Origin of the sequence: Nannocystis sp. RBIL2 (assembly GCF_026626745.1) — a bacterium.
GTDB lineage: Bacteria > Myxococcota_A > Polyangia > Nannocystales > Nannocystaceae > Nannocystis.
On sequence record NZ_JAPNJW010000002.1, the window covers coordinates 864145 to 921815 of the forward strand.

A 57671-nucleotide genomic window follows, 5' to 3' on the forward strand; every position below is an offset into this window, starting at 1 on the left:
CGCAGGGCCGGATCGGGGACGCCGACCTCGCCCTCGCACACCACCGCGCGCTGCGGGGCGAACTCCTCGCGCGCACACGCGAGGGACAGCGCGAGAGCGCCGAGCAGGGGGAAGATCGGCCAGGAGCGCATGCCGAGAGCGGGCCCCACGGTATCACAGATGCGCGCGCTCGCTGCGGAGGCATGCGCTCTGCTGCGCCCAGGTCGCTCGCGGCAAGGACGTCGACGCGCGAACCCTGCCCTGCGAGCGCGGCTGAACCTCGATGCTCGCTAGCTCATGCGAGTTCGCTACCGCAGTGTCGCCGGGCGGGCCCCTGCCCTGCGATCGCTCGCTGCCGCGGCGTCGATGCCTGCCCTGCGATCGCTCGCGTTCAGCCGCCGACGCGGAAGGTGCCGCGCACGGCTGCGTGGTCCGAGCCGCCCCAGCCGTCGGCGCCGGCGTCACGCAGCACGCGGGCGGTGCCCTTGACGAAGCTGCCGCCGCCGCCGCGGGTCGACAGGTAGAGGTGGTCGAGGGCGCGCGTGTCGCCGTCGTACACGTAGGTCCAGTCGTCGTCGCCCAGCTCCGCGGCCACGCGCACCGTGCCGCCGCCGGCCTCGATCGCCTGCAGCGGCTCCGACTCGGGCACGTCGTTGAGGTCGCCGCCCATCAGCACCAGCGCGTCGGGGTAGTTGTCGGCGGCGAGGTCGATGAGGTCGCGCGCGGCGGTCGCCTCGGCGAGGCGGCGCTCGGGGTCGTCGTCGTTCTTCGACTTGAAGTGGGCGACGAAGGCGATCAGGCGCCGGCCGCCGGCGTCGAGGTGGGCCTCGAGGTAGTCGCGGGCGAAGTGCGTCGAGCCGCCGTCGGGCAGCGGGATCGGGGCCTTGCCGTGGCTGCGGATCTCGATCAGCGGCAAGTTCGACAGGATCGCGGTGTCGATCGACGACACGAACCCCGTCTCGCCGAGGTAGGCGGTCTGGAACTGCGGCAGGCGCTTGGTGAGCGCGTCGAGGCAGGCCTGGCTCTCGACCTCCTGCAGCAGCACGACGTCGGCCTGCAGCTCGTCGATGGCGTCGGCGATCTGCTGGGCGCGGTAGTCGAACTCGGCCTGCGAATAGGCCTCCTCGAAGGCTCCGCCGCCGCACTGGCCGCTGTCGCACACCATGTCGAAGAACAGGTGGACGTTGAAGGTGGCGACGACGATGTCCTCGGGGCCAGGTGGCGGCAGGTCCGGCGGCGTCGGCTCGGAGGTCGAGGTGTCGGCGCCGCTGTCACTGCTCGTGTCCTGGTCGGGGACCAGCGCGGGGCAAGCGAGCGAAGTGGCCGCGAGGGCGAGGACGCTCAGGCGGAGGCGCGCACGAGGCATACGGGCGAGCTTGCCCCGGACGGGCGCGCGCGTTGAGTCCTCGAATGTGGACGATGCTGTGCTTTCAGACATGACTCAAGAGACATGTTCACCGGCGCCGCCCTCGACCGCGACCAGGCGCTCGTGGAGCCGGCGCAGGGCCTCGTGGGCGTGGCGCGGGCTGAGCTCGTCGGGGTGGAGGGCCCGCAGATCGGCCAGGATCGCGGCCAGGGGCGGCGGGAGGCTGTCGACCGGCTGCGGGGCCGGCGCGGGCGGGGTGAACAGGTCGAGCTGCGGCACCGGCCGCGCCTCGCCCTGGGCCTGCTCCAGGCGCGTGAGCAGCTTCTGCGCCCGCCGCAGCACCGAGGCGGGCAGACCGGCGAGGCGGCCGACCTGGATGCCGTAGCTGCGCTCGGCCGGGCCGGGCTCGACGCGGTGGAGGAAGACGATGCTGCCGCGCTCCTCGTGGACGGTGACGTGGGCGTTGCGCAGGCCGACCAGGCGCGCCTGCAGCTGGGTGAGCTCGTGGTAGTGGGTGGCGAACAGGGACCGGCAGCCGATCTGGTCGTGGAGGAACTCGGTGATCGCCCACGCCAGCGCGAGGCCGTCGTAGGTGGCGGTGCCGCGGCCGATCTCGTCGAGCAGGACCAGGCTGCGCGGGGTCGCCTGGCTCAAGATCTGGGCGGCCTCGCGCATCTCGACCATGAAGGTCGACTCGCCGCGGCCGAGGTCGTCGGCGGCGCCGACGCGGGTGAACACGCGGTCGACCACGCCGACGCGGGCGCGCACCGCCGGGACGAAGGCGCCGGCGTGGGCGAGGATCGCCACCAGCGCCGCCATGCGCATCGCCGTGCTCTTGCCGCCCATGTTCGGGCCGGTGAGCAGCATCAGGCGCCCTGCCCCGCCGCTCTGGGTGGTCGAGGCGCGCAGCGCCAGGTTGTTGGGCACGAAGCGGCCGGCGTCGAGCATGCGCTCGACGACCGGGTGGCGGCCCTCCTCGATGTCGAGGACTGGCTCTTCGACCATGTCCGGACGGACATACGCGTGCGACTCGGCGATCTCGGCCAGGCCGGCCAGCACGTCGAGCCGCGCCAGCGCCTCGGCGGCCGCGAGCAGGCGATCGCCGGCGGCCGAGACCTGCTCGCGCAGCGCGGTGAACAGCTGCTGCTCGCGCTCGAGCGCGGCCGCGACGGCGCCGAGCACCGCGGTCTCGTGCTCGGCCAGCTCGGCGGTCACGTAGCGCTCGGCGTTGGCCGTGGTCTGCTTGCGCACGTACTCGGCCGGCACGCGCGACAGCTGGGTCTTGAGGACCTCGATGTAGTAGCCGAACACGCGGTTGTGCTGGACGCGGAGGTTGGCGATGCCGGTGCGCTCGCGCTCGCGGGCCTCGATCGCGGCCAGCGCCTCGCGCCCGCCGTCGCGCAGGCCGAGCTGACGGTCGAGCTCGGGGTCGGCGCCGGCGCGGATCATGCCGCCGTCGCGCTGGTGCGCCGGCGGGTCGTCGACCAACAGGCGGACCAGCGCGGCGTGGACGTCCTGCAGCAGGTCCTCGCCGAGGTCGAGCAGGACCGGCAGGCCCGACGCTTCGGCCTGGCCCTCGGGACCTGCTCCATCGGACATGTCCGGATGGACCTGTCCCTCGGTGAGCAGCGGGGCGCGTCGGCGGGCCAGCTCGCTCAGCAGCTCGGCGACCCCGGGCAGGGCCGCCAGCGACTGGCGCAGCGCCGCGAGCTCGCGCGGGCTGACGGTGCCGAGGCGGGCGCGCGCGGCCAGGCGAGCGATGTCGCGGACGTCTCGCAGGCGGTCCTGCAGGTCGCCGCGCACGCGCGGCTCGGCGAGCAGCGCCTCGACGGCGTCGTGGCGCTCGCGGATCGCCCCGAGCGCGCGCAACGGGGCGCCGAGCCAGGCCCGCAGCAGGCGCGCGCCCATGGCGGTGCGGGTGGCGTCGACGGCCCACAGCAGGCTGCCCTTGCGCTGGCCGTCGCGAAGGGTGCGGAACACCTCGAGGTTGCGCAGCGAGGCGTCGTCGAGCACGAGGTGGGCCTCGAAGGCCTGGCGCCGCAAGCGGTGCAGCAGCAAAGTCTGGCCGGGCTGGGTGTCCTCGGCGTAGGCCAGGGCGAGCGCGGCGGCCAGCGACTCGACCGGCGCCAGCGACTCGCCGCCGCTCTCCTCGCGCAGGCGCTTGACCCGGGCCAGCTGCGCGGCGCCGACGGCGGCCGGGTCGCGGCCCTCGAGACGCGGACACAGCGGGCCGAGCTCGAGGCCCAGCCACGGGTGCAGCCCCGGCTCGCACACGATCTCGCGCGGCGCCAGGCGCGACAGCGCGGCCCGCACGGCGCCCGCGCCCTCGCACGTGACGACGAAGAACTCGCCGCAGGAGATGTCGAGCACGCCGAGGCCGTAGCTGCCGGCGGCGTCGTGGACCAGCGCGACCAGGTAGTTGGGCTCCTCGCCGCGCAGGTGCTCCTCGTCGACCAGCACGCCCGGGGTGACGACGCGGACGACCTCGCGGCGGACGATTTTGTTCGGCCCCTTGCGCAGGCGGGCCTGCTCCGGGGTCTCCATCTGCTCGCAGATCGCGACCTTGAAGCCACGCTCGACCAGAGTGCGCAGGTAGCCGCCGATCGCGTGGTACGGCACGCCCGCCATCGGCACCGGGTTCTCGACCTCGCCCTTGTCGCGGGTGGTGACTGCGATCTCGAGGACGGGCCCGACGGTGATCGCGTCGTCGAAGAACATCTCGTAGAAGTCGCCCATCCGGAACATCACGATGGCGTCGGGGAACTGACGCTTGATGTCGAGGAACTGGCGCATGACCGGCGTGTCGGCCGAGGTGTGCGGAGCGTTCACGGCCGAGTTTCTATAGCTCAGCGCGGCATCGCGCGGCACAGCGGGCACGGCGCATCGCGGCCGCGCGAAGAAAATTCTTTCTGTAATGCCGCTGACAATTCGGGCAGCGGTCGCGCCAGCTTCGCGGCCCCGCGGCCGGCGAGACGACGAGGCTTCGCGGCGGCTCAGGCGACGATGTCGGCGAGCGCGAGGATCTCGGCGCGGATGGCCCGGCGTTCGTCGCTCAGGTGCGCGAGCAAGTTGCGGCGCACGAGGAACAGACCGAGGCCGTGGGCCGCGGCGCGCACCGTGGCGAAGCGCTCCCAGAAGTGGAGCGCGGCCCAGCCGGCGGTCGGCGCGAACAAAAGGCCCGCGACCAGCCCGGCCTGCAGGCCCCAGGCGTAGCCGGCGCCGAGGCCGACGAGCAACCACGTGAGCGGGAAGAAGGTCATGGCCGCGAGCAGCTTGCCGGTGGCCAGCATGTCCTCGTACTGGCCGGCGACGCGGGCGGCGACCATGCCGCTGGCCCGATATGCGAGGTAGTGGATCGCAGTGCCGGCGAGCGCGAGCGGGAACACGACGCCGAGCGCGAACAGGCTGCGGAGGGCGTAGCGCAGGCTGGCGGCGAAGGTGATGTTGTGGGGCGCGAGGTGATCGGGGCCGAGGCCGAGCTCGGCGAGGTCGCGCTGGTAGCGGAGCACGCGGGCGACCAAAGCGTCAAGGCGCGCGGGGTCGCGGGCGCGCAGGCGGGCGTGGCCGGTGAGCAGCTTCTGGCGCAGTTCGAACGCCTCGGCGACGCTCCACGCCTCCTCGCTGGCGGCGGTGAAGATGTCCGAGGTGCGCTCGACGAGCGAGAGGATCTCGTGGTCGTCGCCGTGCAAGGTGACGGCGCGCAGGGCCACGTCGATGTCGCGGGTCAGCGCCGCGACCGCGCCCGGCGGCGGCTCGCCGCGGGCGTCGAGCGGGGCGTACGGGACGCTCAGCGGGGCGCCGAAGTAGACCAGGGCGTCGCTGCGGAACCGCGCCTTGGCGGTGTAGAAGAGGCCGGCCGGGATGATCGTGAGGTCTTCGAGACCTGTCCCGAGGGCAATGCGCGCCGCGCCGGTCTTGATCGGCTTGAGGTCGGGGTCCGAGTGCGAGGTGCCCTCGGGGAAGATGGCGACGGCCTGGCCGCGCAGCAGCAGCTCGCGCGCGTGGCGGAAGGTGTCCTGGTTGTCGACGCGCGCGCCGCCCTCGTCCTGGCGGCGGGACACGGGGATCGAGTCGAACGCGCGGACGATGGCCCCGAGGACAGGTGTCTTGAACAGCGGCGCCTTGGCCAGGAACGACACCGGTCGCGGCGACAGACACAGCAGGAAGGCCGGGTCGATCAGCGCGTTGGGGTGGTTGAGCACGAACATCACCGGGCCGTCGGCGGGCACGCGCGACAGGCCGTCGAGCTCGATCCGGCGGAAGAAGATCCGTAACGCGACCCCGAAGATCTGCTCGACGACGCGGCGCAGCACCCGGACAGTATAATGAGGATACGGCGCCCCGGGCGTGGTAAGGATCGCGGATGTCGCCCGCCGCAGCCGAGCTCCGGAGCCGCTGGACCCTCGATCCCGAGGTCGTGTTCCTCAACCACGGCAGCTTTGGCGCCTGCCCCCGCGCGGTGCTCGCCGTTCAGGAGGAGCTGCGTCGGCGCATGGAGCGAGAGCCGGTGCGCTTCTTTCTCCGCGATCTGCAGGCCCCGCTCGCGGCCGCGCGCGAGGCGGTGGCCGCGTTCGTCGGCGCCGACCCGCACGACCTGGTGTTCGTGCGTAACGCGACCGAGGGCGTCAACGCGATCCTGCGCTCGCTCGAGTTCGCCGCCGGCGACGAGCTGCTCATCACCTCGCACGGCTACAACGCGTGCAACAACGCCGCCCGTTACGTGGCTCTTCGGACAGGTGGCCGGGTCGTCACCGCCGCCCTGCCCTTCCCCATCTCCGGGCCCGAGGAGGCGGTCGCCGCGATCCTCGCCGCGCTCACGCCGCGCACCCGCCTGGCGCTCGTCGACCACATCACCAGCCCGACCGGCCTGCTGCTGCCGATCGCCACCATCGTCGCCGCCCTGCAGGAGCGCGGCGTCGACTGCCTGGTCGACGGCGCGCACGCGCCCGGCATGGTGCCGCTCGACCTCGACGCGATCGGCGCGGCCTACTACACCGGCAACCTGCACAAGTGGGTATGTGCGCCCAAGGGCGCGGCGATCCTGCACGTCCGCCGCGACCGCCAGGCCGCGATCCACCCGGCCGTGATCAGCCACGGCTTCAACCACTCGGGCCCCGGCTCGCGGCTGCACGCGGAGTTCGACTGGACCGGCACCGCCGACCCGACCCCCTGGCTGTGCGTGCCGGCGGCGCTGCAGGAGCTCGGCGGGATGCTGCCCGGCGGCTGGCCCGAGGTGCAGGCGAGGAACCACGCGCTGGTGTGCGCCGGCCGCAAGATCGTGGCGGAGGCGATCGGCGCCGAGCTCCCCGCCCCCGAGGCCATGCTCGGCAGCCTGGCCAGCCTGCCCCTTCCGCCAGGCCCCGAAGGCCAGGTGGTCACGCCGCTGACGTCGGACCCGCTGCAGGACGCGCTGCTGCTGCGCCACGGCATCGAGGTGCCGCTGCCGCCGTGGCCGGCGCCGCCGCGGCGGCTGATCCGGATCTCCGCCCAGCTGTACAACGAGGTCGCCCACTACGAGGCGCTGGCGCGCGCGCTGCGGGCCGAGCTCGAGGGAACTTTCGGACATGCCCTCATCGACATGTCTGAAAGGACACTCGACTGGGTGCCCGACGGGACGCCCCCGCGCTCGCGCAAGTGAGTCACTCGCCGCCGGCGGCCTCGAAGGCGCGCATGAAGGTCTCGGCGTCGACCTGGCAGGCGCGCAGCAGCTGCGGCAGCAAGGCGTTGAGGCGGTCGCCGCCCTCCTTGGCCGGGACCTTGTCGGCGGCCCACATGCGGGCGATCGCGTCGACGATGCCGATCAGGACCTCGACGCGCACGCCGCTGCGTGACGACACCGGCGGGTACGACTGGCAGGTCTGACCGACGGCGGCGACCGCCTGGTCGGACCGGCCGGCGCGCACGAGCAGCGCGGGGGTGAAGATCCCGCAGTGATAGATGCTCAGCGACGAGGCCTCGTCGCTGTTGCCGCGCTTCTCGGCGGCGTCGGCGAGGGCGATGCAGCGGGTGCGGACCTCGTCGTAGCGGCCGGCGGCGAAGTGGACGTCGAGCTCGAGCGGATCGGCGAGGTTGCGATCGCGCAGCAGCTGGGCCTCCATCTCGGGGCAGCCGTACATGTCGACGAAGACCTCGACCTTGCCCGTGGGACATGGCACTTCGTACACGTCGACCATGTGCCCGCGGGCGTCAGGGCCGAGGCTGCCGGCGCGCGCATTGGAGGCGGCCTCGGCGTCGCCCTCGAACGGGTTGCCGCCGCCGGGGCAACGGAACTCGGCGGCGACGTACTGGTAGGAGTCGCGCGGGCCGCAGCGCGGGATCGGGGCCTGGGCGCTGCCGCTGCCCCCGCCGGTGCGGCTCTCGACGCTGGCGTCGTCGAACAGCTTGTCGGGCGCCGCGGCGCGAGCGTGCGGCGGCTCGGCGTCGCGCTTGCCGCCACGGCTGTGTCCGCCGCAGGCGACGAGCGCGAGGAAGAGGATGAGCGAGCGCGGCGCGGTCATCGTCGTCCCAATGGTTACACGAGGGACGCGCCGCGACCAGCCCCGCCGGCGGACGAGCCGCCGGCGGGGCCGCGAGCTCACTCGACCACGCGCACCTTGGTCGATGCGCCGTGGCCGAACAGCTCGGGCATGTACATCGCCTCGGCGCGCACGGGCGGCAGGCTGAACTCGCCGATCGTGGTCGCGCGGGCGGTGTAGCTGTACGTGTAGACGCCCGCCGGCATGTGGTCCGAGAACAGCAGCATGCGATCGTCGCGCATCTCGGTGTGGTCGAAGCGCCACCACGGGCGCCACCACCACCAACCGCCGAGCTCGCCGAAGAACGGCACGCTGCTGTCGACCGACTGGTTCTCGACCCCGCCCTGCACGTCGCGCAGGGTGGTCGAGAACTTGGCGTTCTGGCCCTCGAAGCCGGCCGGCAGCGGGTCGTCGACGACGACGAAGTTGGCCCGGTCCTTGGCGACGAGCGTGAGGTTGACGCGCACGAGCGCGCCGGCCTTGATCTGCCAGGTGCCGTCCTCGAGCTTCTTGACCGACTCGAGGTCGGGCTTGTCCCCGCCCTGCGCCAGCGGCTCGTAGCTGCGGTGCACGGTGAAGCCCTGCGACTCGGCCTTCATGGCCAGGTCGGCGGGCGCGTAGCGCAGCCCGAGCCGGTAGTAGAGGAGGCCCGGGCCGTCCTTGCTCAGCAGCAGCTCGCGCGGCTTCTGCTCGATCAGCTTCTTCATCGGGATCTGCTGCTCGACCACCGCCATGCTGCGGCCCTTGAAGGCGCGCTCGCCCGCGAACGCGCTGTCGAGCCAGACGCGCGCGACGTAGTCGGGCACGTCCTTCTCGATGGTGGTGAAGTAGCGGCTGGCCGCGAGCAGCGCCCAGGCGTTGGCGTGGGTGGTGCCCCACTGCCCGCCCTTCTGCGGATCGCGGTCGTCGAGGATCCCCGCCATCACCTTGGGCAGCAGCGGGTCGGCCTCGGCCACCTCGAGCAGGGCCATCAGCGCGATCGCGTCGGTCTGCACGTCGGAGTGCATGAGCACCTGCAGGCCGAAGCCGTCGTCGCCCTCGCGCTTGCTCTCGGCGAAGTGCGCAGTCTTGGCGTTCTCGACCACCTTGGCCCGGAACTCCTTGAGCAGCGCGTCGCGCGAGCCGGTCATGCCGTAGCGGTGCGCGGCCGACAGCAGCAGCGCGTGGGCGTACAGCGGCATCTCCTTGCGCTTGGCGTAGACGCGCTCGAACAGGTCGCTGCCGCGGCCGTCGCGGCTCATCAGCCACAGCGCGAAGGCCCGGCTGGTGTGATCGTAGAAGCGACCCCACGGCGTCGCCTCGCCGTTGCGGACGAAGTTGTCGAGGTAGGCCATCGCCCGGTCGATCGCGCCGTCGTCGACCTTGAAGCCGGCCGCCTTGCCCTCGAGCCAGGCGAAGGTCACCCACGCGGTCAGGTACGGCGAGCTGCGGGCCGGATCGTCCCAGTAGCGGAAGCCGCCGTCCCAGTTCTGCCGCGACTGCAGCCGCGCGACCCCCTCGGCGCCCAGCGCCTGCCGCTTGGCCAGGTCGCTGACGCTGGCGATCGGGAACTGCTCGAGCACCGGGCCGAGCACGAAGATCGGCAGCAGGCGGCTCGCCAGCTGCTCGGTGCATTCGTACCGATAGCCGACGAGGAAGTCGACCGCGTCCTCGAGGCCGGTCAGCGCGGTCGAGCTCATGCTCAGCTCGAGCCCGCCGAACGCCGGCAGCGCGTCCTCCGGGACCTTGAGCGTGCGCGCGGTGCTGGCGTCGGTCACGCCGTAGTCGGCGAACGCCTGCCGCGTCGCCGGGTAATGGACCGGCAGCGCGAGCTCGGTCGCGTCGCGGCCGCCGTTCGACAGCGCCGCGAACTGCACCCGCATGGTACCGACGCGATCGACGGCCATCGGGAACCGGACCTCGCGCGACTCGCCGGCGGGGATCTCGACGCCCACGGTCGGCTCGCCGGAGATGACGACGTTGCTGCCGCGCGTGCCGACGAGGATCGCCTGCGGCTCGCTGGTCTGGTTGTCGACCATCACCGAGGCCTCGAACTTGTCGCCGAAGTTGGCGAACCGCGGCAGGCTCGGCCGCAGCATGATCGGCTTGCGCACCTTGACGTTGGCCTCGCCCGAGCCGAACCGATCGGCCTGATCGGGATCGACGGCGACCGCCATGATGCGGAAGCTGGTCAGGTTCTCCGGCATCGGGATCTCGACGGTCGCCTCGCCGCTGGCGTCGATCGAAACCTCGGCGTTGAAGTACGCGGTGGTGGCGAACAGCGAGCGCAGCGAGATCGGCTGGTTCATCGCCACCGTGGCGTCGAGCGTCGCGGTCTGCGTGGCTTGCCGCTTGTTCTTCTGCATCAGGCCGTTGCTCGACTCGGCCTCCTTGCGCTCCTCGGCGACGGCCGCCGCCATGGGCATGGTCGGCGCCGGGGCGAAATGGTCGGCGGCCTTGTCGGCCATCGCGCCGCCGAGGGCGTAGCCGGCACCGCCGCCGCCGGGACCCCTGCCGCGGCGCCCGAGCCCCGTGTCACCATTGAGGCCTTCGGTCGGCTCGTCGGGCGGCGGCGCCGGCGGGGGCGGCGGCTCGACGTCCTTCTTCGCCAGCAAGAACTGGCGCATGTCGTAGAGGCTGACGCCCGGGTCGCGGTCGTGGTGGAAGAACGCCAGCGGATCGGGGGTCTGAAAGCCCATCAGGCTCAGCACGCCCTCGTCGACCACCATCACCGCGACGGCGGCCTTCTGCGGCGCGCCGGCGGCGTCCTTGGCCTTGATCTTGAGCTTCAGCGTGTCCTTCGGCGCGACCTCCTGCTTCTCGGGCAGGACCTCGAGCGCGATCTTCTTGCGCGTCGCTTCGATCTTGAGGTCGACCTGACCGACGGCGAACGCGGGCCGGCCGAGGTCCTGTCCGGGCGGCGCGCCGGGCACGTCGACGCGGCCGCGCACCAGCAGCACCGAGGCGCGCACGTTGGGGAGCTGCGCCTCGTCGATCGGGACCTCGATGGTCGCCGCGCCGCCCTTCACCTCGATCGGGTAGTGCGAGACGATGCCCTCGCGGGCGATCACCACCAGGCCGCGCGCCTTGTCGAACGGCGAGCGCACCAGCACTGTGGCCTTCTCACCCGGCTCGTAGGTGCGCTTGTCGGGCACCATGTCGACGCGGTGCTGGTCTTGCTGCCACACCACCGCGTCCTCGCCGTAGACGTAGAACGGGTGCTTCGACAGCGACTTGTTGCCCTTCGGATCGGTGATGAGCGCGCGGATGTCGTAGCTGCCGGCCTTGTCGACCACGAGCTCGCAGTTCACGGGCGCGTCGGCCGAGACCAGCGCGCAGCTGCCGACCTCGACGTCGACCGTGTCGTACTTGTACTGCCACGATCCGTTCTCTTGCACCGCGGCGCGCGAGGTCTCCTTGCGCACCAGCTTGACCTGCACGTCGCGGCCGGTGATGCGCTTGCCGTCGACGTCGACGACCACCGCCTCGAGCCGCGCGCGCTCGCCGGCGCGGTAGACCGAGCGATCGGCGCGCACGCCGGCGTACTCGCTCGCGGGGTGGACGACGTAGGTCGCGCGACCGGCGATCGCTTGCCGGTTCTCGTCGGTGACGTTGGCCTCGAGCGTGTAGGTCGACGCGCTCGGCGGATCCTCCGACTTCGGCCCGGCCGGCGGCACCGGCGTCTTCTCGCCCCACGGCGTCTCGACGGCGGCCAGCAGGTGGCTCACCGACAACAGGCCGCGCGCGTCGGTCTGACCGCTGCCCTGGCGCACCAGCATGCCGCTGCCGTACGGCCGCGGGAAGCCGATGCCCTTGCCGCGGTAGAAGCCTCCGCCGCCGAAGTCGATGTCGCCGCCCCACATCCACCACTCCGAGCCGCCCTGGCCGAACGTGAACGCCTCGTTCTCGCTGCCCGGCGGGCGGTACGGCGAGTCCTGGCGCCGCAGCGTGTAATCGGCCTGGGCCCCGACCATCGGCGCGCCGTGGAAGTAGCTGGCCTTGATGTCGGCCTGCAGCGTGTCGCCGTAGAGCAGCGGCGCCTCGGCCGACCGCTCGACCTTGACCTCGAACTCGGGCGCGCGGAACTGCTGCACCTCGAACGCGTGGTAGAACGAGCGCTCGCTCGAGAACAGCCCGCTCGGCGAGCTGACGTGCAATTGATAGCTGCCGGTGTCGCCGTCGGCCGGGATCGGGATGTCGATGCTGAAGGTGCCGAACTGGCCGATCTTCAGCTCGCCCTTGCCGACCTCGTGGCCGCGCGGACCGGTGACCGTGTAGTTCGCGGACGTACCGGCGCGCCACAGCTGGACCTTGCCCGCGGGGCCGCGCGTCTCCTCGCGCACGATGCCCTGCATGTGCACCGTCTCGCCCGGCTTGTACGGCTGGCGATCGCTGTAGAAGAAGATCCGCGGCTCGTCCTCGCGGTTGGCGTGCATCCACACGCCCCACGAGTCGTCGGCCGTCTGCTGCAGCGGGATGTAGGCAGCCTCGCCCTGGTAGCGCGCGAGGATGTACGGCTGATCGTACATCGTGCCGTGCGTCAGCTCGGCGAGGCCGTCGGGGCCCGACTTGCCCGACCACACCGCACCGTCGAGCGCCATGTTGTGAAGGCCGAGCTCGACGCCGGGCAGCGGCTCACCGGTCTCGATGTCGGTGACGAGGATGACGCCGCTGTCGCTGTCGAGCGCCGCGGTCACGCCGAGGCGGGTGATCTGCACGACCTGCGACAGCGACTGGTAGTAGTGCCAGCCGCCGTTGCCGAGCTCGTTCGAGCGCGCGCCGAGCAGCAGGAACTTGCCGGCGCCGGCGCCCAGCGCCTTGGTGTCGAGCGACAGGGTCGCGGCCTCGACGCGCGAGTCCCGGACCTCGAACAGCTTGTCCCACGTCGGCGACTTGAGCGGCTCGGGCCACTCGCCGTCGTAGCGGACGTGGCGGTCGACCAGGATCTTGCGCATCTCGCTCGGCTCGAACGAGCGGGCGCGGACCTCGACCGAGGTCAGGCCGGTGGCCTTGGCCTCGAGCACGCCGGAGTGGCTCGGCTCGAGCACGGCGGGGTCGACCGGGCGGTCGGCCCACTGCAGCGAGGCGTCGAGCGCCGGCAGCGTGACCGTCTTGCGGTACGGCGCCTTGAGCTCCTGGCCGTGGATGTCCTTCAGGCCAGGTTCGACCTCGATCGTGTAAGTGCCGAGGCCGCGGAACTTGCCGGTCAGGTGGATGTCGCCGGCCACCGTGACCTTGAGGTCGGGGACCTCGGGCGTGACGTGGACCTTCTTCTCGGCGTCCGGCGTCGACACCAGAGTGTTGGAGGCGCTGACGTGCAGCCCCGCCTGCGGGTTGCAATCCCAGTAGTACTGCGACGAGCAGCGCGGGCCGTCGAGCGTCAGCGGCGGGTACGTGCGGAACTTGAGCTTGATCGCCTTGCTCGGGTTCGGACCCTCGCCGTACACGCCAGCCGGGATCTCGACCGTATAGGCGGTGTTGGCCGTCAGCGCCGCCGCCGGCCGCAGCACGATCACACGTTCCGCCGGACCCTGCTGCGCATACGAGCGGAACGGCTCGGGCAGCCCCGCCCACTGCTCGGGCGCCACCTGCGTGACGCTGACCAGCCCTGCCCCGCCCTTCACGCGCATGGCGGCCAGCAGCTTGTCGCGGTCGATGGCCTGGTTGAAGCGCAGCACCACCACGGTGTCGAGCGTGGCCGACTCGTACTCGCCGGGGGTGATCGACTCGACCTCCAGCGACGGCGTGGTGAACTGCCACTTCACCTCCTTCGCCAGCTTGGTGCCCATCGTCGACGTCTCGCCGGCCACGACCTTGGCCGTGTACGTGGTCGAGTACGGCATGCGGCCTTCGGGCTCGAACGCGATCATCTGCGTGCCGAGCCAGCGGAACTTGCCCGGGGGCAGCGGCTCGATGGTGAGCGGCGAGCGCTCGAGCTTCAGGTCGTCGATCGAGGCCAGCGGCACCATCGGCTGGTTGAACACCGCGGTGACCGAACCGACCAGGCCGGGCGCCTTCTCGGTCGGGCTGGTGCGCAGGACCTTCAGCGGGCCCTCCTCCGCCAGGTCCTGCGTCTGCTTGGTCGGCGGCGCGGGCGGCGGGAACGGCAGTTCGACCTTCTCGCTCACGCTCGGGGGCGGCTTGGGCCCGGGGGTCGGCGTCAACTCGCCGGCGATGTCGCTCGCCTCGGGTTCGATCGCCGGCACGCCCGCCCACAGGTCGAGCTTCGGCGGTTCTGCGGTCTCTCGCTCGGCGCCGGTCTCGGCCGCCGGAGGCGGAGTCTTGGGGGTGCAAGCCGGGAGGAAGAACATCGCGGCGAAGAGGCCCGCCGGGGCCTTGCGCCGGATCTGTCGCTTGTTGGCGTGGTCACGCATGGAGCGCTCGATTCACATTCGGGTGAAGGGGGGAGCGGAAACGCTATGCAAACGCGGAGGCGGGGCTCATGCTTACACACGCGGAGGCGCCGATCGAGTGCGTCGACGCGCGATCGAAGACGCGGGGCGATCTCCTACGGAACAAGGTCTCCGGGGCGTGCGCTTGCCCGGCACGGTTCGGGCTGCCACCCTCCGCGGCCATGAAACTCCGCGCGAGCCTTGGCCTATTCGCCTCGATCCTCATGACCGCGTGCGGTGACAGCGGCAGCGCCTCGACCGGCACCGGGGCGACGACCGACACCACCACGGGCGGCACCACCGACCCCGGGCCGACCACGAGCACCACCACGAGCACCACCACCTCGACCGACTCTGGCGGCGAGAGCATGGGCGAGACCACCTCGACGACGCTCGCCACCACCTCGACCGACTCCACCGATACGGGCGTGGCGACCGACACCGACGCGACCTCGACCACCGCGAACCCCGACAGCACCACCACCGAGGGCGATACTACCTCGTCTGGCTCTTCGGACAGCTCGACCGGCGCCCCCGTCGGCGAGCCGCTGGCGATCACGCTCCAGGACATCGTCATCTACGCCAACTGCCAGCCGATCGTCGATCCCGACAACATCCTCGGCTGGTGGACCGTCGCCTACGACAATACCCAGGGCGCGGCGACCGGCTCGGCCGAGCTGACGAAGGCGACGCTCACCCTGTCGCCGAACGACGTGCCGAGCGTCCACGACATCACGGTGATCCCGACCCAGAGCGGACCTGTCGGCCCCGGCGAGACGCTCCATCAGGAACAGATGAAACAGAAGGGTGCCCCCACCCCCGGGTGCGGCTTCTGCAATCAGCCCTACCGGCTCGACCTCACCTTCGCCAGCGGCGGCGTCGACGTCCCCGTGGTCCACGAGGCCACGCTCGACTGCGTGTACTGACGCCGGTACGCTGGCGGCATGACGCGCCTCGTGCCGCAATGCTGCCTCGCGTGGACGCTCGCCGCTTGCGGCGCGCCCGTCGTCACCACCACCGACGAAGCCGGCACCACCACCAGTACCACCGGCACCACCACGACCGGCACGGCCGCTACCACCGGCGATACCTCCGAGACCGCCCCGACCACCACCGGCGCGCCCGACGACCGCCTGCGGCTCCACCAGTTGCAGGCGCTCGGGACGCACAACAGCTATCACCTGTCGCCCGGCACTTCGGTCAAGGAGTGGGACTACACCCACTTGCCGCTCGATCAGCAGCTGGCGCAGCAAGGCGTCCGCAAGTTCGAGCTCGACCTGTGGTTCGGCGGCGTCGACGAGCCGATCGCCGTCTATCACATCGACCTGCTCGACACCGCCTCGACCTGCGCCACCCTGGTCGACTGCTTGATGACCTTGAAGACATGGTCGGACGGACATCTCATGCATCACCCGCTGTACGTGATGCTCGAGGTCAAGACCGCGTTCGATCAGGCCACCGCGCAGGAGCTGCTGGCGACCCTCGAATCGCAGATCCTGTCGGTGTGGCCGGAGGAGCGGCTGGTCGTGCCCGACGACGTGCAGGGCAGTGCCGCCAATCTGCGCGACGGCGTGGCCGCGGGCGGCTGGCCGGCGATCGACGACGCCCGCGGCAAGCTCTTGCTGGTGCTGCACGACGGCGGCAAGTGGCGCGAGGCCTATACCGCCGGCGGCACCTCGACGGTCGGGCGCCTGCTCTTCCCCGACGCATTCGGCGACCTGACGCTGCCGTTCGCGGCCGTCCACTCGCTCAACGACCCGGTCGGCGACGCGGCGCGGATCGACGCGGCGGTGGTGGCCGGGCACCTCGTGCGCACCCGCGCCGACGCCGACAACGTCGAGCCGAGCGCCGGCGACACCGCGCGCGGCGACGCGGCGCTGGCCAGCGGAGCTCACTTCATCAGCACCGACTATCCGCCGCCGAAGGGCGCCAAGTACGACTACGTGTTCGCCGTCCCGAACGGCACGCCGTCGCGTTGCAACCCGCGCACGGCGCCGCCGGACTGCACGCCGGCGGCGATCGAGGCGCTGTGACGCGCTACTGCATGATGCCGCAGATGCCCACGGTCTCGTAGCCCGGCGTCGCCGCGCCCTGCTCGAACCAGGGCACGCAGCTCAGCGTCTCGTCGTAGTCGAGGCAGCTGTCCGGCGATTCGAGGTCGCACCACACCGAGCAGCAGTACGGGGTTTTGCAGCTGGGCAGGTTCTCGCCGAAGATGCACAGGTTGCCCGGATCGCAGCCCGACAGCGCGTAGCAGGAATCGCCGTACTTGCCGAGGTCGGGGAACACGCGCGGCATGCAGACGAAGTGCGGCGCGCCGAGGGCCGCCTCGTTGGGCACGCACGTCTCGCCGGGGCTGCAGTTCTGCAGCAGCGGGTCGCACTTGCTGAAGCAGACCGGGACGGTCGGCTCGAACAGGAACGCGCAGCGGTCCTCGGGCTTGGGGCAATTCGGCGCGTCCATGTTGCCGGTGCAGTAGGCCACGCAGGTGGCCTTGCCGGTGTTCTCGAGGTCGAGGCAAATGGAGCCCCTGTCGCAGTTGTCGATGCCGTCGCCGAACTTGCCCGGCACCACGCAGTCCTCGCCCGGCAGCGCGGGGTTGAGGTCGACCGGGACGCAGCGCGTGCCGTTGGGGAACGGCCCGCCGTCCTCGTTCCACGCGGTGCACTTCTGGTCGGCCGGGCAGTCCTGCATGAACAGGTTGCACTGCCCGCCCACGCTCCCCATATCGTCGATCGTCATCGACGTCGTCGGCAGCGGCTCCGAGGTCGACGTCGTCGTGGCGGTCGGGCTCGTGCCGCTCGACGTCTCGCTGTCGGTGGTCCCTGGTGACGTCGTCGTCGTCGTCTCGGCGCCCGCGGTGGTACCCTTGGGGTCACGCGAACAGCCGACCATCAGGGCGACGATTCCGGCGAGGGTGGACAGTTGGACGGAGGTTCGGGTCAGGCGTCCCACAACGGCAGCGTAGCGCAACCGCGGGCGGAGGGACGTGTGCAACTGTCTGCGCAACGCCGATCGCGACGAAGCCGATCGCGCGGTCGCTCGTGGCGACAGTGCGACCGGCTCCAGCGGTACGAAGGGACCGTTGTGCTCAGGCGACGCGGTAACGGGTGCCGCGGGCCTTGCCCGTCCAGGTCACCTGGCCGGCCTCGATCAGGCGGTTGACCGCCGAACGGACCTGCATGTTGGTGCCACCGACGCGCCGCTGGATCTCGCCGGCGCCGGCCGGACCACCGATGGACTTCAGCGCCTCGAAGACGCTGGTGTCGAACGCCTCGCGGCCCGTCGGGGTGCGGGTGTTCACGTCGGCAGCGGGCTCGGCCTTGGCGCCCTTGCCGGCCTTGGCGGGCGCCGCGGCGGCCTCCTTGGCGGGGCGGGACTCGGCGGGCGCTTTCGCCACCGGCTTGCGGCCGGGCCGCCCGGGACGACCGGCACGCGGTGCCACGATCGCGGGCTCGCGGGCGGCGCCCTCGGGGTTCAAGAGATCCTGGACGGTGATCGAGCTGAGGAGCTTGCCCAGCTCACCCTTCGACAATTGATGCAGTTCACCGAGCGTCAGCTCGGAGTTCTGGCGCAGCAGATCCACCAGGATCTGGCGCTTACGGCCTTCGACCGCGGACACCAGGGACACGTCGTACTTGGACATGGCCTCTAGGCTAGCACAAGACTTTGGACACGATGGAATCTATTTGCACACTCACAGGCAATTTCATCCCACCTGACCTGCATCCTCGGTCCTCACATCGAGCGACGATACTCGCCGCCCACCTCGAACAACGCCCTGGAGATCTGTCCCAAACTGCAGACTCGTGCCGTCTCCATAAGCGCAGCGAAAGTGTTGCCACCTGACAACGCGACTTGCCGCAGCCGCTCGAGCGCCGCGGGTGCCGCCTCCGCGTGACGGGCCTGAAACGCCCGCAAACGGTCGATCTGAGCCGTCTTCTCGGCGTGGCTCGCGCGGGTCAAGTTGAGGCCGGCCGCCTCCTCGTCACCTGTCCGGTTGGGGTTGATGAAGGTGTTCACTCCGATGATCGGGAGATCGCCCGAATGTTTGCGCTGTTCATAGAGCAGGCTTTCGTCCTGGATCTTCCCTCGCTGGTATTGCCGCTCCATCGCCCCCAGCACTCCCCCGCGCTCGTCGAGTCGGAGGAATTCGGCGAGCACCGCCTCCTCCACCAGCTCGGTCAGCTCTTCGACGATATAGCTGCCCTGCAGCATGTTCTCCGTCTTCGCCAGGCCCTGCTCGCGGGTGATGATGAGCTGGATCGCCATCGCCCGCCGCACGCTCGCCTCGGTCGGCGTGGTGATCGCCTCGTCGTACGCGTTCGTATGCAGGCTATTGCAGTGATCGTAGTAGGCGAACAGCGCCTGTAACGTCGTGCGGATGTCGTTGAAGTCGATCTCCATCGCGTGCAGCGAACGGCCGGACGTCTGGATGTGATATTTCAGCTTCTGACTGCGCGCGTCGGCGCCGTAGAGGTCGCGCAGGGCGATGGCCCAGATCCGGCGCGCGACCCGGCCGATCACCGTGTACTCGCTGTCGAGGCCGTTCGAGAAGAAGAAGCTCAGGTTGGGCGCGAAGTCGTCGACGCCGAGGCCGCGGGCCCGGTAGTACTCGACGAACGTGAACCCGTTCGACAGCGTGAACGCCAGCTGCGTGATGGGGTTCGCCCCCGCCTCGGCGATGTGATAGCCGCTGATCGACACCGAGTAGTAGTTCCGCACCTTCTTCTGAATGAAGTACTGCTGGATGTCTCCCATCATCCGCAGCGCGAACTCGATCGAGAAGATGCAGGTGTTCTGGGCCTGATCCTCCTTGAGGATGTCGGCCTGCACCGTGCCGCGTACGACCTGCAGCGTGCGATCGGCGATGACCGCCCGCTCCTCTTCCGTGACCGCACGCCCGAGCTTCGCCTCCTCGCGCTCGACCTGCTGATCGATCGCGGTGTTCATGTAGAAAGCCAGCAGGATCGGCGCCGGCCCGTTGATCGTCATGCTGACGGACGTCGCCGGATCGCACAGATCGAAGCCGCGATACAGCAGCTTGGCGTCGTCGAGCGTGCAGATGCTGACACCGCTCTCGCCGATCTTGCCGAACACGTCGGGCCGCTCGTCGGGGTCCCAGCCGTACAGCGTCACCGAGTCGAACGCCGTCGACAGCCGCTTGGCCGGCTCGCCCGCCGACAGGTAATGGAAGCGCTCGTTGGTGCGGGCCGGCCCGCCCTCGCCGGCGAACATCCGCTTCGGATCCTCGCCCTCGCGCTTGAACGGGAACACGCCGCCAGTGAACGGGAAGTAGCCCGGCAGGTTCTCGAGCAATCCGAACCGCACCAGCGCCCCCGGCTCGTCGTCACGCGGCGCCGCCACGCGCGGCTGCAGCGTGCCCGACAGCGTCTGCACCTGGGTCGGGTAGCGGACCTGCGACTGCCGGATCTTCACCACGAACTCGGGCTCGCGGTAGGCCGCGAACAGCTTGGGCAGCTCCTCGAGCGCCCGCCGCGTGTCGGAGTCGAGCTGGCCGCGCAGCTCCTCGAGCTTGCGCGAGAACGCCGACCCGTCGGCCTCGTCGGCCAGCAGGCGCTGCGCCGTCGTCAGCGCCCCGATCTCGCGCGCGAGCTGGACCTGCCGCTTGACCCGCGCCTTGTATCCGCGGACCTGTCGCACGATCTCGGCCAGGTAATGTTGACGCTCCGACGGGATCAAATCGCTGATGTCTGAAACGACGGCGCGCAGCTCCGCGGGGATCGAGCACTCCCACGGCGCGTCCGGTCGCCGCTCGCTGAGCGCCCCGCACAGCGCCGCGTACAGCCCGTTGACGCCGCGATCGAAGAATCGACTGGCGACGGTGCCGAACACCGGCAGCTTGTCGTCGGCCACCGAATACGGGATGTCGCGGTTGCGCCGGACCTGCTTGCGGACGTCGCGGAGCGCGTCCTTGCTGCCCTTGTGTTCGAACTTGTTGACCGCGATGAATTGCGCCGCGTCGAGCATCTCGATCTTCTCGAGCTGACTGGGCGCGCCGTACTCCGCGGTCATCACGTAAAGGCAGAGGTCAGCGATTCGCGTCACCTCGGCGTCGCCCTGGCCGATGCCCGACGTCTCGACGATCACAAGATCGTAGCCGACGCGCTGCAGCAGCCGGACAATGTCGTCTGTCGCGCGCGACAGCTCGACCCCGGCCGCACGCGTCGCCAGGCTGCGCATCATCACTCGTGGGTCGCGCAGCGCGTTCATGCGGATGCGGTCGCCGAGCAGCGCGCCGCCGGTGCGCCGCCGCGTCGGATCGACCGACACCACCGCGATCCGACGATCGGCGTGGTCACGCAGCAGGCGCGCCAGCAGCTCGTCGGTCAGCGACGACTTGCCGGCGCCGCCGGTGCCGGTGATGCCGAGCACCGGCGCCCGCTTCTCGCCCGCGTCGGCCTGCAGTGCCGCGAGCAGCGGCGGCTCGCCGCCCGCCGCGACCGCGGCCTCGACCGCCGTCATCAGGCGCGCCAGCCGACTCTTGTGATCGGCCGCGCTCAACGCCCCGGGCTCGCGCAGCGCCGCCAGCTCGGCCAGCGGATCGGCAGGCGCGGTGGCGAAGTCGGCGCCCGCGAGGATCATGTCGATCATCCCCGCGAGCCCGTGGCGCCGCCCGTCCTCGGGGCTGAAGATGCGCCGCACCCCGTACGCGTGCAGCTCCTCGATCTCGCGCGGGACGATGACGCCACCGCCGCCGCCCCACACCGTGATGTGCCCGGCCCCCTTCTCGCGCAGGAGGTCGACCATGTACTTGAAGTATTCGATGTGGCCGCCCTGATAGGAGCTGACCGCGATCGCCTGGGCGTCCTCCTGGATCGCCGCGTCGACGACCTCCTCGGCGCCGCGGTTGTGCCCGAGATGGATCACCTCCGCGCCGCCCGCCTGGAGCACCCGCCGCATCACGCCGATCGCGGCGTCGTGGCCGTCGAACAGGGCGGCGGCCGTCACCACGCGGATCTTGTGGCGCGCGACGTAGCGCTCATTTTCTGCGTTCGCAGCCGGGTTTACAGGGGTAGCTTGCTTTGGATCGACGCTGGCCATGGCTTCCGGGCGACCTCGGCGGTCAGCTTAGGCCCGACCCGAGAGCCCCGGGCTGGGTTTTTTTTGCTTGAGGTCGCGGCTTGCCTCACAATCGCGCCAGGTATGACATCGGCACACAGAAGCGCCTTCACGACCACCTTGAGGGTCGCGCTGCTCGGAGCCTGCTCGTGCCCACGAACGCCGACGCCGCCGGCAGCGGGCGGCTCGGCTGGTCGAACGCCCCGCGCTGGCGCCTGCCCGCCGTTCGCCCGCCCGACTGCCCGCAGGGCTACGCGGGCGACCGAGCTCTGGTACAGGTCGCAAGCGCCAGGTGCAAGGAGACAGGTCCTCCGGGACAGGCGCAACCGCGACCGACGGCCGCGCGTCCGCCTGCGCGACCGGCTGCGCAGGCGCGCCCCGAGCCGGCGCGCGCGCCGGCGCCCGTGTGGACGCCCGACGCCACCACGGCGGGCCCCGACGCGACCGCGCTGATGGCGATGAACGCCGCGCGCTGCCACGACTACTTGCGCGAGCGCGAGGTCGAGTTCGTCGTCCTCGATCGCGACGAGGCGCCCGAGGTCGCGATCCCCGTGCGTCTGCGGGGCTCGATCGCGGGGGTCGCCTTCACGATCCCGTGGAGCTCCGATCTCGAGCGCGACGCCCACGCAATTTGGGACTGTCGCCTGGTCGCCGCTGTGGTGCCGCTCGCCGAGTGGCTGCACGCCCGGGGCGTCACCGAGGTGCAGTACTTTTCCGCCCTGCGCCGGGGCAAGATCGTGCAGCAGAAGCCGAAGAGTCAGCACAACCTCGGCCTCGCGCTCGATCTTTACGCCGTGCGACGTGGGAGTGACGCGGCCGCCACGGTCGAGGACCACTATCCGCGGCGGACGCTGCGGCGCTGCCCGGGGCCGCGAGAGCGCGGGCCCGGAGCATCACCGTCGGCGGGAGCCCCGGCCTCGGAGCTCCTCCTCGGCCTGGTCTGCGTCGCCACCGAGGGCGGGCTCGTACACACCCTGCTTACACCGGATCACGACCGGGCACACGCCAATCACCTGCACCTGGACCTCAAGGTCGGCCAGAGCAGCCCTGCCGACCCGTTCGTCAGCTTCCACGGCACCTGAGTGGCGGCGCCCCCGCTCGCTGCGGCGGGCGGAGATTTTCGCCGGAGACGCGAAATTGAGCCTGCGCCTCGCGCCGATGGTGGCGTGGCGGCCAAGACGATACACTCCCGAGTCAGTCGACGAATGCCCCCGCTTCCGAAGAGCCGCCCCGCGAACGCCTCGCTGAACAAGAGCGAGATGGCCAACAGCGCCGCGTCTTCGTCGACGCTCGAGGTCTCTTTCAACGAAGATGTCGGTCGCGTCATCAACGGCCGCTACGAGCTGCTCGGCGTCATCGGCGAGGGCGGCATGGGCGTCGTGTTCGAGGCCCACGACCACCGCGTCGATCGCCGGGTAGCGATCAAGCTGGTCCGCCGCGAGTGCCTCACCGACAGCAAGTTCATCATCCGCTTCCGCCGCGAGCTCGAGGTCACCGCCCAGCTGCGCCACCCCTCCACCATCCGCGTGTTCGAGCACGGCGAGTGCGAGGACGGCCGGCCTTACATGGTGATGGAGCTGCTCACCGGCACCAGCCTGTGTGAGCGGCTCGAGCAGGGCAAGATCCCCGAGCTGCAGGCGCTGCAGTTCGCCAAGCAGATCGCCGAGAGCCTCAGCGAGGCCCACGAGAACGGCATCTTCCACCGCGACCTCAAGCCCGACAACATCTTCATCGAGACCGTCGGCGTCAGCACCGTGGTCAAGGTCCTCGACTTCGGCATCGCTGGTGGCGTCGACGCCATGCGGCTCACCCGCGCGGGCGAGGTGTTCGGCACGCCGCAGTACATGTCCCCCGAGCAATGCAACGGGACGGACCTCGACCACCGCACCGACATCTATTCGCTGGGCTGCATCCTCTACGAGATGATCGAGGGCAAGCCGCCGTTCTCGGCCGAGAGCCCGATGGCGACGATGCTCAAGCACGTGCGCGCCAAGGTCCCGACCCCGCGCAACGGCTCGCAGTTCACCGCCAAGCTGCTCCAGCTGGCGCTCCGCAAGGACCGCACCAAGCGGATCCAGAGCGCCGGCCGGTTCGCCGAACTCGTCGGTCAGGCGATCGGGGCCGTGCGTGCCGCCGAGGAAGGCCGCGTCGTCCACATCCCCGAGCTCAGCAACCAGCACACCGGGCCGTTCGCGGCGGTCGGCACGCCGCAGCGGGTCACGATGAACGGCGCCCTGCCGCCGCAGGAGTCGAACCGCAACCTGTTTATCGCCATCGGCGTCGGCGTCGCCGTGCTGCTGGTGGGGATCGCGCTGATCTTCCGCGGCGGCGACGGGCGCGCCGGCGACGACGCGCCGACCCCGGTCGAGGCGAAGGCGGCGCAGCCGATCGGCTCCGAGGGCCTGCCGAAGAACCGCGCCATCATCAAGGCCAACATCGAGGGCGCCAGCGTCCACGTCGACGGCGAGTTCCAGTGCAAGTCGCCGTGTGAGATCACCGTCCCCGTCGGCGACAACCGCTCGCACGAGATCCGGCTGACCCTGGACGGCTATATCGACGTGGTCCAGAACTGGCGCCCGCTCACCGTCACCGACAGCTTGCCGCCGTTCCCCGACCTCAAGCCCATCTCGCCCGTGCTCGAGGTCAAATCGTCCGGCAAGAAGCGCCCCGGCTAGGTGCGTGGCTCACGGCGCGCCGCAAAGCCGCCGTCTTGTGAGGCCCGGGCCCTTGTCCCGCGGGGTCGGCTTTGCCAAGCTTGGCCCCCCATGGCCCAGCAGCAAGATGAAGACTTCGCCGCGATGTTTGAAGCCCAGGGTGCGCAGACGCGCGCCAGGCTGAGCAAGCGCGTGCGCCCCGGACAGCTCGTCGAGGGTCCGGTGGTCGAGATCGGCGCCGACAGCGTCTTCCTCGACATCGGCGCCAAGAGCGAGGGGCGGATCGAACGCGCCCAGCTCCTCGACAAGGAAGGCAACCTCAAGGTCAAGGTCGGCGACAAGCTGCGAGCCACCGTCGCGTCCGTCTCGGGCGACGGCATCCAGCTGGTGGTCGCCATCGGCAAGGGCGGCATCGACACCCAGTCGCTGGAGCTCGCGCTGCAGAGCGGCGTGCCCGTCGAGGCCACCGTCACCAAGGCCGTCAAGGCCGGCCTCGAGGTCGAGCTCGGCAGCGTGCGCGCGTTCTGCCCCGCGTCGCAGGTCGACCTCGGCTTCGCCCAGGACCTCGAGCGCTTCGTCGGCACCAAGCAGTTCTTCAAGGTCATCGAGATCCGCGACGGCGGCCGCTCGGTCATCGTCTCGCGCAAGGCCGTCCTCAAGGACGAGCGCGAGAACCAGGCCAAGGCGGTGCGCGAGCGCCTGGTCGTCGGCGCCGAGCTCGAGGGCATCGTCCAGACCATCCAGCCCTACGGCGCCTTCATCGACCTCGGCGGCATCGAGGGCATGGTCCACATCTCCGAGCTCGGCCACGGCCGCGTCGACAAGATCGCCGACGTGATCAAGATCGGCGAGACCGTGAAGGTGCGCGTCCTGGCGGTCGAGCCGCGCGGCACCAGCCCGACCGACCTCAAGATCAGCCTGTCGATGAAGTCGGCCGACCAGTCGACCGAGTCCGCCCCCAGCGCTGCCGTCGAGCAGGTGCTGCAGGGCAAGGTCGGGCAGGTCACCAACTTCGGCGTGTTCGTCGACACCGAGATCGGCCGCGGCCTCGTCCCCACCAGCGAGCTCGGCCTCCCGCCCAGCGCCGACGCCAAGCGCGCCTTCCCGGTCGGCAAGGACGTCGAGGTGGTCGTCCTCGGCCGCGGCGGCGGCGAGGGCAAGCTCCGCTTCAGCATCCAGGGCGTCGCGGCCGCCGAGGAGCGCTCGGCCTTCAAGACCTTCGCCAAGGAGGCGAAGAAGGGCGCCGGCGGCGGCAAGGGCCTCGGCAGCCTCGGCGACCTCATGAAGGACCTGCAGGGCAAGCTGCCCGACGCCAAGTCCGCGCCCGCCCAGTCGCGCGAGAACACCGGCGAGGCCAAGCCGGCCGCCACTCGCCGCCGCGCCTGAGCGCCCCGCCCGCTTGAATCGGAGCAGCGTTCGCGCTGCTCCGATTTTGTTTTGGTCGCGCGCGCAGCCGGACGCCGCACGATGCCATGCCGGCGTCGCGCCCGCCGTAGTCGACACCTGGCCGCCCGGACATGCCAGCGCAGCCTCCGCCGAGCGCCGCTCACATAGGACCATAGGACATGTCCATCCGGACATGCCCTGTGGGACGACTCGACGACCACCGCACGCCGGCGAGCGATCGCCGATCCCATAGTACCCACCGGACACGTCCACTGCCGACGACAACCGCACGTCGGCGACCCTCGCGCCCCATAGGATTCACCGGGCATATCCACTGCCCGACGACAACGCTCGGACGACGCTCGTCGCTGCCCGATGGCAAACGATCGGCGGCGACCATCCCCGTTCACATGAGGCCCCCCGGACATGTCCCTCCGGACATGCCCGGGCGACTGACAACCGCTCGGCGGCGCTCACATAGGGTCTGGAGGACATGTCCATGCGGACATGTCCTCACCGACCCTCGCGCCCAGGTGCTGTCATTTGCAGGACTCGGCCAGCGCCGTCTTCACCTTCGAGCTCGGGCGCTTGGCCAGGATCTGCGTCACCTTCGCCTGCGCCTCGCTGGTCCGCCCCATCCCGCACAGCGCGCGGATCCGCCGCTCGTCGAACTTGTCGACCAGCTGCCCGCCCGGCAGCTCTTTGTCGTGCTGCTCGACGTAGGCCAGCGCCTGGGCCCAGTTGCCCGCCTTGAGCGCCTTGTCGATCGCGCTGAGGTACTCGAGCTCGACCAACACGCGGCCCGGGTCGGCCGCGTCCGCCTGCTCCTTGCGCTTGGACAGCGGGTCGTCGACCTTCTCGACCTTCTCGACCTTCTTCGTGCCCCCCGAGCCCGACTTCGTGCTCGAATCCGCCTTTTCGGCCGGCGGCTTCTTCGGCGTCGACGTGGTCCCCGACTTGCCCGTCTTGTCCGACTTGGGCGTGGTCGGAGTGGGCGTCTTCGGTCCCGGCGTCGTCGGCGTCGGCCCTGGTGTCGTCGGTCCCGGCGTCGTCGGACCCGGTGTCGTCGGGCCTGGCGTCGTCCCCGTCGAGTCGGGACCGACCGGCGACGGAACGGTCTCGGGCACCTCGGCCGGTGGGGGGATGACCGCTTCGGGCGGGGTCTCCGGCTCGAGCGTCGGCTCGATGTTCGCCGGGGCTTGCGACCGCTGCCACGCCAGATACCCGCCTCCCCCGGCGATCCCGAGCACCAGCAAGCTGACCACCACGAGCGCCATCGACCCGGGCATCAGCCGCCGCGGCCGCTCGTTGAGGTCGCGCTCGGGCACGTCGAGGTCGGCCACGATCGAGCGCGAGCGCTGCGGCGCTGGCCGTCCGTGCCCCACCACTCCGGGCTGCGGCCCCGGCGGGTGGCCCCACGGACCTGCAGCGGGCGTCCCTGGCGGCTGCCCGGCGCTCGGAGGCGCGAATGGTTGCGGCACCGGCGGGACCTGTCCCCAGGGACCTGTCCCCGGAGCTGCCACAGGCCCCTGCTGCCCCGGCGGCGGAGCGGCCATCGGCGGCGCGAACTGAGGCCCTTGCGGGACCTGTCCCCAGGGACCTGTCCCCGGAGCCACTCCCTGCTGCCCCGGCGGCGGGGCCGCCATCGGCGGCGCGAATTGAGGTCCAGGCGGTCCCCCCATCGGCGGCGCGAATTGCGGTCCCTGCGGTCCCCCCATCGGCGCGACCTGAGGCCCGGGCGGTCCTCCCAGCGGCGGCGCAAATTGGGGTCCCGGCGGTCCCTCCATCGGCGCGACTTGAGGCCCAGGCGGTCCCCCCAGCGGCGGCGCAAATTGGAGTCCCTGCGGTCCTCCAATCGGCGGCGCAAATTGGGGTCCCTGCGGTCCCCCCATCGGCGGCGCGAATTGGGGTCCCGGCGATCCCCCCATCGGCGCGACTTGAGGCCCCGGCGGTCCTCCCATCGGCGGCGCGAATTGGGGTCCTGGTGGTCCTCCCATCGGCGGCGCGAATTGGGGTCCTTGCGGGGCCTGTCCCCAAGGACCTGTCCCAGGAGCCACTGCGCTCTGCTGTCCAGGCGAAAGCGGCGCCGCTTGTTGCCCCGGCGAAGCCTGTCCCCAGGGACCTGTCCCAGGAGCCACCACCGGACCCTGCTGCTCCGGCGGAAGCGGCGCTCCCTGCTGCCCAGACGACACGGGTCCCCAAGGACCTGTCCCAAGAGCCACCACCGGCCCCTGCTGTCCCGGCGGAAGCGGCGCCCCCGGCTGCCCCGGAGAAACCTGTCCCAAGAGACCTGTCCCGGGAGCCACCACCGGCCCCTGCTGGCCCGGCGGCAAAACCGGCGACGACGGCGCCCCCGGCTGCCCCGGCGGAACCTGTCCCCAGGGACCTGTCCCAGGAGCCATCCCCGCCCCCTGCTGCCCCGGCGGCGAGCCCGCCGGTGGCGCCCCCTGCTGTACCTGTCCCGAAGGACCGGTCCCCGGCGCCATCAAGGCCCCCGGAGGATGACCCAAGGGACCTGTCTCCGCAGGCATTGGCGACACCGCATGCCCTGCGACGGCCGCACCGACCACGATCGGCGCTCCGCCCCCCGGCACGGCACTCCCTGGTCCAGCCCCAGGCGGCGGCATCACGATGCCGGGCGCGCCCGGGCTCCCGGGCGGTCCCCAGGCGAGAGGCGCCCCGCCGATCGGCGCCACGGGCGACGGCGTTCCACCCCCTGGTGGTCCCCATGCGGCACCCGCAGGCGCTACGGGCACCCCCGCCCCTGGTCCTCCGGCCACCTGCCCCGCCCCCGCACCTGGCCCTCCGGCCATCTGTGCACTCGCGCCCGGCGCATGACCATGACCAGCGTTCTGCGCCCCCGGGCCAATGCCGGGCGGAGCAGGCCAACCTCCCGGCGCACTCCCCCCAATCCCGGGCGGCGGTCCCCAAACCGGTCCACCCCCGGCTGGCGGCGCATTCACCCCCGACAAAGGCCCGCCGGCAGCGCTCTGCGCCCCCGGACCGATGCCGGGCGGAGCAGGCCAGCCACCGGGCGCGCTCCCTCCAATCCCCGGAAGCGGCCCTCCCGCCGGCACGCCTGGCCCTCCCGCCAGCGGCGCATTCGCGCCCGGCACAGCGCCCGCAGCACCCGGCGCCCCCAGTCCGCTTCCAGGCGGAGCAGGCCAGCCGCCCGGTCCAGCTCCACTCGGACCAGCACCTGTCCCTCCGGCCATCTGCCCACTCGTACCGAGCCCGGGCGGCGGTCCCCAAGCGGGCCCGCCACCTGTCCCTCCGGCCATCTGCGCACTCGCGCCGAGCCCAGGCGGCGGTCCCCACGCGGGTCCGCCCCCTGTCCCTCCGGCCATCTGTGCATTCGCTCCCGGCACCGCGGCGCTCGGCAGTCCCGCACCGATGCCGGGCGGAGCAGGCCAGCTGCCCGGCGCCGCCCCCGAGGCTCCGCTCGGTGCCGTACCTGTCCCTCCGGCCATCTGCCCGCTGGCCCCCGGCCCGGCGCTGGCAGCACCCGGCACCTCGAGACCCATGCCACCCGGCGCCGCTCCGGGAGACCCGCCGCTCAATGCAGAGCCTGTCCCTCCGGTCATCTGCGCATTCGCGCCGAGCCCCGGCGACGGTCCCTGCCCAGGCGAGCCGCCTGTCCCTCCGGTCATCTGCTCACTCGCACCGCTCGCGGGCGCTCCCGCTGCAGGCGCACTTCCTTCGAGCACCTGCACACCCGACGGCTGGCCGTCCCCCGGCCCTCCGGCAGCAAAATCGCTGCTCGCCGCCCCAGCGGCCACCAAGCCCCCCGGGCTCAGCCCCGCGATCCCGAGCAGCGTTCCACTCTGCCCTGCAGCGCCCGTCCCCGCGGCCGCCGAGCCCTCCGCGCCCAAAGAGCCGGCCGCCGGCTGTCCCGCAGGACCTGTCCCTTGCGCCAGCTCCGACGCGGCCGCCGGCAGCGGTTCGCTCGTGGCTCGTCGCAGGCTGATCGGCATCACCCACTGCGAGTGCGGCGGCTCGGCCCCGTCCGGCGTCAGCGACCGCGGCGCCAGTCGGGCATTCAGCGCCGCCAGCTGCAGATCGCGCTGCACCGGCGGCGGATCGAGCACCCGCACGAGATCGTGGAGCACCTCCTCGGCGCCGGCCGCCGCCGTGGCCGCCGCGAAGTCCCGCACCAGCTCGACCACCTGCGCCCGCGCCGTCTCAAAGCCGACGCCGAGCTCGGCCGAGATCTCGGGGACTCGCAGACCGCCGAGCTCGGACAGCACGAACACCTCGCGCGCCTGCGGCGCGAGGCCGGCGAGGAAGCGCGTCAGCACGTCGGCGCCGGGGAACTCGGTGGGCACGTCCACGGTCGAGGCCGGCAGTTCCTCGCGGTACCACTCGGACACGCGGCGCGTCAGCGTGACCAGCCGAGCACGCGCGATCGGCGGCTCGCGCAGGTCTTCGCCGCGCCCGTGGGCCATCACGAACGTCTGCAGGGCCACGTCGTCGAGCACGGACGACGGGATGCCGAACAGGCGGGCGGCGGCTCGCACCGTGCCGAAGTGCTGGTGAAACGCATCGCGCAGCCCGTGCGCATCCGATTCGGCGGCCTTCGTGGGGTCGTTCAACGCGCTCGCGAGTATGCCCGCACGTCACGCCCCGGTGCTAGCCTGCCGACGTGGCCACCTACGGGCTCGTCCTCACCGGCGGCGGAGCGCGAGCCGCCTACCAGGCAGGCGCCATACACGCCCTGGCCGAGCTCGCCGGCGTCCGCGAGCTACCCTTCCGCGTCCTCGCCGGGGTCTCCGCCGGAGCGATCAACGCCGCCTTCCTGGCCGCTCACGCCGACGACTTCCCCCGCGCCGCCCGGATGCTGCGCGACTTCTGGCACCGGCTCACGCCCGACCACGTCTACCGGACCGACATGCCGCGGCTGGCCGCGATCGGCTCCAGTTGGCTGCGCGACCTCAGCCTGGGCGGCCTGCTCGGCGCGAGCCCCACCAACTTCCTCCTCGACACTGCGCCGCTGCGCGGCCTGCTGGCCGAACGTCTGCCGCTGACGCGGATCGGCGAGCACCTGAGTACCGGCCGCCTGCGCGGACTCGCGGTCACCGCCACCAATTATCTCACCGGCACCGCAGTCACCTTCTTCGAGGCCGACGCCGACGCCCGTCCGTGGGTGCGGAGCACCCGGCTCGGGCGACGCACGAAGTTGCGCCTCGAGCACGTGCTCGCCAGCGCCGCGATCCCGCTGTTCTTCCCGCCGGTCGCCATCGACGGCGCCTTCCACGGCGACGGCTGCGTCCGCATGCACGCGCCCATGAGCCCCGCGATCCACCTCGGCGCCGACCGCTTGCTGGCGATCGGCATCCGCTACGCCCGCACCGGCGACCAGACGCTCCAGCTCAACGACGAGGTCCGCAGCGATCGCCTGGCCGTCGCCGACATCGTCGGCGTGCTGCTCAACGCCGTCTTCCTCGACTCGCTCGAGGCCGACCTCGAGCTGCTCGAGCGCATCAACCGGACCATCGCCCACGTCCCGCTCGAACGCCACGCCGACATCCCCGGCCGCCTGCGAGCGATCCCCGTGCTGGCCCTCCAGCCCTCGCAGGACCTCGGGCGCATGGCCGTCGATCAGTATGACGAGTTCCCGCGGGTCGTCCGCTACCTCCTGCGGGGCATCGGCGCCACCGGCGAGCGCGGCTGGGACCTCCTCTCGTACCTGGCCTTCGAGCCAGGTTACCTCCGCCGCCTGCTCGAGCTCGGCTTCAGCGACGTCATGGCCCGCCGCGACGAGCTCACCGCCTTCCTCGCCGACCTCTGACCGCCCCTGGTGCGGCGCGTCAGCGACATCCGGCGGCGCTTCACGACCCGCGCCCGACCAAACCCGCGCGGCGCTGCAGCGCCGTCCGGCGACCCTTCACCCGCGCCCGACCCCCACCGGCGCGAGACTGCAGCGACGTCCTGGTTCCCGGGACGAGCTCGCGGCCTTCCTCGCCGGCCTCGGACCACCCGTGCAGGCTGCCCCACCCGCCCGACGCGCCGCGCTCGCCATCACTCCCCCGCGACGACGAGCGCGATCGCAGGCGTTTCTCCTTATCGCTCTCTCATGGTCTCCGAGACATGCCCCAGAGGACCTTGCCTTCAAGACATGCCCATAAGGACATGTCCTCCAGATCATAACGCGCGCTGCGCCGCCTCGACCAGCGACCACAGCCCGAACACCATCGCCGCGAATACGCCGGCCTGGGCCGCGAGCACCAGCACGAAGTTGTCGCGGGTCACCCCGCACACCCCGGCCGTCATCATCAGCCCGCCGCCGAACAGGGCCGCGTAGACCGCTGAGCCGAGGAACGGGCGCGCCTCCGGGGCCCCGAGCAGCGGGATCAGGGCCAGAGTCACGAACAGGAGCCCGCAGCTGAACCGCGCCACGAGGCCGAAGAAGCCGGCGTAGCCGCGAAAGCGCGTCAGCAGCGGGATCACGGCCTGGAACGCGCCGACCACCGGCACCAGCCACAACGCCAGGCGCGTGGTGCCGAGCGCCGTCGATGCCACCTGCGCCTCGGCCGGGGCCACACCGGTGGCGACCACGGTGTCGACGATCTCCTTCGTCGCCGCCACCAGGCGCGAGAGGTTGCGCAGGCTCGGCCCGGCGCCGAAAGTATCGAGCTGCTGCAGCGCCGGGGCGATCAGCGGCTTCACGCTGTCGAGCTCGCGCGAGCCCTCGATGTGGCGACGCATCGCCTCGACCCCGAACACGTCGGCAGTCGCCGGGCCCCCGGCGCGTACGTCCACCAGCGGCAAGAAGAACGACGCGGCGAGCAGCGCCCCGCCGATCGACGCCGTCACTTTGGTCAAGCTCAGCGGCCCATCGGTCACGCGCACAGGCTAGCGGGCCGCGCGCGGGCCCGAAAGTCCTGCTTGCACGGGCGCGCCCGCTCGCGTCCCATGGCCGCGTGCTCCTCCGCCCGTGCCGTCCCAGCCTCCGCGTCCGCGCCGCCCTCGCCGCGGCCGCCGGCCTCGGCGCCCCTACCCCCGCGGATGCGCACGAGCGTGGCCTGTCGCAAGCCGAGCTGCGGATCGCCGACGCCCGGGTCACCGCCGAGCTGGTATTCGCCCGCCCGGAGATCGTCGAGCTCGTGCCCGGCGCCGACGCCGACCGCAGCGGCCAGCTCGACGAGATGGAGCTCCTGTCCGTCGAGACATTGCTCAGCGAACAGGTCCTCGCGGGCATCCAGATCTCCCTCGGCGCCGACGCCTGCCCCGGCGCGGTCGACAAGCTCACCTTCGTCGAGGAAGACGGCCTCGCGGTCTCGGTCGGCTTCACCTGCCCCGGCCCGGTCGACGCCTTCACCGTCCGCTTGCCGCTGCTCGCCCGCCTCGCCGGCGGCCACCGGCTGCTCGGCCATGTTGTCTTTCAGGACATGTCCTCACGGCCAGATGTTCCGCCGCTCGACTTCGTGGCGCACCGGCGCAGATCCGCGCTGACGATCCGCCGGCCTGAACTCGCGCCGGCCCCTGCACCGCAGCCCGTCCCACCGCCCTCCGCCATGCCATCCACGGCCGCGCCGGAACCCACGCCCGCCCCTGCGCCGCCGCGCTGGCCGTGGCTGGTCCTCGCGGTCGCGCCCGCGGGCCTCGCGGTGGTTTTCCTCCTCCGACGCCGCCGACCCGCGTAGGATCGCCGGGTGACCGACGTCGACATCCGCGAGCTCGTGCGCCACGGCGCGACCATCGAGGCCATTCGCCGTCACCGCGCCCGCCACGGCGGCACGCTCCTCGCCGCCCGCGCCGCGATCGAGGCCCTCCGCTGGGAGTTCACGCAGGCATCCGGCCCCACGCTCTCGGCCTTCGAAGCGGAGATCGATCAACTGCTGCGCAACAATCAGAAGATCGCAGCGATCAAGCGCTTCCGCGAGGTCCACGGCGTCGGCCTCAAGGAAGCGAAAGACGCCGTCGATGCGCGCGCCGACGCGCTGGCGCGACGCCGCTGAGACCTGGCACAGGTCCTGACCGCGCCGCCGTTCCTCCACCAGCGACCTCCCGCCATTCACGTCGCCCGTCAGACCGCCGCTCGTTCCCCGGACGAGGCGACGGCGCGGCAGCGCCGTCTCGCTAGCCCATCGTGTTTGCGGCCGGACCCTGCGAACAGCATCCACTGCAGCGCACCGTGAGCGAGGATCCGCGCAACGAGAGAGCGCCACAGCTCTTCTGAGAGGCCGATCGTTCGCCGCCACGAGTGTTTCTCGCGCGCCACACAGTGCCTCCCATGCGGACCTGAAAGAACCGTCGACATGCCCTTTCGGACAGCCGCTCGTTCGCCGGCAAGCAGACGACCACGCACAGCCGCTGGCGTTTCTCGCTCGACCGCAATGCCTCACAGGCGGACAAGAAGAGAACCATCGAACTTCGACGAACCATGCGAGGGGATCAGCGCACCGAAGAGCGACACATGCCCTTTCGGACAGGCCTCCTGTTCGCCGCCGAGCGGACGACGGCGCACAGCCGCTGGCATTTCTCGCTCGCCCCCGATGCCTCCCAGACGGACAAGAGACGAACCGTCGAACCGGCGAACCCTCAGGGAGGATCAGCGCATCGAAGAGCGCCACATGCCCTTTCAGACAGGCATCCCGTTCGCCGACGAGCCGACGACTCCCAGGCGGACAGGAGAAGAACCTTCGACCGCAACGAACCCTCAGGGATATCCGCGCACCGAAGAGCACCACATGCCCGTTCGGGCAGGCCGATCGTTCGCGGACAAGCAAACGACGGCGCCCCGCCGCTGGCGTTTCTTGCTCCCCCCGATGCCTCCCACACGGACAAGAGAAGAACCATCGAACCACTACGAACCTCAGGGAGGATCAGCGCACCGAAGAGCGCCACATGCCCGTTCGGACAGGCCTTCCGTTCGCCGACAACAAACGACGGCGGCCGGCCGTGCCCCCCCGATGCCTCCCACGGCCCTGAAAGGCCGTCGCCTTGTGACGACCGCCACCAAGGACCGACTCTCGGCAAGAATGGTTCAGCGCACCGAAGATCGCACATGACCTTTCGGACAGGCAGCTCGTTCGCCGACGAGTCAGCGACGGCGCGCCACCGCCGGCGTTTCTAGTTCGCCCGCAGTGCCTCCCACGCGCACCCAAAGGAATCCGTCGAATCGCTACGAACTGCCAACAAGGATCGGCTCTCGGGCGCTCATCGCATGGCCTTTCGGACAGCCCGCGCTTTCGCCAGGTGACGGACGATCGGGCGCCGCCGCTTCTCGCTCACCCGCACCCGGGCCTTGGAGACACCACGTCCTCTCAGACCTATCGATGCCCGCCTGAAGCCTCCCGCTGGCGCGACGCCGCCGAGACCCCCAGCGCCCCTCCGCGTCATTCGGCCCGACGCCCTCGGACCGCCGTCGAATTGCGACGACCCCTCCGCGATGCGCGCGCCGCTCCGACTCCCGCAGGGCCTCCCCGAGTCGGGAGCCGCGCGAGCGCTGCCAGCGCATCACCGCGAACGCCTCGCCCCCGCCCGGCGGCAGCCGAGCGACCAAACGACGAGAGCCGCCATGTGGCGGCTCTCGTCCCATGAACTGGGCAGATTCAGTTGTGGGCGCGATAGGGATCGAACCTATGGCTTCCACCGTGTGAAGGTGGCACTCTACCGCTGAGTTACGCGCCCGCAGCGGGTGGAGGCGCCTTATAGCCTTCCTCGCTCCCGACCGCAAGCCCCCACGTTGAGCCCCGCCAGCCTGAACTGCGCTGGCGGGCAGGCAGCCGCGGTGCGAAACCGCGGCCTGCCGCCGGGTTTCAGCCCGGCTCCATCCCGCGGGCTTGCTTGATGAGCTCGCGGAGTTGCTTCGCGCCGAGCTGGGTCGCGGCGACGGCCAGCTCGTTGAGCAGCTCCGACTTGCCGCTGTTGCGGTGCTTCGTCTTGGGCAGAAGCTCGCTGGGATCGCACCCGAAGGCCTGTGAGAGCAGCAGCAGCGACTCGATCCGCGGGGCCTTGTAGCCGAGCTCGAGCTTGTTGACGGTGGTGACCGTCAGCCCGGTGGCCTTGGCGAGCTCCTCGATCGTCATGTGCGGCCGCCAGCCCGTCTCGTTCTGCCGCTTGCGGCGCGTCTTCGGCGGCGGCGTATTCATTCGCCACTGGCGAATGCGCTTGCCGATCTCTTGTGCAACTTCGTTCTCGTTCATGGTCCCGTCGCTCATCTGTGGTGGATTGGGGAGAGTCAGACCATGACACATGATTCCTGGCGCTTAGAACAGTCACCCAATGGAGATAACTCATGGGGGAACCCGGCCCCAGCGACAGGACCTCTGGGACCTGTCCTTCGGGACCGCCTCCAAGGGTCCGATCGCGCACCAGAACCTTCAGGCATGCCCCAAGCGCCAGCGCCGGAAGGCCAGGTGCCATGGGTCACATGCGCCCGCCGATCCGCGCCTGGCCCTTGGCACAGGCGGAGGCGGCGCTGCGATCGTCGGCGGCGCTGCGCTGGAACGCCGCTCGAGATCGAGGCCCGAGATCGGTGAGACGGGGCCGATCTCGGTCGGACGAAGCGACACGCGCGTCGGCGATCACGGCCCTCCGGCCGGCGGCCGAGAACGTCCGGGAAGCGTCGGACGACGGTCGGACTTCGGCGGGCGAGAACCGCCCCAGAACCGGGCCAGACGGGCGAGCACGGGCCCGCGCGGCGATCTTCGCTATCGTGAAAACCATGCGCAGCGTCCGCCTCCTCGGGCTCCTCGTCACCGCCTTGTTCCTCCCCGCCTGCCCCATCGGCCTGTTCGGCGACGGTGACACCGACGGCGACGACGACGACGACGACAGCAACGGCGCCAACGGCTTCATCTCTGCGACCGACGGCGCCTCTGCGGGATGGACCGGCGACACCGGCGGCAGCTGGGACAGCGGCGATCAGCCGACGACCACCGGCATCGAGATGACGGGCGCCGACAACGAACCCGAAGCCGGCTGTCCGTGCGCCGAGGGCACCGAGCTCGTGTACGTCCTGTCCGATGTCGGCTCGCTGTGGAGCTTCGATCCCAAGTCCGGCTCCTTCTCTTTCATCGCCGACATCCACTGCGGCGGCCTGACCGAGACCTATTCGATGGGCGTCAGCCGCAAGGGGCGCGCGTGGATTCAGTACTGGGACGGCGACCTCTACACCGTCGATCTCAACGACGCCAGCGACCCGGTCGAGTGCAAGGACCCGGGCTTTGTCCCCGACAATCCGATGTTCCCGCAGTTCGGCATGGCCTTCGTCGCCAACAGCCTGAACGACCCGTGCGACAAGCTCTACGCCCACTCCGGCATCTCCCCCGACCTCCAGGGCCCCGACGTCGGAGCGCTCGGCGTCATCGATCCGCAGACCCTCAAGCTGTCGACGATCGCCGGCATCGACTACGCCTGGGGCGAGCTGACCGGCACCGGCACCGGCAGGCTGTTCGCGTTCCAGGGCTCGTCGCCGGCGCTCCTCACCGAGTACGACAAGGCGACCGGTGACATCATCGACGTGCTCCCCCTGCCCGGCCTGCAGAGCGAGAGCGCGTTCGCCTTCGCCTGGTGGGGCGGCGATTTCTACCTCTTCACTTCCACCGGCGACTTCGTCACCAACAGCGAGGTGTGGCACCTCGACTTCGACAACAGCGACGACAGCGACCAGGCCCTCACGCTGCTCACCCAGGCGCCCATCCGGATCGTCGGCGCCGGCGTCTCGACCTGCGCCCCGCCGCTGCCGATGTGACGCGCGCCGCACCCAGGCTGTCGAGAAGGACATGTCTCATCGCACATGTCCTTCTCGGCATGTCTGTAGGCACGCTGCGGGCCCCCGCCCATCCACGCCTCGAGCCGCAGCGGACTGCCGGCGCTCTGCTCATTCGGTCGCGGCCAGGAACGCCGCCGCGCGGGCCAGCACCGCCGGGCGCCACTGCAGCACGCTGTGGGCCCCGCCCACCAGCTCCGGATCGATCCCCGGCAGGGCGGTCTCGGCGACGCCGACCAACCCGTCGTTGTTGCCGGCGATCCAGCGCGAGTAACCGCGATCACCCATGCGCTTGCCGCCGGCGAGGATCAGCACCTGCGCGCTCGTCGGCGGCGGCGGCAATGTGGCCGCATGGTCTGGCTGCAGCACATCGGCCGCGGCGCCGTACAGCCAGCGGAACGGCTTGAACCCGCGGAATCGGGCGGCCAGCGCCGCGCCCTGGTTCGGCGGCGCCAGCATGGCCACGCGCTGACGATGCGCCTGTTCGGCCGCGCCGGGTCGCGCGAGGTAGGCCCGCGCGACCAGCCCGCCCATGCTGTGGGTCAAGATCCCGAGCATCGGCACCTTCTGGCCTTCGAGCCAGGTGGCGATGAACTGCTCGAGCCGCTCCGCGTGGCGCTCGAGGCTGTCGCTGCGCGTCGCGTAGCCGAAGGCCGCCGCCTGGAAGCCGCGGTTGCGCAGATACCGGACCACCGGCCACAGGCCCACGCGCGAGCGCAGGGCCCCGTGGATCACCACCACCGGGATCGCCGGGCGCGTCACGTTCGCGGCGTCCACGGGCCCCCCTCCCACTGCCGGGCCACGTCCGGCTGCGCCGCCGCGCGGCCGGACAGCATCCACCACGCGACCGCGGCCGCCAGCAACAGCCCGAGACCCGAGACCTGATGCAGCCGCAGCGGCCCGAGCGTCAGCGGCGACGCGTCGAAGCGTAGCGGCTCGAACAGCACCGCGCGGCCGATCAGAAACACCGCCGCGACCGCGAGGAACGTCTGGCCCGAGAACCGCCGGAGCCGGCGCATCAGCAGGCCGACCCCCAGCGCCACCGCGCAGGTCGCCGCCAGGTAGAGCTGGACAGGATGCACCGGCGCCGACGTCGCCTCGCTCAGCCCGGGCAGCCCGGGGAACGCCGCCGTGTGCAGCAAGAACGCCGGCGAGCCCGCGGGGTACGTGACCCCGAGGACATGTCCGAAGTCACCTGGTCCGACGTACATGCCGAAGTCGGCCCCGGCGAAGAACGCACCGACGCGCTCGAGCACCCCGCCGAGCGCGACCGCCGGCGCCCAGCAGTCGAGCCAGGCGAGCGTCGGCACGCGGAAGCGACGGCAGCCGATCGCGGCCACGGCCAGCGCCACGAACAGACCGCCGAACACTGCCAGGCCGCCGGCCGGCAGCGAGCGCAGGTGCGACAGCTCGAGCGCCTGGCCCTGCTGCAGCAGATAGCTCGCGCGCGCCGCGAGCAGCCCGGCGATGGCCGACAGCACGAAGACCGTGCCGAGGACCTCGGTCGGCAGCTTGTCGCGGCGAGCCAGCAGCAGCGAGAACAGCCAGGCCGTCACCAACGCGACGGCGACGGCGAGCCCATACGGCGTGATGGCCCACCCGAGACCCGGGAGGGTGAACAGCTCGGGCGCCATCGTCGCGGGTCACTCTTCGGCGTAGACCGCCTCTTCCTTCTCTTGCGCCTCTTTACACTGGATGCACAGCGGCGTCTCCGGCCGTGCTTGCAGGCGCTTGAGCGAGATCGGCTCCTCGCACTCCTCGCAGGTGCCGTAGGTGTTCTGGTCGATCTTGCGGAGCGCGAGGTCGATCTTCTCCATCAGGAACTTCTCGCGGCCACGCAGGCGGAAGCTGAAAGCCTGCATGTACTCGCTGGACGCCTGGTCGACCTCGTCGAAGCGATCGTCGGGCGACAGCACCATGTCGCTCTCGAGCGTTCGCTGCGCCTGACTGATGAGGGCGTTCCTCCGCTCGAGCAGCATCGCGCGGAATTTCTCGTTCTGAGCTTTCGTCAAGGCCATCGTGACGACTCCGTCCTCTCTGGGGTGCGCACCGAACAGTTCCCCGGTTAGGCAGTGTGGGGCCCGGGCTCGCGGGTTGTCCAGGGCGGACCGCCAGAATGGGGCGGCAGGGTAGCTTAGCGAGTGTCCTGGGTAAACACCCCGCGGACAAAGAAGCTGAGGAGTTCGTCAGCGAGCCGATCTGGATCGGCGAAGGGCGTGGGCGGCGCCGCAGAAGCGACACCGACTTCGCCTGGTTCGCTGGCTGCGGACAACGCCGAAGGCTCGCTCGCTTCGCCCGCAAGCGCACTCGGCGCGGTCGAGGTCGCGCGTCGTCCCGCGAGCATGCGCGTGAGGATCTCTTTCAGCGCACCGAGAGCGCTGACGGCGATGATCGTCTCGTCGCACTCGCGCGCGATCCCGAGGCGATGACCCACGCGGACCGCCTGTCCGATCAGTCCGATCACTTGCTCGTAGAAGAGGTCGAGCTGCGCTCGCGCCTCGGCATCGAGCGCGTCGTCGCGGAGCACGATCGTCGCGAGATCTTCGTGCTGCAGCACGGTGTGGATCACACGGCGAAAGTTGGCCCGCATCTGGGCCAGCGGTTCGCCCTCGGTCGGGTCGAGCGAGATCTTGCGGACGCTGCCGCGAATGACCGCCAAAAACCCCGCCGAGAGAGCGGCGAAGATCTCACGCTTGTTCGTGAAGTAGAGATAGAAAGTGCCGCGCGCGATCCGGGCGGCGTCGATGATGTCGCCGACCGACGTCGCGTGGTAGCCCTTCTCCTTGAACACCTGGGTGGCGGCCGCCAGGATGAGCCCGCGCCGCTGTTCCCGCCGCGCTTGCGCACGCGCAGAACGGCCGTCCGTACCACCCTCAGCCTCGCCCTGGGCACCTTCGTCCGCGGCCGAGTCCGGTCGGCCCGCAACCGGCCGCAGGCGGCCAAAACCGCGCGGATCGGCGGCGGCGAGAGCGCCCTGGGCGGCCGGTCCTGTCCCCTCGTCCATCCCCGGCGCGCCGTGGTCGGCGTCATGCTCGCGGTTGACAGCCAAACGCCGCGAAGCCTACCCTAAATTCCGCGATTTTCACCAGCGGAGACCACATCGGCATGGCTAGCTCGGACAAGCGCAAGCAGTCGCTCTATTTCCCCGAACAAATGCTTAAGGAGATCCAGGAGGAGGCGAACCGCCAGGACCGCTCGCTTTCGTGGATCGTCCAGAAAGCCTGGAAGATCGCGCGCAAGGACATCATGAAGTACCCCAGCGTCAACGAACTCGCGGATGACGCCCCGGATGACGAGCGCGGGCGGAACGAGTAACCGCTCCCCCGACCCCTTGGCGGCCGGGCCGCTCGCGCTTCGCCTTCGGCGTGACGACGGGGCTTCGATTCGCCTCTTCGTCAGCGGCCCCAAGGACGCTCCCCCACCCGCGATCTTGATCCTGGACGGCCTCGGCTGCGCAGGATGGGCTTTTGAACGCATCGTGCCGCTGCTCAGCGAGCAGCGGCGCGTCGTGTTCATGCATTATCGCGGGCATGGACAGTCCCCCGACCCGCCGCGGCCGTGGCGGCTCAGCATCCCCACGCTGGCCGACGACGCCGCGGCGGCATGCGAGCACCTCGGCGTCGGCCCGGTGGTCGTGGTCGGCTTCTCCATGGGCTTCCCGGTCGCGCTGGAGCTGTACCGCCGGCATCGCGAACGCGTGGCCGGCTTGCTCTCGTTGGCCGGGCCCAGCGGCCGCGTGCTCGACAGCTTCCAGGGCACGCAGAACTTCCGTCGCCTGCTGCCGCTCGCGCTCGCGGCCACCAAGATCGCCCGCGACGTCACGACCCGTACGTGGCGCAAGTGGCTGCCCTCCCCGCTCTCGCGCGAGCTCAGCCTGCGCAGCGGCCAGGTCAACGCCGAGCGCATCGAGGTCGCCGACCTCGAGCTGTACATGCGCGGCATCGCGGCGATGAACCCCGAGCTGTTCCTCGCGGTCGTCGACGAAGCCCAGCGCCACAGCGCCGCCGACGTCCTGCCGACCATCGCAGTGCCCACTCTGGTGGTGGCCGGAGCGCGCGACAACTTCGTCCCGCTGGCGACGATGCGGGCCCTGGTGGCCCAGATCCCCCGCGCCCAGTGGAAAGTTTACCCCGCCGCCACGCACGCGCTGCCAGCCGAGTTCCCGCTGGAGATCGCCGACGAGATCGCCGGCTTCATCGACCACACCGTGGCGCCTTCGATGTCCTCAGGGACATGACCTCTTAGACATGGCCGAAAGGCCATGCAGCACGGCCCGCTGGCCCGCGCCAGCGGCCACGCGCTCCCGATATCCTCGCGCCCCTCCGTCCGCGCGCAGTCGGGCTTCGTCGGCTGACGGCCGCCGGCCTTCGCCTCAGGCGGCTGCACGTGCGTCCGTGCGAGGGGGCGGGCTCCGCGACGGTTCGCGCGTCTCCACGGCCCTTCGAGAGCCACGCGGCTCAGCGCGCCGCGCCTCGGGCTGCGGTCCGCACCGCGGACCGGCTCACGTCCGCGTCGGCCTCACTTGGGCTTGGCGGTGGGCGCGGCGGAGCTGGCGGCCTCGTCCTTCTCGACGACGAAACGGACCAGCTTCTTGATGGTGTTGTTGCGCTCGATGTTGCCGAGGATCTTCACCAGGTCGTCGTACGCCTTGGGGTCCTTGAGCAGCTTGCCGAGCGTGCCGTCGCCCTTCTCGATGGTGGAGACGACCTTGCTGACGTTGTCGAGCGTCTCCTCGAGGTCCTTCACCATCTCGCCCTTCGGGTCGTAGACGACCTTGGCGAGCAGGCTCTTGTTGTTCGGATCCTTGAGGTCCTTGATGACCGTCGAGACGTCCGACATCACCTTGCGGCCGTCGTCGACCAGCGGCTGCAGGTTGTCGTCGATCTTCGTCATGCTGCTCTTGGCCTTGGCGACGAAGCCGTTGAGGTTCTGCGCGGTGTCGCGGACGCTGCGGAGCGTCGCCCCGAAGTCGCGCACGTACTGGTCGTCGTTGAGCAGCGCGCCGACCAGGCCCTTGCCTTCGGCGATCTGGCGCGACACCTCGTTGACGTTGGCGAGCAGGCCCTGGACGTTGCGGATCGTCTTCTCGTCGCCCATCGCCGACGCGAGCTCGGCGATGCCGCCGATCGTCTCCTCGACCTTGCCGAACACGCCGTCGACGCGCTCCTTGACGTTGTCGAGCTCCTCGATGAGCGAGGGCGTGGTCTGGATCCGGCCGCCGGAGGGGATCGGCGCGCCACGGCCGACCGAGATCTGGACCAGCTGATCGCCGAGGAGGCCGTTCTGCGACACCGTGGCGCGGCTGTCCTCGCGGATGTGCTGCAGGCTGTCGGCGAACACGCTGAGGGTCACGCGGATGCGCTTGTGGTCGGTCGTGAAGCCGTCGCACACGCCCGTGTTGCCGGTCCACGAGACGCGGCGGTAGCGGCGGCGGAACTCCTGCGTGACGCACACCTCGTCCTCGCGGCACTGCGAGTCTTCCTCGCACGGCGGGTGGAGGTCCTTGTTGAAGGAGTACGCCTCGAGCTCGGCGCACTTGCCCTCGGGCGCGCAGAACATGGTGCGGTCGCAGTCGTCCGTGCGCTCCTGGCCGAAGCGGCCGCGGTCCTCGGTCAACGGGTTGCACGGGTACTCGAGCTCGACGAACTCGCGGTCCTGCACCACCCCGATCTCGATGCCCTCGAGCTGGACCGGGCTGCCCTTCTTGAGGCCCGAGACCTGGCGGAAGTCGGCGTAGACGAGGCCCTTCTCCTTCCAGGTGCCCTTGCCCTGACCGATGATGAAGATCGACAGCACCCCGACGGCGCCGAGGCCCAGCACGAACAGGCCGACGATCAAGTTGAGGCGTGCTTCGTCCTTGCGGTTGGCCATCAGTCCTGGTCCTCGTGATAGATGCCGTTGATGAACTCGTGGACCTCGGGCGCCGGGTTCGCCTGGATCTCGGCGGGGGTGCCGATGTACGGGAACTTCCGCTGCCACAGCATCGCCACGCGGTTCGAGCAGTTCCACGCGATCGGCATGTCGTGGGTCACGACGATGCTGGTCACGCCGAGCTCTTTCTGCAGCTTCCGGATCATGTGGCCGATGCGCTCGATGTTGGCCGGGTCGAGGCCGGTCGTCGGCTCATCGTACAGGATCACCTCGGGCTTGATGGCGATCGATCGCGCGAGCGCGGCGCGCTTGCGCATGCCGCCGCTGAGGCTGGCGGGCATCCGATAGAGGATGTCCTTGTCGTACCCGAGACCCACCATGTCGAGGCACTCCCTCGCGCGCTCGAGCATCTCCTGGTCCGACATCTTGGTGTGCTCGCGCAGCGCGTAGGTGACGTTGTCGAACACGCTCATGGAGTCAAAGAGCGCGCCGCCCTGGAACACCATCGCCACGTTGCGGCGCAGCTCGCGGAGGTTCTCGGCGTCCATCTCGCCGACCTCCTTGCCGCGGTACAGCACGTGGCCGGCCTCGTACGGCAGCAGCCCGATCATCAGCTTGAGGCACACGCTCTTGCCCATGCCGCTGCCGCCGATGATCGTGAACGTCTCGCCGGCCTCGACGGCGAAGCTCATGTCTTCGTAGATGATGTTGTCGCCGAAGCGCTTGTAGACGTTGCGGAGCTCGATGATCGGCGCCATGGCGAACTATCCGACCGGCAGGAAGATCGTCGTCAGCACGAAGTCGAACACGATGATCGCCACGCTGGTGGCGACCACGGTGTTGGTGGTCGAGATACCGACCGCCTCGGTGCCGAACTTGGTCTGAAAACCCTGATAGCAGCCGATGAGGCCGACCAGCAGGCCGAACGTGAACGACTTCACGAGGCCCGAGATGTAGTCCATCGGGTACAGCTCGTCGATGTACGTCTCGTAGAAGTACTCGGCCGGGACGTCGAACACGAGGTCAGCGATGAAGGCGCCGCCGATCAGCGCGAGGACGTTGCCGTAGATGTTGAGCAGCGGCAGCGTGACCGTCGAGGCGACGAGGCGCGGCCACACCAGCTTCTTGATCGGGTCGGCGCCGAGCGAGGCGATGGCGTCGATCTGCTCCGAGACCTTCATCGACCCGAGCTCGGCGGTGACGCCCGTCGCGATCTTGGCGCCGATCGTCAGCGCCATCAGCGTGGGCACGAGCTCGCGCACGAGCGCGAGCGCGGCGGCCGAGCCGACGGCGTTCTTGGCGCCGAAGCCCATCAGCGCCTCGCCGAACTGCCACGTCAGCGCCATGCCGACGAACACGCCCATGAGCGTCGACAGCGGGAGGCTGCGGATGCCGAGGGCGACGATCTGCGAGAAGACGTCGTAGATGCCCCACGGCCGCTGGACGCCGCGGATGAGCGACCGACCGAGCAGGAGCGAGATGCCGCCTGCCCAGTCGAAGCCGGCGCGGATCGCTTCACCGATGTATTCGAACGGTCTGCGCACGCTCACCCGCCCCGGGTCGGGAAGGCAAACCCGTTGACGACCTTGGCGAAGTCTCCGCGTCCGCTCTCAAAGCTGCGCGGCGGCGCGATGTACTCGAGGTCGAACAGGCAGCCGTCTTTCTTCACCACGTAAATCTCCATCTGGGTCTTGATGACCCCGTCGATGGAGGCAAGCACGACGGTGCGGACCGCGTCGCGCTGGATCAGCGTGATCCGATCCTGCGACACCACCTCCCACTCACGAAAATCGATGCGCAAGTGGTCGGTGAACTGCTCGAGCGAGCTGTCGCCGTGCATCTCGCACTGGCTGTCGAGCACGATGACGGCGTCGAGCCCGTCATTGTACCACGCGACCTGGGTGCCCTTTTGCGAGAGCGGGCGCCAGGCCGAGCCGGGGCTGCCGAAGCTGTAGGTCGCTTCATGCGAGACCGACGTCTCACGGCGCTTGTAGTAGGTGTTACCGTAGCCGACCCAGCCGCTGCACCCCGTGGCCACCACGGAGACGAGAGCGACGCCGAGAAGGACCTGGGGGGAGCTGGAGGGCCGCACGGGCGGCGCCAGTGTAACAGCGTATGCGGAGCCAGCACCACGGCGCGCCTGAGCAGCCCAGACATTCACTCGGGGTCAATCGGCCCCGCCCGCTGGCAGCCACAGATCAGCCAGCGCGAGGTGATGTTCGGGGCCCCAGGCGGCCGCCAGGCCTGGACAGGGACCGTGCGGCGAGGCTCCAGCGAGGTCTGTCGACCACACCGCGTACGTCTGGAGCAAAGAGAGCGTCTCGGGGTGCGGGTGACAGTAGGAATTGTCGCCGCCCGCAGAGATGATGACCAGCGCGGGCGCTGCAGCGGCCAGAACGGCCTGGGAGATCCCGGTGCGGCTGCCGTGGTGGCTGGTCCACAACACATCGACGGCGCCGCATGCACGTGCAGCGGCCTCGACCTGGACGAACGGGAGATCGCCTGGAGCGAGAAGCGTGGTGCCTTCGACCTCGATGCACAGGGCCAGACCGCGCTCGTTTTCGGCCGCGCGCTCTGGCGGCGAACCCGCAGCGACGACGCGGACCGTCATGCCCGGCGCGTCCCAGCGATCGCCGGGACGCGCGGCGGTGCGAGGAGAGCCGGCCGCGGCGTAGGCGATCGCGGCGGGGGTCTCGGGCATGCCACCCATGCCGCGATCCCAGCGCTCGCGCAGCTCGAGATCGTCGTCGGTGCCGGCGAGGTTGTCGGGCCCGGCGAGCGCGCGCGCGAAGCCGCCGATGTGGTCGTTGTCGAAGTGGGAGAAGATCCACAGGTCGACTGCGGCGAGGTCGTGCGCGGCCAGAGCGGCGAGGATCGGCTCGCTCGCAGGCGGCGGACCGGCGTCGATCAGCACTGTGTGGCCCTCGCGACCGACGAGCAGGAGCGCCGAGCCCTGGCCGACATCGATGAAGTGGAAGCCGGGGCCCGACGGCGGCGGCGCGAGCCCGGGTCCGACGTCGAGCGGCGCGAGCGGAGCGGCCGACACGAGCGACAGCGTGAGGAAGAAGTTCGCATGCACACGGTGAGGTCGCTTGAAGCCGACCCTCTTTTGCAGCGCGACTTTTTTTCGCGGCGGTGCAAGAGCGGGCCCGGTTCGAACGACCTCACCGTGTGACCCCTGTCCTCGCTCTCTTCTTGTTGTTCTCGCCGGCCGTCCACGAGCCGCCGGCGCTGCTGCTGCACGGCGGAAGCGCCGCGCCGCGAGCCTGGCTCGGCGCGGTCCGATCGTCCTTGTGGGTCTGCTGGGACGACGGCAGCCGTCGCGGTGCTCCCGACGCGGCGTGCTGGCAGCGCGTCGATCTTCCGCCCGGCGCGCCCGATCCCCGCGAGGCGCGTGCGGCCTTCCTCGACGCCGCCACCGCGGTGGTGCGCGGGGCCGACGACGCGACGTTCGTGCTGACGCGCAGCGACCCGTCGCTGCAACCCGCCGACGCGGCGATCGATCCGCGCGAACGCCTGGCCGCGATCGCCTGCAGTCCCAACGGACATGTCCCGATCTACAGCCGCGGCAGTTGGGCCTGGGCACCCTCCCCTTGCCCGTTGCCAGCCGGTCAGTGCGTCCGCGGCCCGGCGCTGGCTCGGATGCGCCGGCCGGTCGGGCTGGACGTCTTCGTGCGCCTCGAGCTGCGGGCCGACGCGCGCCAGGGCGTCGGACCGGCCGTCGAGGCGACCACGAGCACGTCGGTGGTCGCCAGCCTCGGCGTCGCCTTCGACCCGCTGCGCTGGGTCGGTCGTCAACTCGCCTGGCACGAGCTGCACGCCGCCCGTCATCCGCAACTGCGCGAGCTGCCGGCGACGCGCAGCCGCGGGCCGCTGGCGACCAAGGAGCGCGAGGCCCTGGCGGCGGTCGTGTGCGGAGGAGAGGTCCGATGATCGCGGCCGGCTCCTTCCTTCTATGGACCCTGGCGTTCGCGCCGGCGCCTCCGCCCACGCCGGTGCCCGAGCCGGCGGCCCTCGAGCGAGCGCTGGCGGCCCTGCCGGCGCGGCCGAGCATCGCCGAGGTCCAGCAGGCGGTGATCCAGCGGCTGGCGCTTGGGCCCCGAGGCGCGCGGCGGCTGCTGGCGCGGGCGAGGGCCGCGGGCGCCCTGCCCAGCCTGCAAGGCGAATACGACCAGACGATCGACCGCGACTACCAGCTCGACCAGGCCGCGGGCACGGCCGACGCGCTGACGCAGGACCTGGGCGCCGGGCGAGGCGCGAGGGTCCGGGCGACCTGGGATCTCGGCCGCCTGGTCTTCAACCCGGACGAGCTGCGGGCCGCCCGGGCGATCCTCGACGCCGCGGCTGAGCGCGAGCGGGTGCTGGTGGCGGTGACCCAGCTTTACTTCGAGCGGCAGCAGCTGTTGCTCGAGATCGCCCTGCTCCCCGCCCGCGACGGCCAGGAGGCGATCGGTCGGCGAGTGCGGGTCGCCGAGATCGAGGCCGTGCTGACCGGCCTCACCGGCCTCCGCTTCTGATAAGCTCCCCGCTCGTGACCGCCGCGAGGCCCGCCAACGATCGCTTCGTCTGTGACCTCGCCGTCGAGCTCGACACCGGGCGCGCGCGGATCTCCGGGCGGATTCGTGACATCACCGAAGCCGGCCTGTGTTGCGTCGTCGGCGATCCGGTCGGCGCCGGCATCAACGTCACCGCGCACCTGCGGCTCGTCTTCGAGTGGGGCATGAGCGAGCCGCTGCCGCTGCTCGGGCAGGTGCTGTGGTTGACGCCGACCGAGGGGCAATACCAGGTCGGGGTCGCGTTCTCGCAGCCGACGCCCGACGTGTGGCAGCGGTTCGATGTGCTGCTCAAGATCCTGTTCGGCCAGATCAACCTGCCGACGCCGGCCGCGAACTGATCGCGAATCGCCCGGCGCGCCCGCGCGCGGGGGTGCAGATCGTGACGCGCTGTGCATCTGGATGCACGCGCCGGGAGGGACGATGCGGCGATTCGGCGTGCATCCAGGTGCACACGGGCTGCGAGTCCGCGCCTCGGCCCGCGGGTCGTGACTGGCCTAACCGGGCGCCAATATTGACTCTTCTTCCGAGCTGGCGGCATATCGTCCGGACCCTGCCCGAGGCTTGCAGGGCGGCCAGGCCGAGAAGGACGCCGCATGATCCCAGTCGCTCAAGTACCGTCGCCCGAGGGGGCATCCCGCGCCGACAATCGCCGCGCCCTCAGCATCCTGGCCCGCTCCCTGTTTCGTCAGATGCGGGAGCAAGGCTACACACCGGAACAGATCGTCGCGCTGTCGTCCGAGTTGCTCGAGCTCGTCAGCCACGATCTTCGTCAGGTCCGCGAGGCGACGGATGCCCGCTGGGCCGCCGAGTGAGCGGGCCCGACGCATTTCTGTTCGGCTGTCGGGGCCGTCGTCCGCCTGGCCCCTGACTGCGCCCTGAGAACTCACGCGTGTCGGCGTGGACTTGCCTGCGGAGGGTCGGTATGGGTCCGCCATGGCGACTAACGCAGACGCCCCGCTCGCTATCAACACGCTGGACCGGCTCGACGTCGGCAATCGTCGCGTGTTCGTGCGGGTCGACTTCAACGTCCCTTTGAAGGACGGCCAGGTCCGCGACGACACGCGGATCCAGGCCACGCTGCCCACCCTCCGCAAGCTGCAGGAGCGCGGCGCCCGGCTGATCCTCGGCTCGCACCTCGGCCGGCCGGACGGCGCACCTGACCCGAAGTTCTCGATGGAGCCCGTCGGCGCCCGTCTCGCCGAACTGCTCGGGTGCGAGGTCCGGCTGCCCGACGAGGTCGTCGGCGACGGCGTCACCAAGCTGGTGCACGACACGCGGGCCGGGCAGATCGTGCTGCTCGAGAACCTGCGCTGGCACCCCGGCGAGACCCGCAACGACCCCGCCTTCGCCCAGGCGCTGGCCTCGCTGTGCGACGCCTACGTCAACGACGCCTTCGGCGCCTCGCACCGGGCGCACGCCTCGATCGTGGGTGTGCCAGGGCTGGTCGCCGACAAGGCCGCGGGGCTCCTGCTGCAGGCCGAGGTCGAGGCGCTCGGCCGCGTCATCCACAACTCCGAGCACCCGTTCGTGACGATCGTCGGCGGCGCCAAGGTCAGCGACAAGCTGCCGGTGCTGCTGGCGATCCTCGAGCGGCTGCGGCCCGGCGACAGCATCCTGATCGGCGGGGCGATGGCCAACACGTTCCTCGCCGCCACCGGCGTGGAGGTCGGCTCCTCGCTGTTCGAGCCCGATCGGTTCGCCGACTGCAAGAGCCTGCTGACCCGCGCCGGCGCTCGCGACGTGCGCGTGCTGCTGCCGACCGACCTGCGCGTCGGCGTCGGCACCAAGGCGACCTCGGCCAGGGTGATCCAGGTCGAGAGCGGCACCCTCGGCGACGACGAGATGGCCCTCGACATCGGCCCCGCCAGCGCCGCGCGGTTCCGCGCCGCCATCCTCGGCGCCAAGCTGGTGTTCTGGAACGGGCCGATGGGGCTGTTCGAGAACTCGGTGTTCGCCGAGGGCACCCTCGCGGTCGCCAAGGCGGTTGCCGATTGCGGCGGCTACACCGTGGTCGGCGGCGGCGACAGCGTCGCGGCCCTGCAGGACAGCGGCGTGGCCGACAAGATCGACCACGTCTCGACCGGCGGCGGCGCTTCGCTGGAGATGATCGAGTCCGGCGGCAGCCTGCCGGGCATCGATGTCCTGCTCACGAACCGGAGCGCGTGACGTGGCACGAGTTCGCTGGACGATCGGCAACTGGAAGCAGAACCTGTTCCGCGGCACGGCGGAGCTGTTGGCGACGGAGATCGTCGACGGCCTCCCGCCCGAGCTGCTCGAGGGACCGGTGCGGACCAAGATCGGCGTCTCGCCGACGCTGGTCGCCCTGGAGGCCCTCGCCCCGTGGAGCCGCCCGGCCGGGCCGCTCTATCTGTTCGGCCAGAACTGCGCCGCCCAGGAAGAGGGAGCCTTCACCGGCGAGGTCGGCCCGGGTCAACTCGCCGACGTCGGCGCCCACGGCGCTATCCTCGGCCACTCCGAGCGCCGGGCCCACTTCCACGAGGACGACGCGCTCATCGCTCGCAAGGTCCAGTGCGCCCTCCAGGCCGGGCTGCGCGTCGTGCTGTGCGTCGGCGAGGGGCTCGAGATCCGCGAGAGCGGCGAGCACGAAAACTACGTTATTTCGCAGCTTTCGGCCTCACTCGCTGGAGTCGATCCTGAGCTCTTTCAGGACCGCCTGATCATCGCTTACGAGCCGGTCTGGGCGATCGGCACCAGCAAGACGGCCAGCGCGCGCGATGCCGGAGCGATGCACCGACGCATCCGTACCTGGCTCACCGAACAGCATGGCGCGACTGGCGCCGACAGATCGATCCTGTACGGTGGTAGTGTGAAGCCCGGAAACGCGGCCGGACTCATGGCCGCGGGCGATGTCGACGGCTTCCTCGTCGGCGGGGCCTCGCTCGAGGCCGAAGCCTTCCTGCAGATCATCCGGCTCGTCGCCGAGGCCAGCTAAGCCGAGCAGCTCCCCATGTTCGACATCATCGTCACCATCGTCTCGGTCCTCTACATCCTGGTGTGCCTGTTCATGGTGCTGGTCATCCTGCTGCAAGCGGGGCGCGGCGGCATGGGCACGGCGCTCGGTGGCGGGGCCAGCCAGAGCGTCTTCGGCGGCGGCGGCAGCTCCGACGTTCTGGCAAAGGTTACGCAGATTTGCGCGATGAGCTTCATGGTCTTCGCGATGTTCCTCGCGTACGCCGGCAGCCACTCCGGGTCGGACCGTCTGCAGGAGCGCAGCGAGGAGACGGCTCCCGCAGAGGAGGACGCCTCCGGCGAGATCAACTGGGAGGCGATCGGGCCCAACCCGGTCAACCTCGAAGCGTTCTCGGCGCCCGCCGGCGAGTCCGCGCCCTCCGAGGCGTCGACCCCCACCGCGGCTGAAGAGCCCGCTGTGCCGCCCGTGGACGCTCCTGCGGCCGACGGCGAAGCCCCGGCCGAGCCGACTCCGGCGGCCGACTCCGGCGCGCCGGCTGCCGAGGCGGCGCCCGCCGACTCCGGCACCCCGGCTGCGGGTGCCGCGGCTGCTCCCGCTGGCGCCGATGCTCCGGCAGCGCCCGCCTCCGACGCCCCGGCCGCCCCTGCCGCCTCCGACGCTCCGGCCGCAGCCCCCGTGAAGGCGGCGCCCAAGAAGGCTGCGCCCAAGAAGGCCGCCAGCAAGGCTCCTGCCGCCGAGGCCGAGTCCCCCGCGGAGGCGCCTGCTCCCGCGCCCGAGCCCGCAGAGGCCCCCTGAGCGATGCTGGAGCGCTTCGCCAAGGTCGAGGGGCTCGGCAACGACTTCCTGCTGCTCGACCGGCGCGACGCCTCTCCGGCGGTACTGGACGCGCTGGTCGCCCGCCTCCACGCCGCGGCCCCTGCCCTCTGCGACCGGCGCCTCGGCGTCGGCGGTGACGGGATTCTGGTCGTCGGGCCGCCGCGCACCGCCGAGGCCGCCGCGACCATGATCGTCGTCAACCACGATGGTTCGCGCCCGGAGATGTGCGGCAACGGCCTCCGCTGCGTCGCCCTGGCCGTCACCGGTTCGGTCCGCCAGGTGGTCATCGACACCGACGCCGGCCCGAAACCGTGCGCCGTGCGCGAATTCCACCCGAGGACATGTCCTTCCGGACAGGTGGCGATCGACATGGGCCCGCCCGATCTGCTCGGCCCCCGACGCGTCGGCGGGCGCTCGTTCGCGGCGGTGTCGATGGGCAACCCGCACGCGATCGCGTTCGTCCGCGACGAGGACCCCGAGGCGCTGGCGCGGGGCGACGGTCCGGCGGTCGAGCGCGACCCGCAGTTCCCCGGCCGCACCAACGTCGAGTTCGCCCGCGTCGAGGCCGACGGCAGCATCACTCTGTGGGTGTGGGAGCGCGGCTGCGGGATCACCTCGGCCTGCGGGACCGGGGCGTGTGCCACCCTGGCCGCAGCGATCGCCGAGGGCCTCGCGCCCTACGCCCGCGACGTGGTCGTGCACCTGCCGGGTGGGCCTCTGGTGCTGCGACAGGACCGCGCCGGCGGCTCGATCACCATGACCGGGCCGGCGCGAGTCGCTTTCGTCGGCGAGGTCGAGGTCCCCGCGACGTCGCCCGCCGCGTGACCCCGCCGCTCACAGCGGCATCAGCGGGTCACACGTGAACTCGACCTTGAGGGTCGCGTCCTTGTCGTCCTGCGCCAGGTCGCAGGCGTCGGGGCAGAGGATGACCTTGCCGCTCTCGACGTAGAACGACATCGAGTCGCACTGGTCGACGCTCGGGACCTTGCCGAGGAGCAGCGGGTTCATCTGGCCGCTCGGCGTGAACTCGACGACGATCGAGTTTTCATCGAGCGTCTTGCCTTCGGGCGGCGGCGGGATCTCGAAGTCGCAGGCGATCTTGGCGTCCGCGACCACGCCGTTGGCGATCGCCTGGAACACGACGTCGTACTTGCTCGTGTCGCACAGCGGGAAGCGCAGCGCGCCGGTGATGTTGCTCAGCGTCTGGTAGCCGGTCCCGTTGTCCGCGGCCGTCGGGCACTTGCCGGTGACGATCGGATCCACGTCCGAGTACGGCTTGTCGGCCGGCATGTTGTAGGCCATGCCGACGATGCTGTACCACTTGTAGTTGCGGTCCTCCTTCGAGTCGCCGAAGTGCTGCGGGGCCACGGCGATGAGCCGCTCGTCGAACTTGGTGGCCGCGGTCAGGCCGCTGTTGACGTTGTTGTTGTCGTCGTAGCTGATGTTGTTGTACGAGCACTCGACGCCGTCGTCGGTGAGCTCGAGGAAGATCTTGAACGCGTCGGGGCGCAGCCACTTCTGCCAGCCCTCGGGGGCGAAGCCGTACTCGTCGTCGGTGTTGCCGTTCAGCGTCTGCAACAGCCGGCACCACGAGTTGTGGCTGCCGATCTCGACGCTGTAGTGGAAGAACCGGTCGCCGTTGACCGGCTTGTTGGGCGGGTTGGTACAGCCGCCCTGCGCGATGCCGCCGAGTGGCGCCTCGATGCACACGCTCTCGGCGGAGTCGTTGCCGAAGCGGGACACCATGATCACGCGGTAGTCGAGGCCGCTGCTCTCGATGATCTGGGCGAAGTTGACGTTGATGTTGTCCTGGACGCCGACGATCTCGTTGCCCATGCTGCCCGAGTTGTCGATCGTGATGATGATGTCGACCGGCTTCGGGATCAGCTCCGCCTCGGCCTCCTGGGTGCCGCACGAGGTCGGCAGGATGTCGCAGGTGACCGAGCAGCCGTTGTCGGGGCCGTTGTCCGGCCCGAGGTCGCAGGTCTCGCCCGGATCGACCTTGCCGTCGCCGCAGGTGTTGAGCACGCACTCCTCGCTGCAGGCGGCGTCGGGGCCGTTGTCCGGGCCGTTGTCGCACTGCTCGCCGACGTTGAGCTGACCGTCGCCGCACACGCCTGGCTCGAGGCCGGTGGTGGTCGTGGTCCCGTCGGTGAGGCCGTTGGTGGTCGTGCTCTGGCTCGTGCCCTCGGATGTCCCTTCGGATAGGCCGTCGGTGGTGCTCGTGGTGCCGCTCATCGGCTCGACGGTGGTCGAGCTCGTCGGCCCCACTGTGGTCGACGTCGGCCCGCCGGTGGTCGGCGCCGTCGTTCCGGTCGCAGTCGCCGAACCCGAGCCCTCCGAGCCGCCCGTCTCGGACTCGTCGGCGGTGCCGGCGGTGCCGGCCGTGGCCTCGCTAGCGACGCTCGTGACCCCGGTCCCCGAATTGCCCATCGTGCCCGCAGTCGACCCGCCCGCGCCGTCGTCGGAGCACGCGAACAGAACCAACGACGCACAGCCACTCGCCAACCAATGCTCGACTCTCATATGTCTACGAACCCCCTCACCCACTCGTCGGCCAGGATATCACGGGCGACGAAATCTGGGGGCGCACACACCCACTACGCGTAAAACGGCAGGAGGAGGCCCTACATCTCGGCTTCAGGCGCTCACCGGCGCGCGCGTCGGTGTCAGTTGCGCCGCGAACGGTGGTTCGTGCCACCGCGAGCCGATGAACGCTGCTCCTACAGATCGAGCGCGCCCTGCCAGCCGGGCGGGAGCTCGAGGCCGAGGTGACGCGCAGCCTTCATGGTCGCGACGCGCCCCCGCGACGTGCGGAGCAGGAAGCCGCGCTGCAGCAGGAACGGCTCGACGACGCTCTCGAGGGTGTCTCGTGGCTCGCCGAGGCTGGCCCCGAGGGCGTCGACGCCGACCGGACCGCCGCGGAAGTTCTCGACGATCATCGTCAGCAGGCGGCGGTCGAGCATGTCGAGGCCCTCGCTGTCGATCCCGAGCTCGAGCAGCGCCGCGGTCGCGTCGGCGAGCTCGATCGAGCGCGCGCCACGGACCTGGGCGAAGTCGCGGACGCGGCGGATCAGGCGGTTGGCGATCCGCGGGGTCCCGCGCGAGCGCCGGCCGATCTCGAGCGCCGCGGCGCCGCTGACCGGGACGCCGAGGATCGACGCGGTGCGGCAGACGATCGCGGCCAGCTCGTCGTCGCCGTAGAACTCGATGGCCTCGATGATCTGGAAGCGGTCGCGCAGCGGCCCGCTGAGCAAGGCGGTACGCGTGGTGGCGCCGATGAGGGTGAACGGCGCCAGCTCGAAGCCGATCGTGCGCGCGCGCGTGCCCTCGCCGACCGGCAGGTCGATGCGGCCGTCCTCCATGGCCGAGTAGAGGCTCTCCTCGACCGTCGGCGCGAGCCGGTGGATCTCGTCGATGAAGAGGACGTCGCGCGACCCCAGTGCGGTGAGGTGCCCGGCGAGCACGCCCTTGTGCTCGATGGCTGGCCCCGAGGTCAGGTGCAGGCGCACCCCGAGCTCGTGGGCGAGGATGTGCGCCATCGTCGTTTTGCCGAGGCCGGGCGGCCCGTGGAGCAGCGTGTGGTCGAGCGGCTCGTCGCGGCCGCGGGCGGCGCGGACGAACACCTCGAGCTTGCGCTTGAGCGCGGCCTGGCCGACGTACTCGGCCAGGGACTGCGGGCGCAGCGAGGGCCCCTCCCCCGCCTCGCCACCCGCGCTCGTCGGCGTCACCGCGGCACGGCCTGGCTCTTGCGACATGTCCGATGCGCCAGCCTCGGCCGCCCGCTCGCCGGGCCGCTTGCGACCCTTGGGCGGACGCGGGGGCGGCGGCGGGCCGTCATCGTGAGGGACGCGCATGGTCGGACCACGATAGCCGAGCGGCCGGCCCGCGGCCACCGGGCGTCACTCCCACTCGATGGTCGCCGGCGGCTTGCTGCTGATGTCGTAGCAGACGCGGTTGATGCCGCGGACCTCGTTGATGATGCGCGCGCTCATGGTCGCCAGCAGCTCGTAGGGCAGCCGGGCCCAGTCGGCGGTCATCGCGTCGGTGCTGGTGACGGCGCGGATCGCCAGCGCGCTCTCGTAGGTGCGGCCGTCGCCCATCACGCCGACGCTCTGCACCGGCAGCAGCACGCCGAACACCTGCCACAGCTGACGGTAGAGCCCGGCCTTGCGGATCTCCTCGATGATGATCGCGTCGGCCTCACGCAGCAGATCGCAGCGCCCGGGCGTCACCTCGCCGAGGACCCGCACCGCCAGGCCCGGACCGGGGAACGGGTGGCGCCACACCATCTCTTCCGGCAGCCCGAGCAACAGGCCGAGGCGGCGGACCTCGTCCTTGAACAACTCACGCAGCGGCTCGACCACACCCATGCGCATGCGCTCGGGCAGGCCGCCGACGTTGTGGTGGGTCTTGATGGTGACCGAGGCGCCGCGCAGGTTCACGCTCTCGATCACGTCGGGGTAGAGCGTGCCCTGGACCAGGAAGTCGGCGCCGCCGAGCTTCTTGGCCTCTTCCTCGAACACCTCGATGAAGGTGGCGCCGATCCGCTTGCGCTTGACCTCGGGGTCGGTGACGCCCTGCAGCGCGGCGAAGAAGCGCTCGCGGGCGTCGGCGACGATCAGCTTGTTGTGCAGGCGGCCGGCGAACATGCGCTCGACGTCCGCGCGCTCGTCCTTCCGCAGCACGCCGTTGTCGACGAAGATGCAGTGGAGCCGCTCGCCGATGGCGCGCTCGACGAGGAGCGCGGCGACCGAGGAGTCGACGCCGCCGGACAGGCCGCAGATCACGGAGCCTGAGGTGCCGACGCGGGCCTGCACCACGGCGACGGCTTCGTCGACGAAGCGCGCGGCGCTCCAGTCGCGGGCGAAGCCGGCGGCGTCGAGGAAGGTGGCGATGATCTCGTCGCCCCGCTCGGTGTGGGTGACCTCGGGGTGGAACTGCACGCCCCACAGCTTGCGGTCGGGGTCGAAGACGACCGCGTGCTCGCAGTTGTCGGACGAAGCGAGGGTGTGGAAGCCCGGCGGCAGCGAGACGACGCGGTCGCCGTGGCTCATCCACACGCCGACGCGTTCGCCGGCCTGCAGGCGCTTCAGCGGGCCCTCGGAGCGCGCGACGGTCAAAGTCGCCGGGCCGTACTCGCGCCGGGTCGCGCGATCGACCTGGCCGCCGGAGCCGGCGACCATTAAGTAGAGGCCGTAACAGATGCCGAGCACCGGCACGCCGAGCTCGAGGACTGCGGGGTCGAGCTGGGGCGCGCCGTCGTCGTAGAGCGACGACGGGCCGCCGCTGAGGATGATGGCCTTGGGCGCGCGCGCGGCCAGCTTCTCCGCGGAGGTGTGGTACGGCAGGATCTCCGCGTAGACCCCGAGCTCACGCACGCGCCGGGCGATCAGCTGGGTGACCTGCGAGCCGAAGTCGAGGACGACGAGGGTCTGATGGGCCATGAGGCGTTATCCGTCCACCCGGTAGTTCGGGGCTTCCTTGGTGATGATGACGTCGTGCACGTGGCTCTCGCGGAGGCCCTGCGCGGTGATCTTGCGGAACACCGAGCCCTCGCGCAGCGCCTTGAGATCGGCGGCGCCGCAGTAGCCCATGCCCGAGCGGATGCCGCCGACGATCTGGTAGAGGCTCTCGGCCAGCGACCCGCGGTGCGGCACGCGGCCCTCGATGCCCTCGGGCACCAGCTTGCGATCGTCGGACACGCCGCCCTGGAAGTAGCGGTCCTTGCTGCCGGCCTTCATCGCCCCGAGCGAGCCCATGCCGCGGTAGACCTTGTAGCTGCGGCCCTGGTAGAGCACGAGCTCGCCGGGCGCCTCGTCGGTGCCGGCGAACAGCGAGCCGATCATCACCGTGTCGGCGCCGGCGGCCAGCGCCTTGACGACGTCGCCGGAGTACTTGATGCCGCCGTCGGCGATGATCGGCGCGCCGAGCTTCTTGGCCTCCTCGGCGGCCTCGAGGATCGCGGAGATCTGCGGCACGCCGACGCCCGCGATCACCCGCGTGGTGCAGATCGACCCCGGGCCGATCCCGATCTTCACGGCGTCGGCACCGGCCTCGACCAGGGCGCGGTAGCCCTGCGGGGTGGCGACGTTGCCCGCGATGATCTGCAGATCGGGGAAGCTGCGACGGATCCCGCGCAGGGTGTCGAGCACGCCCTTCGAGTGGCCGTGCGCGGTGTCGACGACGAGCACGTCGACGCCCGCGTGGACGAGCGCCTGCGCGCGCACCTCGGTGTCGGCCCCGACGCCCACGGCCGCGCCGACGCGCAGCCGCCCGCTCGAGTCCTTGATCGCGTGCGGGTGGGTCTGGGCGTTGCGGATGTCCTTGACGGTGATGAGGCCGAGCAGCTCGCCGCCGGCGTCGACCACCAGCAGCTTCTCGATGCGGTGCTTGTGCAGCAGCGCGAGCGCGTCCTCGAGGGCG

General features: G+C 70.8%; 45 protein-coding genes and 1 tRNA gene (2 of these 46 only partly in view). 20 read left to right on the forward strand and 26 right to left on the reverse strand.

The genetic code is table 11. The features are described from left to right. The 4 genes from OV090_RS28650 to OV090_RS28665 all read right to left on the reverse strand — a co-directional run. Positions 1-131: the 5' end (the start) of a leucine-rich repeat domain-containing protein gene (locus OV090_RS28650; RefSeq protein WP_267707806.1), read on the reverse strand. 1546 nt of this gene lie to the left of the window's left edge; the window shows 131 of its 1677 coding nt (coding positions 1-131); the start codon lies at positions 129-131; its stop codon lies off the left edge, out of view. A 239-nt stretch (positions 132-370) separates the two neighbouring features. Next, positions 371-1345: an endonuclease/exonuclease/phosphatase family protein gene (locus OV090_RS28655; RefSeq protein ID WP_267707807.1), complete on the reverse strand. Its 975-nt coding sequence runs from the start codon at positions 1343-1345 to the stop codon at positions 371-373. A 75-nt stretch (positions 1346-1420) separates the two neighbouring features. Next, positions 1421-4174: a DNA mismatch repair protein MutS gene (mutS, locus tag OV090_RS28660; RefSeq protein WP_267707808.1), complete on the reverse strand. Its 2754-nt coding sequence runs from the start codon at positions 4172-4174 to the stop codon at positions 1421-1423. 164 nt (positions 4175-4338) lie between these two features. Next, positions 4339-5658 carry a lysophospholipid acyltransferase family protein gene (locus tag OV090_RS28665; RefSeq protein ID WP_267707809.1) on the reverse strand — a complete coding sequence of 440 codons (1320 nt, stop codon included), beginning with the start codon at positions 5656-5658 and terminating at the stop codon, positions 4339-4341. A gap of 50 nt (positions 5659-5708) precedes the next feature. On the opposite strand from OV090_RS28665, the gene OV090_RS28670 reads away from it, so the two are divergent. Then, positions 5709-6983 (forward strand): aminotransferase class V-fold PLP-dependent enzyme, encoded by a 1275-nt coding sequence (locus tag OV090_RS28670; protein WP_267707810.1) that lies wholly within the window; start codon positions 5709-5711, stop codon positions 6981-6983. A gap of 1 nt (position 6984) precedes the next feature. Here OV090_RS28670 and OV090_RS28675 read toward each other — a convergent pair whose 3' ends face one another. Both OV090_RS28675 and OV090_RS28680 read right to left on the reverse strand, forming a co-directional pair. After that, complete coding sequence (locus OV090_RS28675; protein ID WP_267707811.1) at positions 6985-7842, reverse strand: hypothetical protein; 858 nt, start codon at positions 7840-7842, stop codon at positions 6985-6987. 77 nt (positions 7843-7919) lie between these two features. Next, on the reverse strand, positions 7920-14213 hold the full coding sequence (locus tag OV090_RS28680) for an Ig-like domain-containing alpha-2-macroglobulin family protein (protein ID WP_267707812.1): 6294 nt from the start codon (positions 14211-14213) through the stop codon (positions 7920-7922). A 200-nt stretch (positions 14214-14413) separates the two neighbouring features. Between OV090_RS28680 and OV090_RS28685 the strand changes: the two genes are divergently transcribed. After that, on the forward strand, positions 14414-15157 hold the full coding sequence (locus OV090_RS28685; RefSeq protein ID WP_267707813.1) for a hypothetical protein: 744 nt from the start codon (positions 14414-14416) through the stop codon (positions 15155-15157). Between the two features lie 18 nt (positions 15158-15175). Beyond that, entirely contained in the window at positions 15176-16264 is a 1089-nt protein-coding gene (locus OV090_RS28690; RefSeq protein ID WP_267707814.1) for a Ca2+-dependent phosphoinositide-specific phospholipase C, read from the forward strand. Positions 16265-16268: 4 nt separating this feature from the next. Here OV090_RS28690 and OV090_RS28695 read toward each other — a convergent pair whose 3' ends face one another. The 3 genes from OV090_RS28695 to icmF form a co-directional block, all read right to left on the reverse strand. Then, the gene (locus tag OV090_RS28695; protein WP_267707815.1) at positions 16269-17186 is read right to left on the reverse strand and encodes a hypothetical protein; all 918 of its coding nucleotides are present in this window, start codon (positions 17184-17186) and stop codon (positions 16269-16271) included. 136 nt (positions 17187-17322) lie between these two features. Next, entirely contained in the window at positions 17323-17877 is a 555-nt protein-coding gene (locus OV090_RS28700) for a hypothetical protein (protein WP_267707816.1), read from the reverse strand. A gap of 92 nt (positions 17878-17969) precedes the next feature. Then, positions 17970-21206, reverse strand: a complete 3237-nt coding sequence (icmF, locus tag OV090_RS28705) for a fused isobutyryl-CoA mutase/GTPase IcmF (RefSeq protein WP_346660406.1) — start codon at positions 21204-21206, stop codon at positions 17970-17972. A 257-nt stretch (positions 21207-21463) separates the two neighbouring features. Between icmF and OV090_RS28710 the strand changes: the two genes are divergently transcribed. The 3 genes from OV090_RS28710 to OV090_RS28720 all read left to right on the forward strand — a co-directional run bounded on the left by OV090_RS28710 (position 21464) and on the right by OV090_RS28720 (position 25354). Beyond that, positions 21464-22396 carry a hypothetical protein gene (locus OV090_RS28710; RefSeq protein ID WP_267707818.1) on the forward strand — a complete coding sequence of 311 codons (933 nt, stop codon included), beginning with the start codon at positions 21464-21466 and terminating at the stop codon, positions 22394-22396. Positions 22397-22519: 123 nt separating this feature from the next. After that, positions 22520-23989, forward strand: coding sequence for a serine/threonine-protein kinase (locus tag OV090_RS28715; protein WP_267707819.1), 1470 nt, complete (start codon positions 22520-22522; stop codon positions 23987-23989). 90 nt (positions 23990-24079) lie between these two features. After that, positions 24080-25354 (forward strand): S1 RNA-binding domain-containing protein, encoded by a 1275-nt coding sequence (locus tag OV090_RS28720; protein WP_267707820.1) that lies wholly within the window; start codon positions 24080-24082, stop codon positions 25352-25354. Between the two features lie 539 nt (positions 25355-25893). Here the strand turns inward: OV090_RS28720 and OV090_RS28725 are convergent. Further along, positions 25894-27000: a hypothetical protein gene (locus OV090_RS28725; RefSeq protein WP_267707821.1), complete on the reverse strand. Its 1107-nt coding sequence runs from the start codon at positions 26998-27000 to the stop codon at positions 25894-25896. A gap of 2996 nt (positions 27001-29996) precedes the next feature. Here OV090_RS28725 and OV090_RS28730 point away from each other — a divergent pair. Beyond that, on the forward strand, positions 29997-31142 hold the full coding sequence (locus OV090_RS28730; protein WP_267707822.1) for a patatin-like phospholipase family protein: 1146 nt from the start codon (positions 29997-29999) through the stop codon (positions 31140-31142). Positions 31143-31495: 353 nt separating this feature from the next. On the opposite strand, the gene OV090_RS28735 is transcribed toward OV090_RS28730, so the two are convergent. Continuing rightward, a complete protein-coding gene (locus OV090_RS28735) occupies positions 31496-32197 on the reverse strand; it encodes a hypothetical protein (RefSeq protein ID WP_267707823.1) in 702 nt (233 codons plus the stop codon). Between the two features lie 77 nt (positions 32198-32274). Between OV090_RS28735 and OV090_RS28740 the strand changes: the two genes are divergently transcribed. Together OV090_RS28740 and OV090_RS50995 are read left to right on the forward strand one after the other, a co-directional pair. Further along, on the forward strand, positions 32275-32997 hold the full coding sequence (locus OV090_RS28740; RefSeq protein WP_267707824.1) for a hypothetical protein: 723 nt from the start codon (positions 32275-32277) through the stop codon (positions 32995-32997). Positions 32998-33006: 9 nt separating this feature from the next. Continuing rightward, the gene (locus OV090_RS50995; RefSeq protein WP_267707825.1) at positions 33007-33312 is read left to right on the forward strand and encodes a ribosomal protein L7/L12; all 306 of its coding nucleotides are present in this window, start codon (positions 33007-33009) and stop codon (positions 33310-33312) included. A gap of 1603 nt (positions 33313-34915) precedes the next feature. On the opposite strand, the gene OV090_RS28750 is transcribed toward OV090_RS50995, so the two are convergent. Together OV090_RS28750 and OV090_RS28755 are read right to left on the reverse strand one after the other, a co-directional pair. Next, positions 34916-34987, reverse strand: a tRNA-Val gene (locus OV090_RS28750). 128 nt (positions 34988-35115) lie between these two features. Further along, positions 35116-35517, reverse strand: a complete 402-nt coding sequence (locus tag OV090_RS28755) for a helix-turn-helix transcriptional regulator (protein WP_267707826.1) — start codon at positions 35515-35517, stop codon at positions 35116-35118. A 506-nt stretch (positions 35518-36023) separates the two neighbouring features. Between OV090_RS28755 and OV090_RS28760 the strand changes: the two genes are divergently transcribed. Further along, complete coding sequence (locus OV090_RS28760) at positions 36024-37052, forward strand: hypothetical protein (protein WP_267707827.1); 1029 nt, start codon at positions 36024-36026, stop codon at positions 37050-37052. Positions 37053-37181: 129 nt separating this feature from the next. Here the strand turns inward: OV090_RS28760 and OV090_RS28765 are convergent, their stop codons facing one another. The 4 genes from OV090_RS28765 to OV090_RS28780 all read right to left on the reverse strand — a co-directional run bounded on the left by OV090_RS28765 (position 37182) and on the right by OV090_RS28780 (position 40119). Then, positions 37182-37847, reverse strand: coding sequence for an alpha/beta fold hydrolase (locus OV090_RS28765; protein ID WP_267707828.1), 666 nt, complete (start codon positions 37845-37847; stop codon positions 37182-37184). After that, positions 37829-38704 (reverse strand): prolipoprotein diacylglyceryl transferase family protein, encoded by an 876-nt coding sequence (locus OV090_RS28770; protein WP_267707829.1) that lies wholly within the window; start codon positions 38702-38704, stop codon positions 37829-37831. The genes OV090_RS28765 and OV090_RS28770 overlap by 19 nt, the downstream gene beginning before the upstream one ends. A 9-nt stretch (positions 38705-38713) precedes the next feature. Next, on the reverse strand, positions 38714-39088 hold the full coding sequence (locus tag OV090_RS28775) for a TraR/DksA C4-type zinc finger protein (RefSeq protein ID WP_267689369.1): 375 nt from the start codon (positions 39086-39088) through the stop codon (positions 38714-38716). Positions 39089-39204: 116 nt separating this feature from the next. Beyond that, complete coding sequence (locus OV090_RS28780) at positions 39205-40119, reverse strand: TetR/AcrR family transcriptional regulator (protein WP_267707830.1); 915 nt, start codon at positions 40117-40119, stop codon at positions 39205-39207. A 56-nt stretch (positions 40120-40175) separates the two neighbouring features. Here OV090_RS28780 and OV090_RS28785 point away from each other — a divergent pair, with 56 nt between their 5' ends. Beyond that, complete coding sequence (locus tag OV090_RS28785) at positions 40176-40385, forward strand: TIGR04563 family protein (RefSeq protein ID WP_096334150.1); 210 nt, start codon at positions 40176-40178, stop codon at positions 40383-40385. Next, entirely contained in the window at positions 40360-41307 is a 948-nt protein-coding gene (locus OV090_RS28790; RefSeq protein ID WP_267707831.1) for an alpha/beta hydrolase, read from the forward strand. The genes OV090_RS28785 and OV090_RS28790 overlap by 26 nt, the downstream gene beginning before the upstream one ends. 281 nt (positions 41308-41588) lie before the next feature. Here OV090_RS28790 and OV090_RS28795 read toward each other — a convergent pair whose 3' ends face one another. The 5 genes from OV090_RS28795 to OV090_RS51000 all read right to left on the reverse strand — a co-directional run bounded on the left by OV090_RS28795 (position 41589) and on the right by OV090_RS51000 (position 46020). After that, the gene (locus OV090_RS28795) at positions 41589-42941 is read right to left on the reverse strand and encodes a hypothetical protein (protein ID WP_267707832.1); all 1353 of its coding nucleotides are present in this window, start codon (positions 42939-42941) and stop codon (positions 41589-41591) included. Beyond that, the gene (locus tag OV090_RS28800; protein ID WP_267707833.1) at positions 42941-43699 is read right to left on the reverse strand and encodes an ATP-binding cassette domain-containing protein; all 759 of its coding nucleotides are present in this window, start codon (positions 43697-43699) and stop codon (positions 42941-42943) included. The genes OV090_RS28795 and OV090_RS28800 overlap by 1 nt, the downstream gene beginning before the upstream one ends. A 6-nt stretch (positions 43700-43705) precedes the next feature. After that, complete coding sequence (locus OV090_RS28805; protein WP_267707834.1) at positions 43706-44491, reverse strand: ABC transporter permease; 786 nt, start codon at positions 44489-44491, stop codon at positions 43706-43708. Further along, entirely contained in the window at positions 44488-45033 is a 546-nt protein-coding gene (locus tag OV090_RS28810; protein WP_267707835.1) for a hypothetical protein, read from the reverse strand. Before OV090_RS28810 ends, OV090_RS28805 begins: the two co-directional genes overlap by 4 nt. Positions 45034-45108: 75 nt before the next feature. Next, positions 45109-46020, reverse strand: a complete 912-nt coding sequence (locus OV090_RS51000; protein WP_267707836.1) for an MBL fold metallo-hydrolase — start codon at positions 46018-46020, stop codon at positions 45109-45111. A 92-nt stretch (positions 46021-46112) separates the two neighbouring features. Here OV090_RS51000 and OV090_RS51005 point away from each other — a divergent pair, with 92 nt between their 5' ends. The 8 genes from OV090_RS51005 (at position 46113) to dapF (ending at position 52070) form a co-directional block, all read left to right on the forward strand. Continuing rightward, complete coding sequence (locus tag OV090_RS51005) at positions 46113-46874, forward strand: hypothetical protein (protein WP_267707837.1); 762 nt, start codon at positions 46113-46115, stop codon at positions 46872-46874. After that, positions 46871-47458 (forward strand): hypothetical protein, encoded by a 588-nt coding sequence (locus OV090_RS28825; protein ID WP_267707838.1) that lies wholly within the window; start codon positions 46871-46873, stop codon positions 47456-47458. The genes OV090_RS51005 and OV090_RS28825 overlap by 4 nt, the downstream gene beginning before the upstream one ends. Before the next feature lie 14 nt (positions 47459-47472). After that, a complete protein-coding gene (locus OV090_RS28830) occupies positions 47473-47835 on the forward strand; it encodes a PilZ domain-containing protein (RefSeq protein ID WP_267707839.1) in 363 nt (120 codons plus the stop codon). 255 nt (positions 47836-48090) lie between these two features. Continuing rightward, positions 48091-48309, forward strand: a complete 219-nt coding sequence (locus OV090_RS28835) for a hypothetical protein (RefSeq protein ID WP_267707840.1) — start codon at positions 48091-48093, stop codon at positions 48307-48309. A gap of 121 nt (positions 48310-48430) precedes the next feature. After that, positions 48431-49663 carry a phosphoglycerate kinase gene (locus OV090_RS28840; protein ID WP_267707841.1) on the forward strand — a complete coding sequence of 411 codons (1233 nt, stop codon included), beginning with the start codon at positions 48431-48433 and terminating at the stop codon, positions 49661-49663. After that, on the forward strand, positions 49635-50450 hold the full coding sequence (tpiA, locus tag OV090_RS28845; RefSeq protein ID WP_267707842.1) for a triose-phosphate isomerase: 816 nt from the start codon (positions 49635-49637) through the stop codon (positions 50448-50450). Before OV090_RS28840 ends, tpiA begins: the two co-directional genes overlap by 29 nt. A gap of 15 nt (positions 50451-50465) precedes the next feature. Beyond that, positions 50466-51224: a preprotein translocase subunit SecG gene (gene secG / locus OV090_RS28850; protein ID WP_267707843.1), complete on the forward strand. Its 759-nt coding sequence runs from the start codon at positions 50466-50468 to the stop codon at positions 51222-51224. A 3-nt stretch (positions 51225-51227) separates the two neighbouring features. After that, entirely contained in the window at positions 51228-52070 is an 843-nt protein-coding gene (gene dapF, locus OV090_RS28855) for a diaminopimelate epimerase (protein ID WP_267707844.1), read from the forward strand. A 9-nt stretch (positions 52071-52079) separates the two neighbouring features. Here dapF and OV090_RS28860 read toward each other — a convergent pair whose 3' ends face one another. From OV090_RS28860 to guaB, 4 genes are all read right to left on the reverse strand, one after another. Continuing rightward, positions 52080-53732, reverse strand: coding sequence for a hypothetical protein (locus tag OV090_RS28860; protein WP_267707845.1), 1653 nt, complete (start codon positions 53730-53732; stop codon positions 52080-52082). 236 nt (positions 53733-53968) lie between these two features. Beyond that, complete coding sequence (gene ruvB, locus OV090_RS28865) at positions 53969-55102, reverse strand: Holliday junction branch migration DNA helicase RuvB (RefSeq protein WP_267707846.1); 1134 nt, start codon at positions 55100-55102, stop codon at positions 53969-53971. A gap of 45 nt (positions 55103-55147) precedes the next feature. Continuing rightward, on the reverse strand, positions 55148-56692 hold the full coding sequence (guaA, locus tag OV090_RS28870; RefSeq protein WP_267707847.1) for a glutamine-hydrolyzing GMP synthase: 1545 nt from the start codon (positions 56690-56692) through the stop codon (positions 55148-55150). A 6-nt stretch (positions 56693-56698) separates the two neighbouring features. Next, positions 56699-57671 carry the 3' portion of an IMP dehydrogenase gene (gene guaB / locus OV090_RS28875; RefSeq protein ID WP_267707848.1) on the reverse strand. The gene runs 491 nt beyond the window's last position, so 973 of the gene's 1464 nt are visible here — the last part of the coding sequence; the start codon falls outside the window, past its right edge — the gene reads right to left on this strand; its stop codon occupies positions 56699-56701.

Bases quoted from the DNA above. Each gene is read 5' to 3' on its own strand.
- OV090_RS28690 (WP_267707814.1), top strand. From the start codon at position 15,176: ATGACGCGCCTCGTGCCGCAATGCTGCCTCGCGTGGACGCTCGCCGCT.
- OV090_RS28835 (WP_267707840.1), top strand. From the start codon at position 48,091: ATGATCCCAGTCGCTCAAGTACCGTCGCCCGAGGGGGCATCCCGCGCC.
- ruvB (WP_267707846.1), bottom strand. From the start codon at position 55,102: ATGCGCGTCCCTCACGATGACGGCCCGCCGCCGCCCCCGCGTCCGCCC.
- OV090_RS28790 (WP_267707831.1), top strand. From the start codon at position 40,360: ATGACGAGCGCGGGCGGAACGAGTAACCGCTCCCCCGACCCCTTGGCG.
- guaA (WP_267707847.1), bottom strand. From the start codon at position 56,692: ATGGCCCATCAGACCCTCGTCGTCCTCGACTTCGGCTCGCAGGTCACC.
- OV090_RS28670 (WP_267707810.1), top strand. From the start codon at position 5,709: ATGTCGCCCGCCGCAGCCGAGCTCCGGAGCCGCTGGACCCTCGATCCC.
- OV090_RS28725 (WP_267707821.1), bottom strand. From the start codon at position 27,000: ATGGCGGCCCCGCCGCCGGGGCAGCAGGGAGTGGCTCCGGGGACAGGT.
- OV090_RS28760 (WP_267707827.1), top strand. From the start codon at position 36,024: ATGCGCAGCGTCCGCCTCCTCGGGCTCCTCGTCACCGCCTTGTTCCTC.
- OV090_RS28840 (WP_267707841.1), top strand. From the start codon at position 48,431: ATGGCGACTAACGCAGACGCCCCGCTCGCTATCAACACGCTGGACCGG.
- OV090_RS28655 (WP_267707807.1), bottom strand. From the start codon at position 1,345: ATGCCTCGTGCGCGCCTCCGCCTGAGCGTCCTCGCCCTCGCGGCCACT.
- OV090_RS28755 (WP_267707826.1), bottom strand. From the start codon at position 35,517: ATGAGCGACGGGACCATGAACGAGAACGAAGTTGCACAAGAGATCGGC.
- OV090_RS28800 (WP_267707833.1), bottom strand. From the start codon at position 43,699: ATGGCGCCGATCATCGAGCTCCGCAACGTCTACAAGCGCTTCGGCGAC.
- OV090_RS28825 (WP_267707838.1), top strand. From the start codon at position 46,871: ATGATCGCGGCCGGCTCCTTCCTTCTATGGACCCTGGCGTTCGCGCCG.
- OV090_RS28770 (WP_267707829.1), bottom strand. From the start codon at position 38,704: ATGGCGCCCGAGCTGTTCACCCTCCCGGGTCTCGGGTGGGCCATCACG.
- OV090_RS28720 (WP_267707820.1), top strand. From the start codon at position 24,080: ATGGCCCAGCAGCAAGATGAAGACTTCGCCGCGATGTTTGAAGCCCAG.
- OV090_RS28715 (WP_267707819.1), top strand. From the start codon at position 22,520: ATGCCCCCGCTTCCGAAGAGCCGCCCCGCGAACGCCTCGCTGAACAAG.
- OV090_RS28700 (WP_267707816.1), bottom strand. From the start codon at position 17,877: ATGTCCAAGTACGACGTGTCCCTGGTGTCCGCGGTCGAAGGCCGTAAG.
- OV090_RS28785 (WP_096334150.1), top strand. From the start codon at position 40,176: ATGGCTAGCTCGGACAAGCGCAAGCAGTCGCTCTATTTCCCCGAACAA.
- secG (WP_267707843.1), top strand. From the start codon at position 50,466: ATGTTCGACATCATCGTCACCATCGTCTCGGTCCTCTACATCCTGGTG.
- OV090_RS28685 (WP_267707813.1), top strand. From the start codon at position 14,414: ATGAAACTCCGCGCGAGCCTTGGCCTATTCGCCTCGATCCTCATGACC.
- OV090_RS28775 (WP_267689369.1), bottom strand. From the start codon at position 39,088: ATGGCCTTGACGAAAGCTCAGAACGAGAAATTCCGCGCGATGCTGCTC.
- dapF (WP_267707844.1), top strand. From the start codon at position 51,228: ATGCTGGAGCGCTTCGCCAAGGTCGAGGGGCTCGGCAACGACTTCCTG.
- OV090_RS28795 (WP_267707832.1), bottom strand. From the start codon at position 42,941: ATGGCCAACCGCAAGGACGAAGCACGCCTCAACTTGATCGTCGGCCTG.
- OV090_RS28680 (WP_267707812.1), bottom strand. From the start codon at position 14,213: ATGCGTGACCACGCCAACAAGCGACAGATCCGGCGCAAGGCCCCGGCG.
- OV090_RS28675 (WP_267707811.1), bottom strand. From the start codon at position 7,842: ATGACCGCGCCGCGCTCGCTCATCCTCTTCCTCGCGCTCGTCGCCTGC.
- tpiA (WP_267707842.1), top strand. From the start codon at position 49,635: ATGTCCTGCTCACGAACCGGAGCGCGTGACGTGGCACGAGTTCGCTGG.